This window comes from Shewanella sp. MBTL60-112-B2 (assembly GCF_019655055.1).
GTDB lineage: Bacteria > Pseudomonadota > Gammaproteobacteria > Enterobacterales > Shewanellaceae > Shewanella.
In genome coordinates, this window is record NZ_BPFA01000028.1 from 1 (window position 1) to 57671 (window position 57671).

At 43.0% G+C, this 57671-nt stretch carries 50 protein-coding genes (1 of these 50 running past the window's edge); 28 read left to right on the forward strand and 22 right to left on the reverse strand.

All coding sequences use genetic code 11. The features are described 5' to 3' along the window. Positions 1 to 276: 276 nt before the first annotated feature. Positions 277 to 3480: a ribonuclease E gene (gene rne, locus K5Q73_RS16120; RefSeq protein ID WP_220761458.1), complete on the forward strand. Its 3204-nt coding sequence runs from the start codon at positions 277 to 279 to the stop codon at positions 3478 to 3480. Between the two features lie 130 nt (positions 3481 to 3610). After that, positions 3611 to 5170, forward strand: a complete 1560-nt coding sequence (locus K5Q73_RS16125) for a SulP family inorganic anion transporter (RefSeq protein ID WP_220761461.1) — start codon at positions 3611 to 3613, stop codon at positions 5168 to 5170. Positions 5171 to 5277: 107 nt separating this feature from the next. Here K5Q73_RS16125 and K5Q73_RS16130 read toward each other — a convergent pair whose 3' ends face one another. Then, positions 5278 to 6180, reverse strand: a complete 903-nt coding sequence (locus K5Q73_RS16130; protein ID WP_220761463.1) for a bifunctional methionine sulfoxide reductase B/A protein — start codon at positions 6178 to 6180, stop codon at positions 5278 to 5280. A 492-nt stretch (positions 6181 to 6672) separates the two neighbouring features. Here K5Q73_RS16130 and K5Q73_RS16135 point away from each other — a divergent pair, with 492 nt between their 5' ends. Beyond that, positions 6673 to 7512, forward strand: a complete 840-nt coding sequence (locus tag K5Q73_RS16135) for an isopenicillin N synthase family oxygenase (protein ID WP_220761465.1) — start codon at positions 6673 to 6675, stop codon at positions 7510 to 7512. A 117-nt stretch (positions 7513 to 7629) separates the two neighbouring features. Continuing rightward, positions 7630 to 8568: a ribosome biogenesis GTPase YlqF gene (gene ylqF, locus K5Q73_RS16140; protein WP_220761467.1), complete on the forward strand. Its 939-nt coding sequence runs from the start codon at positions 7630 to 7632 to the stop codon at positions 8566 to 8568. 157 nt (positions 8569 to 8725) lie between these two features. Here the strand turns inward: ylqF and K5Q73_RS16145 are convergent, their stop codons facing one another. After that, on the reverse strand, positions 8726 to 9214 hold the full coding sequence (locus K5Q73_RS16145) for a low molecular weight protein-tyrosine-phosphatase (RefSeq protein ID WP_220761469.1): 489 nt from the start codon (positions 9212 to 9214) through the stop codon (positions 8726 to 8728). 249 nt (positions 9215 to 9463) lie between these two features. Between K5Q73_RS16145 and K5Q73_RS16150 the strand changes: the two genes are divergently transcribed. After that, positions 9464 to 10120, forward strand: a complete 657-nt coding sequence (locus tag K5Q73_RS16150; protein ID WP_220761471.1) for a nitroreductase family protein — start codon at positions 9464 to 9466, stop codon at positions 10118 to 10120. An 86-nt stretch (positions 10121 to 10206) separates the two neighbouring features. On the opposite strand, the gene K5Q73_RS16155 is transcribed toward K5Q73_RS16150, so the two are convergent. Beyond that, positions 10207 to 11106, reverse strand: a complete 900-nt coding sequence (locus K5Q73_RS16155) for a DNA ligase (protein WP_220761473.1) — start codon at positions 11104 to 11106, stop codon at positions 10207 to 10209. Between the two features lie 260 nt (positions 11107 to 11366). On the opposite strand from K5Q73_RS16155, the gene K5Q73_RS16160 reads away from it, so the two are divergent. The 3 genes from K5Q73_RS16160 to K5Q73_RS16170 all read left to right on the forward strand — a co-directional run bounded on the left by K5Q73_RS16160 (position 11367) and on the right by K5Q73_RS16170 (position 14430). Beyond that, entirely contained in the window at positions 11367 to 11738 is a 372-nt protein-coding gene (locus tag K5Q73_RS16160) for a diacylglycerol kinase (protein ID WP_220761475.1), read from the forward strand. A 366-nt stretch (positions 11739 to 12104) separates the two neighbouring features. After that, positions 12105 to 12977, forward strand: a complete 873-nt coding sequence (locus tag K5Q73_RS16165) for a hypothetical protein (protein WP_220761476.1) — start codon at positions 12105 to 12107, stop codon at positions 12975 to 12977. 427 nt (positions 12978 to 13404) lie between these two features. Then, positions 13405 to 14430, forward strand: a complete 1026-nt coding sequence (locus K5Q73_RS16170) for a diguanylate cyclase domain-containing protein (protein WP_220761478.1) — start codon at positions 13405 to 13407, stop codon at positions 14428 to 14430. Between the two features lie 168 nt (positions 14431 to 14598). Here the strand turns inward: K5Q73_RS16170 and K5Q73_RS16175 are convergent, their stop codons facing one another. The 3 genes from K5Q73_RS16175 to pdsO all read right to left on the reverse strand — a co-directional run bounded on the left by K5Q73_RS16175 (position 14599) and on the right by pdsO (position 18504). Further along, positions 14599 to 15297, reverse strand: coding sequence for a class GN sortase (locus K5Q73_RS16175; protein ID WP_220761480.1), 699 nt, complete (start codon positions 15295 to 15297; stop codon positions 14599 to 14601). Then, positions 15297 to 17630: a marine proteobacterial sortase target protein gene (locus K5Q73_RS16180; RefSeq protein WP_374706868.1), complete on the reverse strand. Its 2334-nt coding sequence runs from the start codon at positions 17628 to 17630 to the stop codon at positions 15297 to 15299. Before K5Q73_RS16180 ends, K5Q73_RS16175 begins: the two co-directional genes overlap by 1 nt. Positions 17631 to 17754: 124 nt before the next feature. Continuing rightward, positions 17755 to 18504, reverse strand: a complete 750-nt coding sequence (gene pdsO, locus K5Q73_RS16185) for a sortase-associated OmpA-like protein PdsO (protein ID WP_220761484.1) — start codon at positions 18502 to 18504, stop codon at positions 17755 to 17757. Between the two features lie 244 nt (positions 18505 to 18748). Here pdsO and pdsR point away from each other — a divergent pair, with 244 nt between their 5' ends. The 4 genes from pdsR to K5Q73_RS16205 all read left to right on the forward strand — a co-directional run bounded on the left by pdsR (position 18749) and on the right by K5Q73_RS16205 (position 23868). Then, a complete protein-coding gene (pdsR, locus tag K5Q73_RS16190; protein WP_220761487.1) occupies positions 18749 to 19441 on the forward strand; it encodes a proteobacterial dedicated sortase system response regulator in 693 nt (230 codons plus the stop codon). A gap of 85 nt (positions 19442 to 19526) precedes the next feature. After that, positions 19527 to 21713 carry a proteobacterial dedicated sortase system histidine kinase gene (gene pdsS, locus K5Q73_RS16195; protein WP_220761489.1) on the forward strand — a complete coding sequence of 729 codons (2187 nt, stop codon included), beginning with the start codon at positions 19527 to 19529 and terminating at the stop codon, positions 21711 to 21713. Positions 21714 to 21940: 227 nt separating this feature from the next. Further along, positions 21941 to 23119: a cystathionine beta-lyase gene (locus tag K5Q73_RS16200; protein ID WP_220761491.1), complete on the forward strand. Its 1179-nt coding sequence runs from the start codon at positions 21941 to 21943 to the stop codon at positions 23117 to 23119. A 176-nt stretch (positions 23120 to 23295) separates the two neighbouring features. Next, positions 23296 to 23868, forward strand: a complete 573-nt coding sequence (locus tag K5Q73_RS16205) for a type II secretion system protein (RefSeq protein WP_259650754.1) — start codon at positions 23296 to 23298, stop codon at positions 23866 to 23868. Positions 23869 to 23964: 96 nt separating this feature from the next. Here the strand turns inward: K5Q73_RS16205 and K5Q73_RS16210 are convergent, their stop codons facing one another. The 3 genes from K5Q73_RS16210 to K5Q73_RS16220 all read right to left on the reverse strand — a co-directional run bounded on the left by K5Q73_RS16210 (position 23965) and on the right by K5Q73_RS16220 (position 27059). Further along, on the reverse strand, positions 23965 to 24459 hold the full coding sequence (locus K5Q73_RS16210; RefSeq protein WP_259650755.1) for a CreA family protein: 495 nt from the start codon (positions 24457 to 24459) through the stop codon (positions 23965 to 23967). Between the two features lie 89 nt (positions 24460 to 24548). Further along, the gene (gene yegD / locus K5Q73_RS16215) at positions 24549 to 25916 is read right to left on the reverse strand and encodes a molecular chaperone (RefSeq protein WP_220761495.1); all 1368 of its coding nucleotides are present in this window, start codon (positions 25914 to 25916) and stop codon (positions 24549 to 24551) included. Between the two features lie 159 nt (positions 25917 to 26075). Then, positions 26076 to 27059 carry a rhodanese-related sulfurtransferase gene (locus tag K5Q73_RS16220; protein ID WP_220761497.1) on the reverse strand — a complete coding sequence of 328 codons (984 nt, stop codon included), beginning with the start codon at positions 27057 to 27059 and terminating at the stop codon, positions 26076 to 26078. A 267-nt stretch (positions 27060 to 27326) separates the two neighbouring features. Between K5Q73_RS16220 and K5Q73_RS16225 the strand changes: the two genes are divergently transcribed. Next, positions 27327 to 27989, forward strand: coding sequence for a glutathione S-transferase (locus tag K5Q73_RS16225; RefSeq protein WP_220761499.1), 663 nt, complete (start codon positions 27327 to 27329; stop codon positions 27987 to 27989). A 96-nt stretch (positions 27990 to 28085) separates the two neighbouring features. On the opposite strand, the gene K5Q73_RS16230 is transcribed toward K5Q73_RS16225, so the two are convergent. Beyond that, positions 28086 to 28562, reverse strand: a complete 477-nt coding sequence (locus K5Q73_RS16230) for a glycine zipper 2TM domain-containing protein (protein WP_220761501.1) — start codon at positions 28560 to 28562, stop codon at positions 28086 to 28088. A gap of 54 nt (positions 28563 to 28616) precedes the next feature. On the opposite strand from K5Q73_RS16230, the gene aat reads away from it, so the two are divergent. From aat to infA, 3 genes are all read left to right on the forward strand, one after another. Then, positions 28617 to 29327: a leucyl/phenylalanyl-tRNA--protein transferase gene (gene aat / locus K5Q73_RS16235; protein WP_220761503.1), complete on the forward strand. Its 711-nt coding sequence runs from the start codon at positions 28617 to 28619 to the stop codon at positions 29325 to 29327. After that, on the forward strand, positions 29317 to 30042 hold the full coding sequence (locus tag K5Q73_RS16240; RefSeq protein ID WP_220761505.1) for an arginyltransferase: 726 nt from the start codon (positions 29317 to 29319) through the stop codon (positions 30040 to 30042). The genes aat and K5Q73_RS16240 overlap by 11 nt, the downstream gene beginning before the upstream one ends. Before the next feature lie 111 nt (positions 30043 to 30153). Further along, the gene (gene infA / locus K5Q73_RS16245) at positions 30154 to 30372 is read left to right on the forward strand and encodes a translation initiation factor IF-1 (RefSeq protein WP_005500725.1); all 219 of its coding nucleotides are present in this window, start codon (positions 30154 to 30156) and stop codon (positions 30370 to 30372) included. 171 nt (positions 30373 to 30543) lie between these two features. Here infA and clpA read toward each other — a convergent pair whose 3' ends face one another. Both clpA and clpS read right to left on the reverse strand, forming a co-directional pair. Beyond that, on the reverse strand, positions 30544 to 32802 hold the full coding sequence (gene clpA / locus K5Q73_RS16250) for an ATP-dependent Clp protease ATP-binding subunit ClpA (protein ID WP_220761507.1): 2259 nt from the start codon (positions 32800 to 32802) through the stop codon (positions 30544 to 30546). 38 nt (positions 32803 to 32840) lie between these two features. Continuing rightward, on the reverse strand, positions 32841 to 33149 hold the full coding sequence (gene clpS / locus K5Q73_RS16255) for an ATP-dependent Clp protease adapter ClpS (protein WP_012155760.1): 309 nt from the start codon (positions 33147 to 33149) through the stop codon (positions 32841 to 32843). A 239-nt stretch (positions 33150 to 33388) separates the two neighbouring features. On the opposite strand from clpS, the gene cspD reads away from it, so the two are divergent. Continuing rightward, complete coding sequence (cspD, locus tag K5Q73_RS16260) at positions 33389 to 33595, forward strand: cold shock domain-containing protein CspD (RefSeq protein WP_012155761.1); 207 nt, start codon at positions 33389 to 33391, stop codon at positions 33593 to 33595. Positions 33596 to 34097: 502 nt separating this feature from the next. Here cspD and K5Q73_RS16265 read toward each other — a convergent pair. Then, positions 34098 to 36320: an NADP-dependent isocitrate dehydrogenase gene (locus K5Q73_RS16265; RefSeq protein WP_220761509.1), complete on the reverse strand. Its 2223-nt coding sequence runs from the start codon at positions 36318 to 36320 to the stop codon at positions 34098 to 34100. A gap of 303 nt (positions 36321 to 36623) precedes the next feature. On the opposite strand from K5Q73_RS16265, the gene K5Q73_RS16270 reads away from it, so the two are divergent. The 6 genes from K5Q73_RS16270 to K5Q73_RS16295 all read left to right on the forward strand — a co-directional run bounded on the left by K5Q73_RS16270 (position 36624) and on the right by K5Q73_RS16295 (position 42505). Continuing rightward, positions 36624 to 37361 carry an rRNA large subunit pseudouridine synthase E gene (locus K5Q73_RS16270; RefSeq protein ID WP_220761511.1) on the forward strand — a complete coding sequence of 246 codons (738 nt, stop codon included), beginning with the start codon at positions 36624 to 36626 and terminating at the stop codon, positions 37359 to 37361. 10 nt (positions 37362 to 37371) lie between these two features. Then, entirely contained in the window at positions 37372 to 37824 is a 453-nt protein-coding gene (locus tag K5Q73_RS16275; protein ID WP_220761520.1) for an NUDIX hydrolase, read from the forward strand. Positions 37825 to 38091: 267 nt separating this feature from the next. Beyond that, positions 38092 to 39207, forward strand: coding sequence for a tRNA 2-thiouridine(34) synthase MnmA (gene mnmA / locus K5Q73_RS16280; RefSeq protein WP_220761522.1), 1116 nt, complete (start codon positions 38092 to 38094; stop codon positions 39205 to 39207). Between the two features lie 3 nt (positions 39208 to 39210). After that, complete coding sequence (gene hflD, locus K5Q73_RS16285) at positions 39211 to 39828, forward strand: high frequency lysogenization protein HflD (RefSeq protein WP_220761524.1); 618 nt, start codon at positions 39211 to 39213, stop codon at positions 39826 to 39828. Positions 39829 to 39859: 31 nt separating this feature from the next. After that, positions 39860 to 41230: an adenylosuccinate lyase gene (gene purB / locus K5Q73_RS16290; RefSeq protein ID WP_220761531.1), complete on the forward strand. Its 1371-nt coding sequence runs from the start codon at positions 39860 to 39862 to the stop codon at positions 41228 to 41230. Between the two features lie 144 nt (positions 41231 to 41374). Next, positions 41375 to 42505, forward strand: a complete 1131-nt coding sequence (locus K5Q73_RS16295) for a cupin domain-containing protein (protein ID WP_220761534.1) — start codon at positions 41375 to 41377, stop codon at positions 42503 to 42505. Between the two features lie 78 nt (positions 42506 to 42583). Here the strand turns inward: K5Q73_RS16295 and K5Q73_RS16300 are convergent, their stop codons facing one another. Next, positions 42584 to 43009 carry a DUF4826 family protein gene (locus tag K5Q73_RS16300; protein WP_220761536.1) on the reverse strand — a complete coding sequence of 142 codons (426 nt, stop codon included), beginning with the start codon at positions 43007 to 43009 and terminating at the stop codon, positions 42584 to 42586. 260 nt (positions 43010 to 43269) lie between these two features. Between K5Q73_RS16300 and K5Q73_RS16305 the strand changes: the two genes are divergently transcribed. Together K5Q73_RS16305 and K5Q73_RS16310 are read left to right on the forward strand one after the other, a co-directional pair. Further along, positions 43270 to 44304: a Glu/Leu/Phe/Val dehydrogenase dimerization domain-containing protein gene (locus tag K5Q73_RS16305; protein WP_220761538.1), complete on the forward strand. Its 1035-nt coding sequence runs from the start codon at positions 43270 to 43272 to the stop codon at positions 44302 to 44304. A gap of 174 nt (positions 44305 to 44478) precedes the next feature. Continuing rightward, positions 44479 to 44823, forward strand: a complete 345-nt coding sequence (locus K5Q73_RS16310) for a hypothetical protein (protein ID WP_220761592.1) — start codon at positions 44479 to 44481, stop codon at positions 44821 to 44823. 338 nt (positions 44824 to 45161) lie between these two features. On the opposite strand, the gene K5Q73_RS16315 is transcribed toward K5Q73_RS16310, so the two are convergent. The 8 genes from K5Q73_RS16315 to ppsA form a co-directional block, all read right to left on the reverse strand. Further along, positions 45162 to 46106, reverse strand: a complete 945-nt coding sequence (locus K5Q73_RS16315) for a hypothetical protein (protein WP_220761540.1) — start codon at positions 46104 to 46106, stop codon at positions 45162 to 45164. Next, a complete protein-coding gene (locus K5Q73_RS16320) occupies positions 46103 to 46471 on the reverse strand; it encodes a hypothetical protein (RefSeq protein ID WP_220761541.1) in 369 nt (122 codons plus the stop codon). Before K5Q73_RS16320 ends, K5Q73_RS16315 begins: the two co-directional genes overlap by 4 nt. Positions 46472 to 46913: 442 nt before the next feature. Continuing rightward, positions 46914 to 47894 carry a transposase gene (locus K5Q73_RS16325; RefSeq protein ID WP_220761543.1) on the reverse strand — a complete coding sequence of 327 codons (981 nt, stop codon included), beginning with the start codon at positions 47892 to 47894 and terminating at the stop codon, positions 46914 to 46916. A 408-nt stretch (positions 47895 to 48302) separates the two neighbouring features. Then, positions 48303 to 48719 (reverse strand): PliI family lysozyme inhibitor of I-type lysozyme, encoded by a 417-nt coding sequence (locus K5Q73_RS16330; protein WP_220766156.1) that lies wholly within the window; start codon positions 48717 to 48719, stop codon positions 48303 to 48305. A 95-nt stretch (positions 48720 to 48814) separates the two neighbouring features. Beyond that, on the reverse strand, positions 48815 to 49228 hold the full coding sequence (locus tag K5Q73_RS16335) for a MarR family winged helix-turn-helix transcriptional regulator (protein ID WP_220761547.1): 414 nt from the start codon (positions 49226 to 49228) through the stop codon (positions 48815 to 48817). 150 nt (positions 49229 to 49378) lie between these two features. Beyond that, positions 49379 to 49588: a hypothetical protein gene (locus K5Q73_RS16340; protein ID WP_220761549.1), complete on the reverse strand. Its 210-nt coding sequence runs from the start codon at positions 49586 to 49588 to the stop codon at positions 49379 to 49381. Between the two features lie 117 nt (positions 49589 to 49705). Next, a complete protein-coding gene (locus tag K5Q73_RS16345; RefSeq protein WP_220761594.1) occupies positions 49706 to 52741 on the reverse strand; it encodes an FAD-binding and (Fe-S)-binding domain-containing protein in 3036 nt (1011 codons plus the stop codon). A gap of 143 nt (positions 52742 to 52884) precedes the next feature. Continuing rightward, positions 52885 to 55254: a phosphoenolpyruvate synthase gene (ppsA, locus tag K5Q73_RS16350; RefSeq protein ID WP_220761550.1), complete on the reverse strand. Its 2370-nt coding sequence runs from the start codon at positions 55252 to 55254 to the stop codon at positions 52885 to 52887. A 126-nt stretch (positions 55255 to 55380) separates the two neighbouring features. Here ppsA and K5Q73_RS16355 point away from each other — a divergent pair, with 126 nt between their 5' ends. The 3 genes from K5Q73_RS16355 to K5Q73_RS16365 form a co-directional block, all read left to right on the forward strand. Further along, on the forward strand, positions 55381 to 56193 hold the full coding sequence (locus tag K5Q73_RS16355; protein ID WP_220761553.1) for a pyruvate, water dikinase regulatory protein: 813 nt from the start codon (positions 55381 to 55383) through the stop codon (positions 56191 to 56193). A 192-nt stretch (positions 56194 to 56385) separates the two neighbouring features. Further along, complete coding sequence (locus K5Q73_RS16360; protein WP_220761555.1) at positions 56386 to 57453, forward strand: 3-deoxy-7-phosphoheptulonate synthase; 1068 nt, start codon at positions 56386 to 56388, stop codon at positions 57451 to 57453. Between the two features lie 193 nt (positions 57454 to 57646). Next, positions 57647 to 57671, forward strand: the 5' end (the start) of a protein-coding gene (locus K5Q73_RS16365; RefSeq protein ID WP_220761557.1) for an acyl-CoA thioesterase. Its footprint extends 404 nt past the window's final position; 25 of the gene's 429 nt are visible here — the first part of the coding sequence; its start codon is at positions 57647 to 57649; the stop codon falls past the right edge of the window.

Here is a 57671-nt window from a genome sequence, read left to right on the forward strand (position 1 = left end):
ACTCGTCGTCAGACGCTACCATTTCGAATTGGCATTACTGGAAAGTACTTAAAGAATTTATGGGGTTGGTTGACATTTAACGACGAATTCCTTGTTTTTTGTAAACATAAAAAAATAAGCCATAAATAGGATGCGACACGCAGCGAATGCGTCTAACAGTTAATGCGCACCTTGCCTAGAGACTGACCGTGAGGTTTTGTTTTTTAATCCTAGGCCCGTAATGCAGTGAAATAAGTATCGTTTGATGACCTTCATATAAAGAAGAATTAAGTCATCATGAAACGGATGTTAATCAATGCAACTCAATCTGAAGAGTTGCGTGTTGCCCTTGTTGATGGGCAACAACTGTATGATTTGGATATTGAAAGCCCAGGTCATGAACAAAAGAAAGCCAATATTTATAAAGGCACAATCACACGAGTAGAACCGTCTCTTGAAGCGGCTTTCGTTGATTATGGTGCTGAGCGTCACGGCTTCCTTCCTCTTAAAGAAATTGCACGCGAATACTTTCCTAAAGGTTACTCATTCCAAGGCCGTCCTAACATTAAGGAAGTGGTTAAAGAAGGCCAAGAAGTAATTATTCAAATTGATAAAGAAGAGCGCGGCAATAAAGGCGCAGCCCTTACTACCTTTATCAGTCTTGCAGGTTCTTACCTTGTTTTGATGCCAAACAACCCTCGTGCAGGCGGTATTTCACGTCGTATCGAAGGTGATGAGCGTACAGAACTTAAAGCAGCCCTAGCAGAGCTTGAAGTGCCACAAGGTATGGGACTTATCGTTCGTACCGCTGGTGTAGGTAAAGATCCTGCAGAGCTAAAGTGGGATCTTAAAGTTCTACAACATCACTGGGCAGCGATTAAAGAAGCTGCTGAAAGTGCACCAGCGCCATTCTTAATCCATCAAGAAAGTAACGTGATTGTTCGTGCAATCCGTGACTATTTACGTCGCGATGTTGGCGAGATCTTGATTGACCACCCACGCATTTATGAGCAAGCAAAAGAACACGTTTCTCTTGTTCGCCCTGATTTTGTGGAGCGTATTAAGCGTTACGATGCTGAAGTGCCACTATTCACGCATTACCAAATTGAAACTCAAATTGAGTCTGCTTTCCAACGTGAAGTGCGCTTACCTTCTGGCGGTTCAATCGTTATTGACCCAACAGAAGCATTAACCTCTATCGATATTAACTCTGCTCGCGCAACAAAAGGCGGCGATATTGAAGAGACTGCACTAAACACTAACCTAGAAGCTGCCGATGAGATTGCGCGTCAATTACGTCTTCGTGATCTAGGTGGTTTGGTTGTTATCGACTTTATCGATATGACGCCAGTACGTCACCAGCGTGAAGTTGAAAAACGTATGCAAGACGCCGTTCATCATGACCGTGCTCGCGTACAGTTAGGTCGTATTTCACGCTTTGGTTTAATGGAAATGTCACGCCAACGCCTACGACCTTCGCTAGAAGAGTCTGCGGCTCACCTTTGCCCTCGCTGTCACGGCCAAGGCACTATTCGTGGTACCGAGTCGCTAGCACTATCTATTCTTCGTCTAATGGAAGAAGAAGCAATTAAAGAAAACACATCGCAAATTGAAGCGGTTGTTCCTGTTGACGTTGCAGCTTTCCTATTAAACGAAAAACGTAAAGCGATTCGTATCACTGAAAAACGCCATAACGTTGAAGTGTATGTCATTCCAGATCCAAACATGACAACACCGGATTACCGCGTTGTACGCCATCGTAAAGATGACGAAATCAGCGAATCAAGCTACAAGCTGCTTGAAAAAGAAGAAGCTAAGCTATATGAGCCACGTAAGCTTGAACGCGCAGCAGCACCACAGCCAGCACTAAAAGGTTTCTCTACACCAAAGAAGACACCAGTAGAAGAAACTAAGCCTGCTGCAGCTCCTAAGAAAGAAGAACCTGGTTTCTTCGCTAAAATCGCTGCTGCAATTAGTTCTCTATTTGGCACTAAAGAAGAGCCAAAAGCTGAACCTAAAAAGCAAGAAAAAGACAGCCGTAATCAAGGGCGAAACAACAATCGCCGTAACAGTAATCGCCGTAATGATCCTCGTCGCAACCGCAACGACAATCGCAGCGAAAACCGTAATGATTCGCGCAATGATGCTGATCAGTCTAAAGAAAAGAGAACGAAAAACAGTCGTAATGAAAATAACGATTCTCGTTCAACATCTGAAGAGACTAATAAGCGTCAACCACGTAACGATAAACCACGTAAAGAGACAAAGTCTGACGCGCCAACTAACGAGCAGCCTAAGCAAGAAGCTGCACGTGAACGCCGTCAGCGTCGTAACATGCGTCGTAAAGTACGTGTAAACAACGAACAGCAAGAAGAGCTAAAGGCTGAGGTTGCTGCGACTGAAGCACCTGTACAAGCTAAGCCATCGACTGATGACAAGCCTGCTAAGCCAAAGCGTCAACCACGCAAGCCAAAGGCAAAAGTGGAAAATGTTGAAGCTGAAACGGTAGAGCAAATTGATGCGGTAAGTACTGAAAGTACAACTACTGCTCCAGTTGAAGCGCCAAAGGTTGCTGTTGAAACTAAAGTTGAAGCCAACGTTGACACTAAAGTTGATACAAACCACAACGCAGTTGAAAGCACTGAAGATTCGGTAGCAACTGAAGACAATGCACGTGAGCCTCGTGAAGGTCAACGCAGAAGTCGTCGTAGCCCTCGCCACTTGAGAGCGGCTGGCCAGCGTCGTCGTCGTGATGAAGATTCGCAAAATGGCGAAGATGGCTCAAGTGCACCAGCTTTTGTTCCTAACGAAGTTGAGAACTCAGCTGAAAGTGCTGCACCAGCTCAAGCACCGGTAGTAGTTGTTGCTGAAACAGCTGTTGAACCGATTGAAGTTGCACCAGTGCAAATGCCAAAAGCCGATGCACCTGTTGAAGTAAAAGCTGAACCTGTTGTTGAAGCTAAAGTTGCAGCACCTGTTGAAGCGAAAGCCGAACCTGCTGTTGAAGCTAAAGTTGCAGCACCTATTGAAGTGAAAGCCGAACCAGTTGTTGAAACTAAAGTTGAAGTGCCTGTAGAAGTGAAAGCTGAACCTGTTGTTGAAGCTAAAGTTGAAGCTAAAGTTGCAGCGCCTGCTGAAGTGAAAGCTGAGCCAGTTGTTGAAACTAAAGTTGCAGCGCCTACTGAAGTGAAAACTGAAGCTCCAGTTGCTAAATCTGCATCTGCGCCAATGGCAAAACCTGCAGCGATTCAACCTACTCCAGCAGCCGTAGCAGTAGAAGCTACGCCAGTAGCAGCACCTGAAGCCGTTGTAGAGGCTAAGCCTGCCGCTAAACCAGCTAGCCGTTTTGGTTCAATGGTCATGTCTGAAACGACTAAGCCTACTGTTGAAAGCAGAGAAAATATTGCCACGCCAACTGGTCGTCAATATGAAGCTTCAACCGCTGAAGCAGCAAAGCCTAGAACGGCCAATTCTGCAAACTCTGAAACAGTTCGTACTTAATTTAAGTTAACTGTTACAGCTAAAAGCCATGCCTCTGGGCATGGCTTTTTTATGTTCAAACTGCCGTAATTTTGTTAGTATTCGCGGCAAATTATTATTACTACTAAAACATATATTTAACAGAGGCTAAATGTTCGATCTTATTCGTCACAAAACAGCCAGCCACAGAGCTGACTTACTTTCCGGTCTTACCGTAGCCCTAGCATTGGTTCCTGAAGCAGTTGCTTTTGCATTTGTTGCTGGCGTAGAGCCAATGGTTGGCTTATACGCTGCATTTATTATGGGTCTTATCACCGCATTAATTGGTGGACGCCCAGGCATGATCTCTGGTGCTACAGGTGCAATGGCCGTTGTTATGGTAGCCCTTGTTGCTGAACATGGTGTGCAATACTTATTTGCCGCTGTGGTACTTGCAGGTTTAATTCAGGTCTCTGCCGGTATCTTTAAACTTGGAAAATTTATTCGAATCGTTCCCTACCCTGTAATGATAGGATTTGTGAACGGTTTAGCTATTGTCATTTTCCTTGCTCAGCTAGGACAATTTCAAACACCAGACGCTAATGGGGTGATGACTTGGTTACCTCAAAACCAACTCATTCTCATGTTAGGGCTTGTTGCCTTAACAATGGCTATTATTCAGTTTTTGCCAAAATTGACGACTGCAATTCCATCTTCATTGGCCGCCATTTTGACGGTTACACTACTGGTGACTTTCTTTAATCTAGATACTCGTACCGTACTCGATTTTCTAAAGTCTATGAGTGGTAATGACAATGCAACGATTGCAGGTAGCCTACCAACTTTCTCTATTCCTGCAGTTGAGTTCAGTTTAGAGACCCTTTACATCATTCTTCCTTACTCGCTAATCCTAGCCGCTGTAGGCCTTATTGAATCGTTACTAACATTAACGGTTATCGATGAAATGACCGGTACTCGTGGTCGTGGTAACAAAGAATGTATCGGTCAAGGCGTGGGTAACATTACCAGCGGTTTCTTTGGCGCTATGGGTGGTTGTGCCATGATTGGTCAGTCTATGATCAACATCAATTCGGGTGGCCGTGGTCGTTTATCTGGCATTACAGCTGCACTTGCTCTACTGGCTTTCATCTTGTTCGGTTCAGCATTTATCGAAATGATCCCATTAGCAGCTCTTGTTGGTGTGATGTTTATGGTCGTACTGGGTACATTCGAGTGGGCCAGCTTTAAAGTGATGCGCAAAGTACCTAAGCACGATGCATTCGTTATCGTGCTAGTGACGATTGTGACCGTATTTACCGATCTTGCATTTGCAGTATTTGTGGGTGTTATCGTTTCTGCTTTGGTTTTCGCTTGGGAACATGCAAAACACATCAACGTAGAAGTCAGTGAAGATCAGAATGGCTGGAAAGTATATAAACTAAACGGTCCGCTATTCTTTGGTTCTGTGGCTGAATTTTTAGAGTTATTTGATGCTAAGGGTGATCCTCAAGATGTGATTGTCGATTTCCAAAACTCGCGAGTGTGTGATCACTCCGCTCTTGATGCTATCGACACCCTAGCTGAACGTTATGTAGGAAGCGGTAAGCGCCTGCATTTACGTCACCTTAGTAATGACTGTAAAGAGCTACTGGCTAAAGCAGGTGACTTAGTCGAGGTTAACTTGATTGAAGATCCGCACTATAAAGTTGCTGACGATAAACTAGACTCGTAAATCGGTTCAGGCTACCGCCATCGCAACAAACACAAGCAAAAAAGACGGGCATGCCCGTCTTTTTTATTGCTTTGACTATAGATAAATGGGTATTAAAGTGAAATCAGTTACTTCAATTTATCCGCAAACAAGGCTTTTACCTTATCGACCTTAGGTTTCACCACCATCTGACAATAAGGTTGCTCTCCGTTTAACTCAAAGTAATCATTGTGATAATTCTCGGCCGCAAAGAAGCCATCATAAGCAACCACTTGGGTCACTATTGGATCAGGCCAAGCTGCGACTCTTGTTAAGTCATCAATCATCATATTAGCTGTTAAGGCTTGTTGCTCGTTATGAATAAAAATCACCGAGCGATACTGAGGGCCCCTATCATTGCCCTGTCGATTAAGTGTTGTTGGATCATGACTAACCCAAAAGATCTCTAATAAACTCTCAAAACTGACTTGCTCAGGATCGTACTCAATTTGCACCACTTCAGCATGGTTAGTATTACCACTGCATACAGCTTTATAATTAGCGTCTTGAGGATCTCCGCCGGCATAGCCAGAAGTTACCTTATTGACACCTTTAATTGCCGAGAAAACCGCTTCAATGCACCAGAAACAGCCACCACCAAAGGTTGCCAACTCAAGTTTAGTCTCAATTGACTCTTGCTTTATAGGCTTGAAGGTCATTGAAACTGAATTGACACAGTGCCTAATGTTTTTGGGTGTTAACAGCTCACCTTCAAACACATGGCCTAGATGGCCTTCACATTGACTACAAACAATTTCGACTCGTCTACCATCTGCATCTATATTGCGTTTAATTGCGCCTTCAATCTCATCATCAAATGCAGGCCAACCGCAATGAGCATTAAACTTACTCTCCGAGCGATATAAAGGGGCATCACACTTCTTGCAGCAATATAGGCCTTGAGCATCGTGTTGATTATATTCGCCACTAAAAGGCCTCTCAGTGCCTTTATCTTCAATCACATGCTTTTCAAATTCACTTAGTTCTCGCATATCTCCCTCTCTACGCTGGCTACAACTAAATTTTTAATATCAATCAATGCTTAGCAAACCGTTAACTGCTAATACGACTTAGTAGACCCGATACGTTCACAAAAGCTTTCTAGATTAAGTTAATTCTATCCCTTATCGATGTCATTGACCTGTTTAAGTCCTGTCTATTTCAAAGCAAAACGTCATAGCTTAAACGTAAAGGTAATATACCCCCTATTGCACTAGCCCTTTTTCAATAAGCCTATTTCTAAAAGCTTGTTTCAAAAAGCCAGTGTTACTAAGAAGAGTCACTAAGTGAGCTTAAAAATTTTATTGATTTTTTCTTTACGAATGTTGCCAATTAACCAGCTAATTACTAGCCAGTTATTCCCTTTTAAAATCGGACTATTCATTTGCAGAAACAATCAGAAGCGTGATCTAGCTCACTCACGTTTGATTCACCTGTTACTGATCGTTAAACTTGCCGTGGGTTTAATAATAAGAAGAATTAACATGACATTAGAAACAATCGATTATCGAGCCACCGATGCTGCTGAAAAATTTGTGTCTTCACTACGTGAAACAGGCTTTGGAGTACTAACTAACCACCCTATCGACCAAGAGCTAGTTGAAACCATCTATCATGAGTGGCACGCATTCTTTAATACTGAAGAAAAGCGAGCGTTCCTGTTTAACCCTGAAACACAAGACGGCTTCTTCCCTGCAGAGATCTCAGAAACAGCAAAAGGCCATAGCGTAAAAGACATCAAAGAATACTTCCATGTTTACCCTTGGGGGCGTATTCCTGAATCGTTAAAAGCCAATATTTTAAAGTATTATGATAATGCAAATTCATTAGCTTCTGAGTTACTACAATGGGTTGAAACTTATTCGCCAATTGATGTAAAGCAGAAATTTTCAATCGCACTACCCAAAATGATTGAAGATAGTCAGCGAACTCTCCTTCGTGTACTGCATTACCCCCCAATGTCAGGTGACGAAGATTTCGGTGCAATTCGGGCCGCGGCTCATGAAGATATCAACCTTTTGACTGTACTACCCGCCGCAAATGAGCCCGGATTACAGGTACAATTAAAAGATGGCAGCTGGATAGATGTCCCTAGTGATTTTGGCAATCTGATCATCAACATCGGCGATATGTTGCAAGAAGCTTCTGGCGGTTACTTCCCATCGACGAGTCACCGCGTCATTAACCCTGAAGGTATGGATAAGACAAAGTCACGCTTATCGCTACCGCTTTTCTTACACCCAAACCCTGAGGTCAAATTGTCAGATAAATACACTGCCGACAGCTACCTGATGGAACGTTTAAGAGAATTAGGGGTAATTTAGCCTCATTAGCACTCAATAAGAGTGCAATAAGCGCCTTAGGGCGCTTTTTGTTTGTTAAACTTAAGCAGAACAAGGTAAAATCCCCTTAATTTAGTAATTTGATAGTAGAGCGCACACATGGCAATTCAGTGGTATCCAGGACACATGCACAAAGCACGAAAAGAGATCGAAGAGGTAATGCCTCAAGTCGATTTAGTGATCGAAGTGCTTGATGCAAGGATCCCTTATAGTAGTGAAAACCCTATGGTGCAAACACTACGTGGTGATAAGCCATGTATTAAACTACTCAACAAGTCCGACTTAGCCGATCCCGAAACTACCCAAAGATGGATTGAATATCTTGAGCGAGAGCAAGGCGTAAAGGCGATGGCAATTACCACCTTGCAGGCTTCTCAGGTTAAAAAGATCCCTGACTTATGTCGTAAGTTTGTACCAAGCCGCGACAAAATCGAAAAAGATATCCGCACTATGATTATGGGGATCCCAAACGTGGGTAAATCTACCATTATCAATACACTCGCGGGTCGAATGATTGCTAAAACGGGTAACGAGCCTGCGGTAACCAAAACTCAGCAGCGCATCAATTTACGCAACGGTATCGTACTTTCTGACACTCCTGGTATTTTATGGCCTAAAGTTGATAATGAAAAAAGTAGTTACCGTCTAGCAGTAACTGGCGCGATTAAAGATACTGCTATGGAGTATGAAGATGTTGCCATGTTTGCAGCAGAGTACTTCCTTACTGCTTACCCAGAAGCGATTGCCGAGCGTTACAAAATCAAGCAGATGCCAGATACAGACATTGAGCTACTAGAAGCGATTGGCCGTAACCGCGGCGCACTTCGCCCTGGTGGAAGAATTGATCTACATAAAGCATCAGAAGTATTACTACATGACTTCCGAGCAGGCCGAATTGGCCAATTGTCGCTTGAGACGCCGGAAATGGCTGAAATTGAGAAAGAAGAAGTGGCTAAATTACTAGCCGAGAAACAAGCAAAAGAAGACGCCCGTAAAGAACAAGAACGCTTAAAGCGTTCTGGTAAGCGTTTAAGCTAAGACTTGGCTCACTAGTTTTTCGAACAAAAAAGCGCTAATTAGCGCTTTTTTGTTTTAACGCGACAGGACTAATTCAAGCTAACTAACAATTATCCAAGAAAATGCTTATTACCAGTACCGGTAATGACTATTTGATGACTCCACCAGCATTAGTAAACTAAATACTACCTCTTTGGATCTGCCGCACTAATTGACTGCAACTATTCTCAAGCAAATCTAACACCAGCTCAAAACCATCGCCTGCACCATAATATGGATCTGGCACTTCTGTGTACACTGCCTGATCACTTTCAAATTTACAAAAGTCCAAAATTAGCGCAAGTTTTGATTGATACTGCGCAGAACAAATTCGCTTTAAATCCTGCAGATTCTGCTTATCCGCAGCCAGAATTAAATCAAAGTCACTAAAATCACTCGATAAGACTTGCCTAGCTCGCATGCCATCAAAGCTTAAGCCTCGCTTAACTCCTGCAGTTATCGAACGCTTATCTGGTGAATGCCCTTGGTGATAAGCAATCGTCCCTGCCGAGTCTATGTTAATTTCTAACTTGGCTTCTCGCGCTTTTAATCTAAACATCGCCTCAGCAGAAGGCGAACGACAAATGTTGCCCATACATACAAATAGAACAGAGGAAACTTGTTTCATATTAAAACCTTAATAATGTCTAAATATCAGCAGATAAAAGTTCAATCCGCGTAAACCTGTCAAAATGATAAAATGCCCCCGCTTGGCACTTGAGGATTAATCAAAGCTATCCATAGCTACAGGGGGTAATTTGATTATCAATAAAAACTTGATAATCATTCAACTAAAACACTGTATTTCAATAGTCCAGTTAGATGTAGGATAGCCGCAACTTAATTTTGCTTCACTTTCTTGCACTAGGATACATATATGACTCACCCTATTATTGCTGATCTTCAAAGCCGTTATACAACAAAGCGCTATGATGCGTCTAAGCGTATTCCTCAAGCAGATCTTGATGTTATTTATCAAGCAATGAACCTTTCGGCTTCTTCTATCAATTCACAACCATGGAAGTTCATTGTAATTGAAAGCGACGAAGCAAAGCAGCGTATGCATGATACGTTTGCTAACAAGTTTCAATTTAATCAGCCTCATATTAAGGCTGCATCGCATATCGTACTCTTCGCCCACAATCCTCAATATACTCGTGAAGATTACGCAAAAGTTATTGATAAAGGCATTGCCGATGGCCGTATGGGAATAGAAGATAGAGAGCAAGCATTTGGCGCTTTTGCTTTTGTCGAGCTAAATACTGATGAAACAGGTAATAATGCGGCTTGGACCAAGTCTCAGGCCTATTTAGCCCTAGGTAATACACTACATACATTGGCTCGCTTAGGTATCGACTCCACCACAATGGAAGGTGTTGATAATGAGTTAATTGGTGAGATCTTTAAAGAAGAGCTTGGTGGTTACCAATGTGATGTCGCTTTAGCCATGGGTTACCATGATTCTGAACAAGATTATAATGCGCCACTCCCTAAGTCGCGTCTAGCAATGAAAGATATTGTTCAAGTCCTTTAAGCCTGTTAACGAATATAGTTAATAGCTAAATAAATTAAAGGTTTGAGGTCTTATTCCTCGAACCTTTTCTTAGACCTCAATCCCAGCTACTTAGCATGTCTCACCCTTAAAAAACTCGCGAATCTTGGCGTACCTTTTTGCGTTAGCCCGTAGTACTTATAAGTCACTAAGCTACCAATCTGTGGCGGACTCTGCCTTTGCTCTTTGGTAAACCCAGTGCCTAAGTTAAAGGTGATCCCTTGTTGATTTTTAACCACCAAGGCTCCCATCATTCCACTAAAACGCCCCTTACCTGGTGAATAACCAATCACTTTCGCTTCAGCATCATAGAAAGGTTTTAGCTTGACTATATCTTTACTGCGTCCGGATTTATAAAAAGCATTTTTTTTATGAAGCATGAGTCCTTCGCCATTTTTTGCAATGACCTCCTGTAACTCTGTTTCTAACGCCTGAAAACTAGCTAGATAATTCTGTTCAATCACCTTTAAATATGGGCTAATGTTAGCTAATTCTTTTACAGCCTTTTGGTAACGCAATTCAAAACCACTCGACTCAGTAGGTAAATCAAAAACCATAAACTTCACTCTTGCCCACTCTTTATCACTTACCTTGCTCTTTCTAACAATTGACGATACTTGCTCAAATGCCCCTCGTTTAATCCATAACTCACCATCTAATGGATAATCAGGAAAATCCTCAATAAACCAATCGGGTAATAAAATTTTACGGCCTGAACGGCTGTACATCTCTTTGCCATCCCAATAGCCCCTAACACCATCGAGCTTTTCGCTTACTAAGTATTGCGTTATATCCGCTACAGACTTGTCGAATGCTGTTGCAAGTTGAATATCAGGTTTATTTACAGTTTTAATGTCTGGTTTAGTTGAAGTGGGTAGTTCGATGTCGTTGGCATAGCTATAGCCGCCGATGCAAAGGCAGGCTAAAAGCAACCAAAGAAAAGAAGTGGTAAATCGAATTACTAACATTATGCTGCTCCTTGCGTTTGTCTGCACATCCTGTGCGGCACATCTTATTGCTTACATTTCTTGCTAAGATTAAGACTAGACTGATTTATCCTATCTAGCCAAATCCTATAGCTATCTAACTTTGTTCGGTTTAACACCGACCCTTATAAACTGGCTTTTTCAATTAACTCAAAAATGGAACATGTTATACTGCGTTAAAATTTTTACTCTTCAGCCACAAGGACAATTGTTCAAGAGGCTTTCGCACACGACGGAACACTATGAAACCTGCTAACAACCATGGCATCAAACGCGTGATCAGAGCAACCGGCTTTTCAATGCAAGGGCTTAAATTGGCGTGGCAACACGAGGCAGCCTTTAGGCAGGAGTTGATATTAGCGGCAATCATGCTCCCTATTGCGCTATTACTAGACGTCACTACTGTTGAGCGAGTTTTACTTATCTTAGGGCTATTTGTAGTGTTGATTGTTGAGCTGCTTAATTCAGCGATTGAAGCCGTTGTCGATAGAATTAGCGATGAGTACCACCCTCTCAGTGGTCAAGCTAAAGATATTGCTTCTGCTGCCGTTTTCATGGGCCTTGCTTTTTGCGGCTTAACTTGGGCTGTCATTCTTCTGCCTAAGCTGTTTTAACACTCTCCATTCCCCATAAACCATTAGCGCTAATCTATTTTAGCGCTTTGTCGTTCATCTCTTTCTAATCACTTTATTAGAGCTAATGGCTATTTTCTCTAATCCCTTTTAACATTCTCTATCTACATCACTTGTTTTAGCAGCAATTGCACTCTCGTTTCCCTCTTAAGTTTTCTCATCATTTACGAGTATCAAGTTAATCCACTCAGCGTTAACTACATTTCAATTGCACTAGATCAAATAATTCATACATTTTTTGAAACAATTTATTCACATCTATAAGGATCCTGCTATGCTAGAAGCCAAATAATAAAAGCACTATCTTATTTAGTGCTAATAAAAATAAGATACACGGAGTCACTTTTAATGCTTAAAAGTTTCATCATTCGTAGCGCCGCAACGATGGCTTTAGTCGCAAGTCCGGTAACTTTCGCGGATAACAGCACTGTTATCCGTATCGGTGGTTTTTATGCCAACACGGACTCCACCATAGATGTAAATGATCCCATTTTAGGCAATGACTTCACTCTCGATTTCGAGACAGATCTTAAGTTAGAAGAATCTCAATTTTTACCATTTTTCGAATTTTCCCATCACTTTAACGACCGTCACACTCTCTATGTTGATTGGAAACAACTCCATCGCAATGCCCAAGTGCAGTCGGTTGAAAAACCGTTTCAATTTACTTGGGATAACACCACATACGATATTAAGTCAGGCATCGCCTTAGATAGCACTCTCAATATCGATATCATGCGCATTGGCTATGGCTACGATATATGGCAAGGCCATAACTATGATGTAGGCCTATCCGTTGGCCTACATGCCATGTTTATTAAAACAGCATTTAAGGGAAACATAGGGATCTGTGAAATAGAAACCGAAACTCGCTGCCCTGACACCATTGAAATTCCAAAAGTTGTTGACGAAAAGCTCACCGCTCCACTGCCTGATATTGGTGTGTACGGTTCCTATGAGTTCTACCCAGGCTTCAAATTTAATGCTCATGCGCAATATTTCTATATAAAACTAGACGATCTAAAAGGTGGTTTAGTCGATGTGAGGATGGGCGTTGAAGCGGCAATTAGCGAAAACTGGCATATGACCGCGGCCTTTAACTACTATGAAGTTGATGTTGAATATGAATCGACCATTACTGCTGCGGACATTAAGATTGCCGATTACAACATCTACTATAGCTTTATAGGTCCGATGCTTTCGGTAAGCTATCAGTTTTAAGCTGCTGATTTACAAGCCTTGACTCTAATTAAGCGTATTTAAGAGTTCAACGAAGTTAAATTCGTATAAAGAACCTGTGATAAAAACAGTAACAGCCTAAATATAAAAAGACTCTTTTTGTGTTAGACCGTCAAACTTCTCAAGACTTATCTTTATATTGCAAACTTGCTCTATAAACCATTAACAACATCAGATATCGTTGTTGAGGTTCAAGGACTGAACCCTACCTACAAACTGCCACTTAGCATAGCAGCGAGCTCATAGAGCATAGTTCTCATTATGATAAGCTATTTTATTGTAATATATTAAATATCCGAGTTTTGTAGCGAGCAAAAACGTATTAGAATGCAATAAATGCACAATGGTGTCTCAACTCATTGTTCGCAGATAAAAATATTAAAAAACTCTTAGGCAATAAGGCACCATCATGGTTAATCCACTGCTAAGGGAGTCGGCTACAAAGTTAAAAAAAGCCATTCCTTTGATGCTAAAACACCAGATCCCGACAACACCAACCAACTATGCCCTTTGGTATGCTTATGTCGGTGAGAAAAGTCCAAAGCTTAACCAACACTTAGACGAGATAGTCAGCCAATATAGCACTTGCCCACCGAGTCAAAGTGAACGACTATATCAAGAGTATTTATCCGATCCTGCCGCGCTTAATGTCGTCGATATGCGCCTTAATCTCGATGCTATGGTGACAGAGCTTTCACAATCATTGAAAGACACCAACCTTGATGCCAGCCAGTTTCATAACAAGATAAGTAACAACTACAACAAGCTTAATAAGATTGAAAATGATGGCTTTACCATCGAAGAAGTTTTAACCGTCGTCAAGACTCTAGTTCAGGACTCCAATGACATTCGGCTTAGCGCACAACATTTCTCTGCTCAATTGGCTAAAGCGCAATCTGAAATTGATGCTCTAAAGCAGCAACTGAAGCAATCTGAACATGAGATACATTATGATGCTTTGACCGGCTCACTCAATCGCCGTGCATTTGATCATGATCTAAAAGGCATTTTAGAGCAGCATCCACAAGGCCTCTGCCTGATAATCGCCGATATCGACCATTTTAAAGTCTTTAACGACACCTATGGCCATCAGCTTGGCGATCAAGTACTTAAAGCCGTAACCAAGCGCCTTTCTGAAGCCTGTAAAGACGGTACTAAGTTATATCGGTTTGGCGGTGAAGAATTTGCTCTTATAGTGCCAAAAAGTCAGTTACGCCGTGCTCGCCAACTGGCTGAGTCCATGCGCCGTAGCTTGGAAAAACTCACCTTAAAAGACAAGCGTAAAGGCGAGACGATTAACAACATCAGCGCTTCGTTTGGGGTCGCCGAATTTCAAATAGATGACACCCATGGTGCGTTAATAGATCGGGCCGATACTCAGCTGTACCAAGCCAAAAACCTTGGCCGCAATCGAGTTATGCCGATAATACGTTAGCCTTAAATGTATAAGGCTTTAACCAAGGCTGAAACCTAGATTTAGATACTGTCATCGTCACTGTTGTTACCATGTTCAATTTTAGATAGTGGCACTATTAGCAAACAATCACTCTCCTAATAGCCTCACAAAAGTATCGAGCCATTTTATATAAAACGGCTCGATAGCCTAAATTGCCTCAGCTTTAACAACAAAACGTAGCGGCCCACCAGCAAAGCTCGCGCCAAACGGATAACAAGTAACCAAGGTTAGCTGCTTACTGCTACTATCTTGAGCCACACTCATATCAGACTCATGAGTAACTTGGGTTGCGAACACTCTATACAGACGACGTTTACCAGAGACGCTTTGAACTTTTATCAACTGACCCACTTTAATGCCATTAAGCCTAGCAAAGTGCGTATCTCTATGACCTGCTATAACCGTATTACCTTGATCATCAAATTCTGAGCTCGACAACATCAATGCCGGACCAAAAGCCAAGTTACGGCCTGAGGCCCCTGATAACACATAAAGGCTATCGCCTCGCTCACTATCTTGTGCATCCAGCGCCTCTTGGCTGGATAAATGACTACCAGAACCATCTTGAGTCGCTGCGTGAGGCAAAAAATCCAATTTAGCGACTGGATGAGTATCAGCCCATGACCAAGGTTTATGGGGCTGGCTATCTTCGAGAGTTTTTTGCCAAGCTTGCTGAATTAGAAACTGGGCAAAGTGTGCTTTTGCTTGCATATAACCGCCTTGAATGATTAACACTATACCCATCGCGCATAATAGCCACGGGAAGTACCGATTAAAGCCTTTGCAGAGTTTTTTAAAGCTCAGCGCATCATCTAAATTAACGACTTGATCAAGGATATTTGCCATTACTCTAGCTCCTTGAAAGCGCCTCGACTAAATGCCGCTCTACAAAAAGACAGCCGATAAAGAACCGCGAGAAGTAATAACACTGAACCAAAAACAATGAATACATAACTGTTCGTCCCGGTTTGCGGCAAAATGTACGATTTCGATGATGACAGAGCTTGCCAACCGCTTGGCAGGTGTTGAAACACCTTTGCAGGTTTTGCCTCGATACTTTCAGGCTTTGATGGGGTTAAATCCACCGCGACTAAACTGGTATAGGCACTCATGATATGAAAGTTCAACGCTATTGCTGTGATCTGCTTTTCAACTCGCTCCCGATTAGCAGCCTGCTTACTTAACTCTAAAGCTGCTATCTGCTTACGTGCCCACACGAGATCTAAACCTTTGGCTTGCTCTGTTGCTCTTATCGATAAACCACGCTGCCAAAACTGCCCCTCTAATCGCCCCTGGATTAATAGATCATGACTAACATAGCTCGGCAGTTTTACCGCAATCAGTATCGGCTCATGAGCGTAAAGGTCCGGAATACGCACTGGCCAATAATCAGGCACACTGCCATCGCTAAAACGAAGATCCACATCTGTTACTTGAGGCTTTTCTATCTTCTCGAGTAATTTCACCACTTTCTGTTTTACTTCATCGAGCTTGCCGATAAAAGTATAAGTTCCTCGCCCAAGCTGGGCAGTCCTCTGCATAAAGTGAGCATTGGGCGCCGAACCTATCCCTATCGTAAACAAACGACTGTCACCTAATTGCGCTTCCACCTGCTCAAACAACATAGACTCATTGGAGACGGCCCCATCGGTGATAAACAGCACCTGACGTAATAAATTAGTATCTTGCTGTTTATTTTGAATTTCATATTCGGCCACGGTCTGAGCCTCAGCATCACTTACCGCCTCAATAGCTGTCTCAATAGCCGTTTCAATATTTAAGGCCGCATCTAGCGCTATCGACATCTCGGTGCCACCATTGGCCTCAAGGCGATTGATATAGTTTTGCGCCTGACCAAGATTAACCGCCGTTGCAGGCATCGCGGTTTCAGACCATTTTTCGACAGTTGAGTTAAACTGCAAAATGTTGAACTTATCCGTTGGTCTAAGCCCTGCCAATGCATATTTAAGTGCAGTTTTAGCCTGAACTATAGCGTCGCCCGACATCGAACCTGAGGTGTCTATGACTAAGATAAGCTCTCGGTTAATAGGCGAAGCTTGTTCACTCGCACCTTGCGGGGGCATTAGCATGACCAAGGCATATTTATCTCTAGCAATTAGCGACTCAGCTAATGCTTCAGTTCCTCTTGCCTGTAAGTCGTGGGTTTTACCTATTTGCGAAAAGACCGCTGCCGTCGGCTCATTGCCTTGAATCGGTTTCCAGCTCAATACAAAGTCTTTATTGGCGATGGCATTACCATTCAAGCTGACATAAGCGCTACCATTCTCGGCCACATCCACACTGATCTGATGATAAGGACTACGAATGTGTTCAATTGGCATTGCTTCATCAAAACTCACCTTCAATGCCACTTGATTGATAAAAGCAGCTTCAGCAATCAAGACCCCATTAGTTATTGGCTGTAAAGCTGAGATCTGCTGATGAAGTTCGAATGCATAATCGCTTTTTTGAACGCGATACTTGGCATATTCTGCAGGCTTAACACTGCTATCAATTTCATCACTTAGGGCTTTTGGATTGCCTTTTAAGTAAGTGGCTTCTTTTTGCTGAACGCTGCTTTTGTACTTAGCAGGGTCTGTCTCCTTAGGCGCATATCTTGGTGCAACAACCATAGGGAATCGCAAGCTAAACTCACCATCTCGGTAATCTAAGATTTCTTGATAGGTAAGCTCCACCACTAGTAACTCGTTCGGAGCAAGGTTAGCGACCTTCGCACTAAAAATGTTAGGCCTTTTCTGCTCAAGTATGCTGGCTTTCCTCCCCTGAGATTTAGCCTGCTCAAATATTGCCTTTGCCTTGGCATTGGGCTGAATTTGCCCCTCAATAACCCTGTCACCGATATGAAGCCTGAGCTGATCAACAGCCGCCTCGTTAGGTAATGGAAATAGATACTGACCATTAACCCAATCTGTACTGGTATTTTTAAACTCATGGCGAACCGTAACTCGGTTAATCCAACCAGATACCTGCATACTGACATCTGTTTTCATCGGTAGTGACACAGCAATTTCGCCTTGGGGATTTTCAAATACTAGGCTGCCTTGCTTAACAGCATCAATGCTAGAGGCTTGAGTCGATGGCATTGCTATCGCGCTCATTGGCAATAGCCAACAAAACATCGACACCATTGCCAGTTTCAAATTGGTTTTAGCTGCCATTAAAGCCCCCAAGCGGGGGCCTCCTTGGCGATGACTTGGCTTTAATATAGACGTAGTCATCTGTTACTCCTCTTTTGTTATTACGCTTAACTAACCACGGCTCAATTTGATTTATTGGTTTGCATTACTGATTAGTCGCGTTAGCAGCCAGTGAACTGTTTTGGTTTTGTAGCTTTAATGTCACTCGACGATCGAAGAAGTCGTTTTCGAAGTTTTGCTCAGCCATCAATGGCGAAGAGTCGCCAAAGGCTTGGTTACGTAATCGCTCTTCTGCAACGCCCTGCTCTGTTAAATAGTTTTTAACTTCTGCAACGCGCTGCTCTGACAAGGCTTGGTTGTAATCACCATCACCTCTGCGGTCAGCGTAACCTGTGAGATCTAGCGTTAACTCAGGCGATAACGACATGGCGTAGGCAATATCATTAAGCTGTTGTTGAAAGTGCGGTTCAATTATTGATGAGCCTGTTTTAAATTGAACATTAAGGCCTAGTGCCAATTCGGTTAGTTTCTGTTCCTGCGCCATCTTTAGCGTGGTCAGTTGCTGCTGCGCCTGCTCATATTGATCAGAGAGTTCAACCAACGAGGTATTTTCTTGGTTTAACGTAACAAGTTGCTGCTCTTGCTCTATTAACATCGCTTGCTGCGATTGTAAGGCGTCATCGTCACCCACTGACTTGCCCAGTAAGGTTCCGGTAAAGGCACCGATAATCGCTCCAACAGGTCCACCAACTACCGCGCCTATAACTATGCCTGAGCTCAAACCGATTAACTCTTCGTTATGACTACGCTCAGTCTCGACCACTTGCTCAGCAGAGGCTGGAGTAGAAAGCATTAAGGCGCCGATAACTAGAGTTGAGATAAGTTGCTTTTTCATAAGTCGTTCCCTTTTATGTCGCTATTCAATTGGCGTAATTAATCGCCATAATTTGGTTTAATAATTTGTATCTATTCGATGAGGCTATTAAACCCGAGTGAAATGGCTTTTAAGGGGAGCAAAAGTGGCAAATTGAATATCAATTGTGGCAACAAAATGGCAATCGCTGCCCGCATCTTTAAACGCACTTAAATTGCTGTATAGTCACAATCAATTAGACAGTTAAAACCAAATACAAGAAGTCATGAAACGAATTGCCATAGTAGAAGATGAAGCTGCGATTAGAGAGAACTACAAAGAGGTTTTGCAGCAACAAGGTTATTGTGTACAGGCCTACGCCAATCGCCCTGAAGCTATGTTGGCGTTTAATACTCGTCTGCCGGATCTAGCGATTATTGATATCGGTCTTGAAAATGAAATCGATGGCGGTTTTACCTTGTGCCAATCCCTAAGAGCCATGTCGAGTACTTTGCCGATTATTTTCTTAACCGCTCGCGATAGCGACTTCGACACCGTTTGTGGCCTTAGACTGGGTGCCGATGATTATTTGAGTAAAGATGTTAGCTTTCCTCATCTTATCGCTCGACTTGCCGCACTATTTAGGCGCTCCGATCTTAAAAATGCAGACAGCGATGACAATCAGATTATTGAGCATGGACTTCTCACCATAGATGTTAATCGTATGCGGGTGTGTTGGAATGCGGTACAAATTGAGCTAACTGTTACCGAGTTTTGGATGGTACACGCACTGGCTAAACGCCCAGGCCATGTACGCCAGCGTCAGGAGCTGATGCAGGAAGCGAAAATCTTTGTCGATGATTCGACCATTACTTCCCATGTAAAACGAATTCGAAAGAAGTTTATCGCACAAGATGCGAACTTTAACTGTATCGATACCGTCTATGGCATGGGCTATCGCTGGGATTCACACAGTTAGCTCTCTGCTATGCAACAGAGAGCCCATTTGATTCACACAAATTTAGTCACATCAATTAAGCATAAGTTAGGTAAAACATTTATCCATGTTCAATTTGCCCATAGGTCTTCGCGCTAAAGTCGCGGTTTTATCCCTGTTTCTACTCTGCCTTCCTTGGCTGGGGTATCAATACGTATGGGAGATGGAAAAGTACCTACGTCACGGCCAAGAAAAAACTTTAGAGGGCACTACACAAGCATTAGCAACTGCGCTGCACGAGAGACCCAAACTATTCGACAGCCAAGCCAGCTTTCTAACTCAGGTCGAAAAAGGCCGCGATCTTTATGCCTACCCGCTTTCAGGCCCTATTCAGCTCGATGGCAAACTGGCAGACTGGAACAGTTATCGCCATCGCGTACTTAACTACGCTGATGACTATCAGATCTATAAACGCGATGAAAGCCAGCCACTCGCTCTAAGTTTTAACCATATGGTGGGCAAATACGCGGGATATCTCTATGGTTTTTTCGAAGTCAATGATCCGCAAGTGATCTACCGCGGTAAAAATAGCCTTAGAATAGATAAAAACGATCATATCGCCATCGCAACTCTCGCCCCCGATGGTATGTTCCGCCGTTATATTATCGCCACAACCCAAGATGGTTGGATCAGTGCCTTCGAACTTCCTGAAGATCCGAGCCTAACCAAACCTGTAACCCCTGAAGTCAAAATTCAAGGTAAATGGACCAAGAGTAAACGAGGTTATAATGTCGAGCTGCGTATGCCACTCGATATGGTAGGCAGTAAGCTTGGTTTTGCGGTTTATGACGTCAACGACAACAAAACACGTACACTCGATGCCATTGTTGGCACCTCGGCTATCGATGATGTCAGCAAGCTGGGGACCGTACTGGTGCCCTCACCTGAAATTGAAAGCATCATTAAAGGCATGAGTCATAATAGCTCTCGTATTTGGGTGGTGGATAAACATGGTAGAGTACTGGCAAAGTCTGGTGATATTCGTTCAGACAACAGTGTTTGGTCACGCTCAACCATAGAAAAACACAATAACTCCACTTGGGAGAAATTTAAGCAAGAGTACCTTCATCCGCTTTATTACAAAATCCTCACCACTCCGGCCAAAGATTTTATCGACTCTTTGCAAGATTCAACCGTACTGCAAGGCAGCCATATATCTAAAGCACTCAATGGCGAGCAAGGGTCAACCTGGCGATTAACTCCAGACAACAAAGCCGTAGTGCTTGCAGCTGCAAGCCCTATTTGGATTGATGACAAGGTGATGGGCGTAGTCATTGCTGAAGAAACCACTCACGGCATTAGAACCCTAAGAAACAAAGCCTTAGAAAAGCTGTTCAATGTGATTTTAACCATCATGAGTATGGGCACCTTGGCGCTATTCTTCTTTGCTTCCAACATCTCTAGCCGTATTCGAAAACTGCGCGATGAAGCCGAACAAGCAATCGACAGTCAGGGGCGGATTAAGAATGAAATTCAGGGTTCCAAGGTGCGTGATGAAATTGGCGATCTGTCACGAAGTTTCGCCAGCATTGTTAGCCGCTTGAGCCAATATACTCATTATTTAGAGAATATGTCATCGCGCTTGTCTCACGAGCTGCGTACCCCCGTTGCCGTAGTACGCTCATCGCTAGAACACCTTGGACTACAAGAGCTTAATCCTGATACGCGAAAATATGTTGACCGGGCACAAGAAGGGGTTAACCGTCTCAATATGATCTTAAATAATATGAGCGAAGCAACTCGCTTAGAAGAGAGTCTTTCTCATGCGGAAAGAAGCGTTTTTCCTTTAGAGAAAGTGGTCAGTGGCTGCATGCAAGGCTATCAGATGACCTATCCGCAACAAAGCTTCAGTTTAGATATTATCAACGAAGAAACTCCCATTCTTGGGGTTCCAGAATATATCGCCCAACTCATGGATAAACTGGTTGCTAACGCATTAGAGTTTAGCCATCAGCACACACCAATTAATGTGTCACTCAAGGTAAAGAGTAAATTTGCCGAGCTTAGGATCAGTAATCAAGGTCCTGCCCTACCTGAAAATATGGCTGAACAAATTTTCGAGTCTATGGTTTCGGTGCGCCCGCAAAAGATACAAGACAAGCCTCATTTGGGACTAGGCCTGTATATTGCTAGGCTGATTAGCCAGTTCCATCAAGGCCAGATCACTGCTCGTAACTTGCAAGATAAGTCAGGTGAGATCAGCGGTGTAGAAATTAAAATTAGACTGCCTTTAAGTAAAGAGAGCCTGTCATGACTTTAAGGTAATATCTTTAATACTCCAGAAAATGCACCTTATTAAATGAGCCTAAAAATCACGATTACAATCAATTGAAACACTAATTAAAACAACAATCAAAACAACCAATTGAGACTGTCATCGAAATTGATCTTGAAAAGATAAACACTTGTTATGATAGACACTTCATTTTAGCCATTTAGATGTTAAGATGGCTAAAAATTAAAACTGATGGAATTCGCCCTATGAAAAAAGAAACCCAAATAATCAGTCTTGGCCGTGATAAAAAATGGACTCAAGGGGTAATTAACCCACCGGTTTACCGCGCTTCAACCATGGTATTCGATACCATTGAAGATATGCGCTTTGCCGCAAAGAACAAGGCAAATGGCGAGATGTTCTATGGCCGCCGCGGCGGACCGACCCACTTTGCCTTTCAAGCTGCCATCGCCGAGCTAGAAGGCGGTGTAGGTACGGCCTTATATCCATCGGGTAGTGCTGCTATCAGCAACAGCCTGCTGTCTTTCTTAAAATCAGGCGATCACCTACTAATGGTTGATAGTGCCTACGAACCAACCCGTGACCTGTGTGATAAGTTACTGGCAGGCTACGGTATCGAAACCACTTATTACGACCCTATGATAGGTGATGGTATCGAGGCATTAATCCAGCCCAACACTAAAGTGTTATTTTTAGAGTCTCCAGGTTCTATTACCATGGAAGTGCAAGACGTGCCTACCCTGAGTCGTATCGCCCACCAGCATGATATCATGGTCATGCTCGATAATACCTGGGCGTCACCTATTAACTCTCGTCCATTTGAAATGGGCGTCGATATCTCCATCCAAGCCGCGACAAAGTACATTGTTGGCCATTCTGATGTGATGATGGGGACGGCAACAGCCAATGAGAAACACTGGGAGCAACTTAGAGAAAACAGCTACCTACTTGGACAGTGCACCTCTCCCGATGATGTTTACCTTGCAAGTCGCGGCCTGAGAACCTTAGGTATTCGTTTAGCTCAGCATGAGCAAAATGCGCTTAAAGTTGCTAATTGGCTAAATAGCCGAGCAGAGGTGGACCATTTGCGTCACCCGGCTTTTGAGTCTTGCCCGGGTCATGAATTCTTTAACCGCGACTTTAGTGCCTCAAATGGTTTGTTCTCATTTGTATTAAAGCAAGGCGATGTCAGATCCGTTACCGCATTTGTTGAAAATATGCAGCACTTTAAAATGGGCTTCTCTTGGGGTGGCTATGAAAGCCTGATCTTAGGAGTATTCGGTATCGACAAGCTGCGCACTGCAACCCAGTGGGACAGCAGCAAGCCACTCATCCGATTGCACATTGGTCTTGAGAATGTGGATGACTTAATAGCCGATCTCGATGCTGCTTTTGAGCGTTACAATCAGGTCTTGAATCGTTAACCTTCGAAATTTTAAAGGGTAAGCCATTGTAAAAAAGGTTTTATCCAGAAGAAGCTAAACAGGCCGACATATTTGTCGGCCTGTTTTTTTATACTGGTAATGATCTTTTAGTTTAGCTGTTAGTATAAATACTCTATCATTAAAAACGTTCCTTCATACTCTAGAGAATGTTTTCAATGCAGCGCGTCACATCCTCCAAAGGCTTCACCTTAATCGAACTCGTTATCGTGATCATTGTACTTGGTATATTAGCTGTCATTGCTGCCGCTAAATATGTCGATTTAAAGCGTGACGCCGAAATTTCACGGGTGAAAGCAATTGCGGCGGCATTTGAACAGTCTTTGATTTTTTCCCATACAAAATGGCAGCTTGTTACTGGCAACGGTGCCTTTAACGATCTTCCTGATTTTGCCGGCGGAAAACTGGACATGAATAGCTATGGCTACCCATTGGGCATAGATAAAAATAATCCAATGGGTCAACCTAAGAATATTGGGAAAGGTGAGCAAGGCTGCGTTGATCTTTGGAATACACTGCAACAGGAACCTGCCTCTGTGGCACTGTCGAATGAAAATTCTATTAGCGATTTTCAAGCCTATCGTCATCAGGCCGACGTTAATCCTGATGGTCAGACTCAATGTACCTATGTTCTGCGTACGCTCGGTGATACTAAAGGCCGCCAGCAAGCCGATATCAAAATTGTTTACGACTCCGTTGCAGGCACTGCTACAGCGCTTATTCGTGAATAATTATAAGCAGTAAATCAGATAGCAAAAAGGGCGAATATGATCCGCCCTTTCTATATTCTGACCTGATTTAGTCTACAAGATTTGAATTAATAAGCTTTAGTGATTATTAACTGCCCCACCCGCTACCCAAGCCTGTGTACCATAGAGTGGCACTGTCGAGAGTGCATGTTTATGGCTACCATTGGTCTCTTTAGTCGAATAAGACAGATATAGTAATGTTTGGTTTTTAGCATCGTAAATTCGGCGCACCTTAAGTGATTTAAACAAAATACTTAAAGACTCCTTAAATACCACCTCACCATTTTTACTCTTATCAATATTAGCGATTTCAGCCGCTGTTATTGGCCCTGTTTGGCGACAAGAGATACTCATATCCGATGGGTCTGCAAGACTTAAATCCGCTTCAATACGGCTGATATGACAAGTTACGCCAGGGATCTTAGGATCGTGCCTAGCATCAATAATCACATCCTTGGTGGTAAATAAGCCTAAACTCACCTTGCCCACATCATCGCCGCAACCACTAAGACCGAGTGCCAGCAGTAGAGATAAACCAATACCTGCAACGCACTTTTTAGTTAACCTAGTCATATTCATTTCCTTAAGGTATTGAGCCAATAGTAAGATTAAAATGTGTCAATCAAAATTATTTAAATCACCAATATTTAAATAATAAAGGGTTAAGCAAACACTCTTTGCGCCCAACGGGTTAAACCCGCTGTCACACTACCGAAGTGATCGCCGACAACAATTGGGATTTCTGGGAACAAGCCTGAAATACGTTTATATATAGCCGGACTTCTCGCCGTACCACCAGTTACATAGATCCGATCAGGCATCACACCAGCTTGCTCAAGGGCTTCTCGCATCAAAGCTTCAACTTTTGATAGCGGTATAGTTATAGCGTTTTCAAAATCTTCTTCGCTCACCCTAGCATGCAACCCACCATGGATATATTCCAGTGACGTATCCACATTAGCGTCACTAGACAGTGCAATCTTACTCTGTTCTGCGCTGCGCACCAATTTATAGCCTAACTGCTCTTTTTGAACTTTAAGCAAACGCTGAATAAGCTCAGGCTTTTGGGCATCTTTGATTAGGTCTTCGATCAACTTCTTCGACGCCAAGGCGCTAAAGTCTCGCTGTGCACTAATGTCGTTGACTGCAACCGCGTTCCAAAAGGGTTTGCTTGGCACTGGCAATTGGTTAACCATAAGGCTACCTAGGCCAAGATGCGGCATAAATGAAGCCATAGATAATGCGATATCTAAGTCATTACCACCAATGCGTTGACCACTATGGCCTAGAAAGTCAGCACTGCGGTCACGGTTATCTATATGGTTTGGCCCCATTTTTACCATAGAGCAGTCAGTAGTACCACCACCAACATCCACCACCAGCACGGTAACGTTTTCATCTAATGAAGCTTCATAATCCATACCAGCAGCTAGAGGCTCAAATAAGAAATCGACTTCGGTAAAGCCCGCACGACTAGCAGCAAGAGACAAAATGGCCTCAGCCTGCTGATTGCTCTGCTCACCACCTATGCCTTGGAAGTTAACCGGACGGCCAATAACCGCATGGGTGATCTTCTGCGCGGCTGAAAAGTTGCTTTCAGCCTGTTTCTTAATATGCATCATCATTAAAGTGACGATATCTTCAAATAGCGCTATTTGACTCTCTCTTAGCCCGGTTGCGCCAAGGAAAGATTTCGGAGAGCGTACATAAAACCCTTCGTCAGGCATATCTAAATAGGCTTCGATAGCCTGCTCGCCCACAAATACTGCCTGCTCATTAGGCAGTAAATCCAGATCACGACGTGCAGCTTGCGCTCGACTTAACTGAGCGGCGCGCGCTCGGGCGTACTCCACTTTTTGCTCTTGCGGTAACTGATTTAATACCGCCTCGGCAATTAGCTCTCTATCCATCGCATACAGCGTTGAACTTAAATACTTAGAATCACCAGATAAGGGTACCAAGCGCACATCACTGCCTTCCACCACACCAATAGCGCAGTTTGCACTACCGTAGTCAAAACCTACAAACATTCCCTTATCCTTTAAAGCGTAAAAAAGCCGTGCAAAATAACACAGTCAGACCCGAGTAAAAAGTGCCTTTTAGAAATAAAAAAAAGCAGCCATAGGCTGCCTTTAATGATGTGTATCCTAACGGGTTAAGCCATCATCTAAATTGGTTAATTTGAAAGCTTATCCGCGCTTGTCATTCTGCGCTTTTTTAAGCTGCTCTTTCTTGGCTCTGCGGGTCTCTATTACTTGACTCACATCGCTACCAATATGCGCTTCACCACGTTGCTTAGATAACTGAACTTGACGCTCACGTTCAATAAAGCGTTGACGCTGTTTTTCACTGATATTATCAATGCAGTGGGGACAACTGACCCCTTGAACAAAGGCCTGTGACGCCATTTCATCGGCGGTGATCGGCATACGGCAAGCATTACATTGAGCGTACTGGCCTTTTTCTAAGTTATGGTCAACGGCGACGCGGTTATCAAATACAAAACACTCGCCCTGCCACAGACTCTCTTCCTGCTTGACCTCTTCTAGATACTTTAAGATCCCGCCTTCAAGATGGTAAACATCATCAAATCCCTGTTCTTTCAAATAAGCCGTTGATTTTTCACAGCGGATACCACCTGTGCAAAACATAGCCACTTTCTTATGCTTGGCAGGATCCAGGTTTTGCTTCACGTAGTCAGGAAACTCCCGAAATGTCTTTGTTTTTGGGTCTAGTGCATCTTTAAAGGTACCAATTTGTACTTCATAATCGTTACGAGTATCAACAAGCAGTACTTCAGGATCGGAAATCAGTTTATTCCAGTCTTTTGGCTTAACATAGGTACCGACCACCTTTTTAGGATCTATGCCTTCGACTCCCATGGTGACAATTTCTTTCTTCAGTTTTACCTTAGTGCGGTAAAACGGCATTTCATCATCAAACGACAGCTTATAGACAATGTTATCGAGTCCTGGCTGGGCCGCTAACCAAGCTAATAATTCATCGATGGCGGATTGTGTGCCTGCGACGGTACCGTTAATGCCTTCTTGCGCTATAAGTAATGAGCCTTTTACCCCTGATGCTTCCATTACTTTTAGTAACGGAGCCTGTAACTTTTCAAATTCTGCCAAAGTGACAAACTTATACATGGCGCACACAACAACTTTTGACATATCTTTCCCTTTTACGGCTAGCTGAAGCTTAACCTTCAGTGCAATTATCGCTGGTAGACAAAAGCTGCTCCAGCATACAAAATTCAGCGCAAAGTCTACATGGATCACACAAACACAAACAGGGACAAAAAGTAGGGTTACTCAGCAATGGGCAATTAAAACAACTCAAAAGCCACAAATTCACGCCATAGAATTAATATTAATGATTGTTATTTAACAATTAAGCGTTGAAAATAGTGACATAATACAGCTAGAAAAGATCACAATATGTCTCTGCCTACACTCTATTCATTCAGACGTTGCCCCTATGCAATGCGTGCAAGACTCGGAATTTTATTATCAGGCCAAAGCGTTAGCCTTAGAGAGATAGTGCTTAAACATAAGCCAGATGCCATGCTCAAAGCCTCACCAAAAGGCACTGTGCCTGTGCTTATTTTGCAAGATGGGAGTGTGATTGAAGAGAGTATAGAGATCATGTGCTGGGCATTACTTAATAATGATCCTCAAAACTTATTACTTAATGGTAGTCCTGAAAAACAAGAGATAGCCCAAGCCCTGATTAATACCAATGATCACAGCTTTAAACCTTGGTTAGATAAATATAAATATGCCGACAGACACCCAGAGCACAGCGAGCAATATTACCGTCAGCAAGGCGAACAATTTATCGCGCAGCTTGAAAGCCTATTATCAAAACAAGTACAGTTGATGGGAAGTCAGCCCTCTATCGCTGACTATGCCATCTTTCCGTTTGTCCGTCAGTTCGCCTCTGTAGATAAGCTCTGGTTCGACAATAGTGCCTACCTTAACGTTCAGCGCTGGCTAAAACAGCATATCGAAAGTGATTATTTCAAAGCCATCATGCAAAAGTATCCTACCTGGCTTGAAAGTGCAGAGAGCTTTGAGTTTGGTGGGAGCATCGCGGTTTAAAGTACATAGAGCTAGAGGATCCACCAACTGAAGTAGGTGGTTTAGGGCTGAGAAAAAAAGCCGCGTTATGCGGCTATTTCAATTGTTTGCTACTCATTACATCTGTCTATCGACTCTTACAAAACCTTGTAAATAGACCACTCTAACATCATCATTAACATTAAACACCATGCCGGGGTCTAAATCTTGGATCACCATCACTTGCTCGCCTGTGTCTAAAGTGATCATCATTTCTACTAAGCGTAACTCTTGATAATAAGAGCTGTCGCCATAAGTATTTCCGACTCTGGCCCCCAATAAAGCCCCTAAAACTGTTGCAACATCTTGACCTGAGCCGCCACCAAATTGATGACCAATAACTCCGCCAATGAGTGCACCACCAAAGGTTTTCCAACCGGTATTACGATCTTCAACCAGTTGCTTTTGAGTAATATTACGTACAGAGACGACTTGACCGAACTCCACCTTCTCAACAGGAACAGCCTGATTACGATCATAGGGTGCAGCAAACGCGCTCTGCATACCAAAAAATAAACAGATAACCATGAAAACAATAAGATGATGTTTCAACATAAGACTTTTTCCGCTAACTTTAAGGATAAGTATATTAATTAATCTTACTCAATTGTGAACTCACTGTCCTATTTAAATCACGCACAGCAAGCTTTCCCACCGCCAGAACAAGCCTTAACTGAACCAAATGGCTTGTTGGCCGTTGGCGGAGACCTTCATCCAGAGCGCCTATTAAACGCCTATTACAACGGTATTTTCCCTTGGTTTAATCTCGATGATCCTATCCTGTGGTGGTCTCCTGATCCCCGTGCAGTGTTTGTGCCCGGCAATATGAAAATAAGCCGCAGTTTAGTGAAATACCTAAAAAAACAGAGTTGGACTTATACGATTAATCATAATTTTGAAGCCGTCACTGCAGGCTGCGCCGAGCCAAGAGCTGGTCAAGATGGCACTTGGATCTCAAATGAAATCCAGCAAGCTTATCTAGCTCTGCATCACCAAGGCCACGCCCACTCTCTTGAAGTTTGGCAAGATAATGAGTTAATCGGCGGTCTGTACGGTTTAGCTATTGGGCAAGTTTTTTGTGGCGAATCCATGTTTCATCGCGCTACGAACGCCTCTAAAGCTGCTATGATCGTATTACAGCAACATTTACAGCGCTGTGGCTTTAAGCTGATAGACGCCCAAGTGGTCAATCCACACTTGGACAGTCTTGGTGCTAAATCCATTAAGCGTGATGATTTTCTCAAGCTATTGGCCCATCTCAGGGATGGAACAGTGAATCCTGATAGCTGGCGCAAATCCGAGGTAATCCTTGAACTCTAAATCTAGACCCGTCACCGTCGGCAGAACCAAGACCTTCCCTTGTAGTTATTTAGAAGAGCAACAAGAACAGCTGATGGTTTTACAAGAAGACGTTATCGATATCGGCTTATTCGAGCAGCTACTTGCTCTTGGGTTTCGTCGCAGCGGCAGTATGATCTACAAGCCACAATGCCCTCAGTGTAGTGCATGCCTCCCCATCAGGCTGGATATGGACGAATTTAAACTCTCCAAAAGGCAGAAAAGAACATTAAAGAAGAATCAAGATCTGAGCTGGAAAATTGTTGACCATAAAACACCGCAGCAATATGAGCTTTATGAACGTTACGTCAACACCCGGCATGCTGACGGTCCTATGTACCCTGCAACTCCTGAGCAATACGATAGTTTTGCAACAGCAAGCTGGTTGCAACCTCTGTTTATTGAGTTAAGACAAGGGGAGGAGCTGGTGGGCGTTGCCGTGACCGATGTGCTCCCTCACAGCCTATCGGCAATCTATAGTTATTTTGCGCCGGAATTAGAAAAACGCTCATTAGGCAGCTTACTTATTTTACTGCAAACTCAGATAACTAAAATGATGCAGAAACGTTTTTTATACCTCGGCTATCAAATTGATGAGTCGAGAAAAATGAACTACAAACGTGACTATCGTCCCCACCAAATTTTGACACAATCGGGTTGGGTTTCTCAGATTGCGATTAAAAACATAGCAGATTGAGTCACAACGGCTCTGTATAGGTTGATATGGATAACTTTGCTTTACAGTAGCGTGATTTTGCGGCATGATGTGCCCGTTTTATTATTTGAAGGCTAACAGGATAACTGATTAATGGCGAAAGAAGACAACATTGAAATGCAAGGCACAATCCTTGAAACCTTGCCAAATACAATGTTTCGTGTAGAACTTGAAAATGGGCACGTTGTAACTGCACACATTTCAGGAAAAATGCGTAAAAACTACATCCGTATTTTAACGGGTGACAAGGTAACGGTTCAGCTGACACCTTACGATTTGAGCAAAGGACGCATCGTCTTCCGTTCACGCTAAGTTATTAGCCAATATAACGTATAGAAAAAAGCCGGCAATGCCGGCTTTTTGTTGTCTGTTATTTGCAAGCTAACTCTTTATCCTTAAAAGGACAGTGATTGAGTTTGCAGGGTTGGAGCCAATAAGTAACAGCGAGACTATCACTTATCGACTCAGTAACCTCTCTTAAGCTTAGTGCGCCACTTTCTCTAAAGACTCAGTGGTGATCACAATCTCATCACCCTTGGCGTCGACTCGGGCAGTACCGCCCTTCTCTAGCTCGCCGAATAAAATCTCATCAGCCAATGGTCGCTTGATAAGCTCAGTAACTACGCGCGCCATCGGACGTGCGCCCATCGATTTATCGTAGCCTTTCTCTGCGAGTAGCGTTCTAGCTTCATCGCTAACATCAAGCGTCACAGACTTATCATCAAGTTGCGCTTGTAGCTCAACTAAGAACTTATCGACTACTTTCGCTATGACAGTCATATCGAGATGGTTGAACCAGATAATCGAGTCGAGTCGGTTACGGAACTCAGGTGAAAACACCTTATTGATTTCCGACAAAGCGTCTTGAGTATGATCTTGCTGCTTAAAGCCAATCGACTTACGAATGGTCTCCTGTACACCGGCGTTAGTTGTCATCACTAAGGTGACATGTCTAAAGTCAGCTTTACGGCCGTTATTATCGGTCAGGGTACCGTGATCCATTACCTGCAGTAGCAAGTTATACACATCAGGATGCGCTTTTTCTATCTCATCGAGCAGCACCACACAATGTGGATTCTTAATCACAGCGTCAGTTAATAGGCCACCTTGGTCATAGCCAACATAACCTGGAGGCGCACCGATCAAACGTGAGACCGTATGGCTTTCCATGTATTCCGACATATCGAACCGCACGAGGTTCAAGCTTAAACACTTAGCCAGCTGACTGGTCACCTCTGTTTTACCCACACCGGTTGGACCGGCAAACAAGAAGCTACCTACAGGCTTATGCTCACCACCTAGACCGCTTCGAGACAAGCGAATAGCCGAACTAAGCCCCTCAATCGCCTGGTCTTGGCCAAACACCACCATTTTAAGGTTACGCTCAAGGTTTTTAAGCATATCCTTGTCAGAGCTCGATACGGACTTCTCAGGTATACGAGCCATCTTAGCGATAATCGACTCGATTTCCGCTTGGCCAATTGTCTTCTTACGCTTGCTCGCTGGCTGCATAGCCATTCGCGCGCCTGCTTCGTCTATCACATCAATAGCTTTGTCAGGCAAGTGTCTATCGTTGATATGCTTATCAGATAACCTTGCCGCTACGCTTAATGCCGCCATGGTATAACGCACATTATGGTGCTCTTCATACTTTGACTTAAGACCTTGTAAAATCTTAGTGGTCTCAGCAACTGACGGCTCGTTAATATCCACCTTCTGAAAACGGCGTGCTAGCGCTCGATCCTTCTCAAAAATACTTTGGTACTCTTGGAACGTAGTCGAGCCCATGCAGCGAAGCTTACCACCTGACAACAATGGTTTAAGCAAATTAGAGGCGTCCATGACACCACCTGAAGCTGAACCAGCACCGATAATGGTATGGATTTCATCGATAAATAAAATCGCATGCTCGTCATTTGCTAATTCTTTGAGTAAGCCTTTAAAGCGCTTCTCAAAATCACCGCGGTACTTGGTACCAGCAAGCAGAGCACCTAAGTCGAGCGAATAAACTGTCGCTTCACTCATCACTTCCGGCACTTCTTGTTTAACGATGCGATAAGCTAAGCCTTCAGCAATGGCAGTTTTTCCCACCCCAGCCTCACCCACAAGCAGCGGGTTATTCTTACGGCGTCGACAAAGAATTTGAATCGAGCGTTCAATCTCTTCACTACGGCCAATAAGCGGGTCAATACTGCCGTTTTTAGCTAGCTCATTTAAATTAGCGGTAAACTGAGACAAGATACTGCGCTCTTCTTCGCTCTCAGTTTGATCTTCGATACGGCTTTGCTCTGGATCGTTATCGATGTCGTTTTTCGAAAAACCATGGGAAATAAAGTTGACCACATCTAAACGGGTTACATCGCCGGTTCGAAGAAGGTAAACCGCTTGCGACTCTTGCTCACTGAAAATGGCGACTAAGACATTGGCACCGGTAACCTCATTGCGGCCTGATGACTGCACATGAAATACCGCCCTTTGCAGAACGCGTTGAAAACCGAGTGTCGGCTGCGTCTCTTTCTCGTCTTCTGGATCGGAAATAATTGGCGTGGTTTGTTGAATGAAGCTAGAGACTTCATTTCTTAATTTCTCTAAATTTGCTCCGCAAGCAACTAACGCCTCTTGTGCGGCTGGGTTATCGATTAATGCCAACAATAGATGCTCAACCGTCATGTACTCATGACGTGCATCTCTGGCTTGCTGAAAAGCCAGATTTAAGGTGACTTCAAGATCTTTATTTAACATAAGCACCCCCTAAAAAAATACTACAGAATCAGCCAGATTTAGGCTTCCTCTAATGAACACAGTAACGGATGTTGGTTTTGTCTTGCAAATTGATTTACTTGGGCAACCTTAGTTTCTGCAATTCCAAAAGGGTAAATACCGCAAATTCCTTTGCCTTTGTGGTGAATTGCCAACATGATTTCCGTTGCTTGTTGTTCGTCTTTCTTAAAAAATAGCTGTAAAATCTCAATGACAAAATCCATCGGTGTATAATCATCATTGTTTAAAATCACTTTATACATAGAAGGCTGTTTAAGTTCAGATTCAACGCTTTCTTCTACGTGTTCGATATTTTCTGTTCTACTCATATCCCAATATTAGCCTCTAGTTTTGGCTTGTACCAATTGATTATGTAACTCAGTCTGTTTGTTGAACAAATCCTACCAAATTTTCATCAGGTACGACTTGTTAAAAAATGTTGCTTTTTTGTTAACTTTATCTTGACAACCACTTATTCAGCTTTCATTCTGTTCATTAAGCGAGGAGTTTCCCCGCTGATAAGTTTTACTATCTTACTGGGAAGTGGACAACAGAAGGAAGTGGAAGTATGGCAAGCGGAACTGTTAAATGGTTCAACAACGCCAAAGGATTCGGGTTTATATGCCCTGATGCTGGCGGTGAAGATGTTTTTGCACACTATTCTACCATTGAAATGGAAGGCTATCGAACGCTAAAAGCAGGCCAACCAGTCAGTTTTGAGGTAGAAGCAGGTCCAAAAGGTATGCACGCGTCAGCAATATCGCCAACGAACTAAAATAAAATTAGATAAACCCAGCTACATAAGTAAAAGTTTAAATACTTATTTAGATTGGTTTATGTTGCGATAAAGACACAAAAGCAGAGTAGCAAAAGCTACTCTGCTTTTTTTTGTTTATACCAATTGCATTATAAGTCTGTTCATTCAGTGGAATTCAAAGCGCTGAAGGCAAGCTGGGAACTTGCAGCGAATAGTTGTTCTCAGCTCTAGTTTCAGGGTTCTGGGTTCGCCCTACTTCCTAACTCCTTTTAGCCGTATATCGAAAATTTCAGGCGCAGCATGCAGTGCTTTACCACTTGCTTTAAACAGCTTCTTTAAACATCAGCCACCCAGGGTGAAGCTCTCAAGCATTGCACTTCAGCTTTGCATTGACTCACTTCAAAAAACAAAAAGGCCTGCATTTAGCAGGCCTTTAAATAACGCAATCAAATTGCTATCGGTAACTTAAGCTTGCGATATCAAACTACCAAGGCTTAAACAAATATGATTAATAATTGGTTTAACCAACTATTGCATTTAACGTAGCACTTGGACGCATTGCAACTGACGCTTTAGCTGCATCTAAACGAAAATAACCGCCCAAATCAACAGCTGGGCCTTGTACACCATTTAGCTCGCCAATAATCTTAGCTTCATTGCTAGTTAACGACTCTGCAAGTTGAGCAAACTCAGCTTGAAGAGCAGCGTCGTTAGTTTGAGCCACTAAAGCTTGTGCCCAGTACATCGCAAGATAGAAATGACTGCCACGGTTATCTAGTTCACCCACACGGCGTGAAGGCGACTTGTTGCTATCTAGGAATTGACCAATAGCCAAATCTAGCGTATCAGCAAGAACCTGCGCTTTAGCATTGTTAGTCGTTTGGCTTAAGTGCTCTAAAGAAGCGCCTAGTGCTAAGAACTCACCCAGAGAGTCCCAACGCAGGTGACCTTCTTTTTCTACCTGTTGCACGTGCTTAGGTGCACTACCACCAGCACCAGTTTCAAATAATCCACCACCATTCATTAGCGGCACAATAGATAGCATTTTAGCACTAGTACCAAGCTCTAAAATTGGGAATAGATCCGTTAGGTAGTCACGTAAAACGTTACCCGTTACCGAAATGGTATCTTTACCCGCTTTCACGCGATCCAGAGTGAAACGTGTGGCATCAACTGGCGACATGATGTGCAGCTCAAGGCCGCTTGTATCGTGATCTTTAAGGTAAAGCTCTACTTTATTAATGATTTCAGCGTCATGTGCACGAGACGCATCTAACCAAAATACCGCAGGCGTATTTGATAGGCGCGAACGGTTAACCGCAAGCTTTACCCAGTCACGGATAGGCGCATCTTTAACCTGACACATTCTGAAAATATCGCCAACTTCTACATTGTGCGACATAAGAACATTGCCATTTTGGTCAACTACATTAACCGTGCCAGCTGCAGCAATTTCAAATGTCTTATCGTGGCTACCGTATTCTTCGGCTTTTTGCGCCATGAGGCCTACGTTTGGTACGCTGCCCATGGTGCTCGGATCGAACGCGCCATTATTGATACAAAAATCGATAGTTTCCTGATAAACACCTGCATAACAACGATCTGGGATCATCGCTTTCATGTCTTTTAACTGGCCATCAGGGCCCCACATCTGACCTGAAGTACGAATAGCAGCAGGCATTGATGCATCGATGATCACATCACTTGGTACGTGTAAGTTAGTAATGCCACGATCTGAATCAACCATCGCCAATTCTGCTTGAGTGCTATATACAGCCGCTAAGTCAGCCTCGATGGCCGCTTTTTGATCCGCCGGTAATGTGGCAATTTTAGCGTAGACATCACCCAGACCGTTGTTTACATCAACACCTAGCTGTTCAAACAGCTCGCCATGCTTAGCAAAAACATCTTTGTAGTAAACTTTAACTGCGTGACCAAAAAGGATTGGATCTGACACTTTCATCATGGTCGCTTTTAAGTGCAAGGACAATAAAACATCCTGCTCTTTAGCCAGCTTAGTTTCACGCTCATAAAACTCAATCAACGCCTTTTTGCTCATCACAGCTGAGTCAATCACCTCACCTGCTTGCAATGCAATTGCACCGCGCAATACTTGCTCTGAACCATCGGCTTTATTCAGTACTATTGATACGCTGCCAGCATCGGCAACAGTAACGGATTTTTCGCTACCGTAAAAATCACCTTCGCTCATATGTGCAACGTGTGACTTAGAGTCAGACAACCACTTACCCATTGAATGCGGGTTCTTTTGTGCAAACTTCTTTACTGAGCCTGGCGCACGTCGATCTGAGTTACCTTCTCGTAGCACAGGGTTAACCGCACTACCTTTAATCTTGTCGTAACGCGCTTGGATCTCTTTTTCAGCTTCGTTTGCAGGCTCATCAGGATAGTTAGGAATGTCGTACCCTTTATTCTGCAGCTCTAAAATACAGGCTTTAAGCTGTGGGATTGACGCACTGATGTTAGGCAGCTTGATAATGTTAGCTTCAGGCTTCTTAGCTAGCTCACCCAGTTCTGCAAGTGCATCGTTAATGCGTTGCTCGTCAGTTAGCTTCTCAGGAAAGTTAGCAATCACACGACCAGAAAGTGAGATATCGCGGGTTTCTACATCGACGCCTGCGGTCTGAGTGAACTTTTGAATAATAGGCAACAAAGAAAGTGTCGCTAATGCTGGTGCTTCATCCGTTTCGGTATAGATGATCGTTGATGTCTTATCGTTCATTTTGTGTCCTACTTTGATTTAAATTTAAGATTTTTATAATAATTATTTTCTAGTTTCACGATTAAAAAACTGTAACGGTGTTGAGTTATCACTTTGAATTGCTAATGATAATTTATGCGATCTTGTGGGTAATAAGCCAGCGGCATTATTCGCGCACATCACGCAAATTGAAATAACCAACCACAGATCACACTTTTAAATTTGCCGACATCATAAAACATTCCGCGCAAGATTCAAATTCCACTAATAGCCAATGCACAGTACAATAGATATAAATCACTCAAAGATTAAAAGTATTCCAGCGTGACACAGCCATTTTCAAAAACAAGAAACAGTAATAAATCAACCAGCAAAAGCAATAAGTCGACCGGCTTCGGCAACGCTGCCGGCAACAAGCTGGCTGGAAGCGCAAAAGCTCAGGCAAGAAGCAGCAAGCCTCATAATCGAGTTGATAACAAGACTAGGGCAAAACCCAAAACGGTTGCCAACCCAGTCATAGTGCTATTTAACAAGCCTTTTGATGTGCTTTGCCAGTTCACCGATGAACAAGGCCGTAAAACTCTCAAAGACTTTATCCCAATTCCTGGGGTTTACGCTGCAGGCCGTTTAGATAGAGACAGTGAAGGATTATTGTTACTGACTAATGACGGCAAGTTGCAGTCACAAATAACCGAACCCAAGAAGAAAACCTATAAAACTTATTGGGCACAAGTTGAAGGTAAGCCGACTGAAGCAGATCTTGAAAAACTACGTCAAGGTGTTGAGCTAAAAGACGGCATGACGCTACCAGCCCAAATAAACATTATGCACAAGCCCGAGATCTGGGACAGAACGCCTCCTATTCGTGAGCGCGCTAATATCCCAACTACTTGGTTAGAAATACAGATCTGTGAAGGTAGAAATCGTCAAGTAAGACGTATGACCGCCCATATCGGCTTCCCTACATTAAGATTAATCCGCTATAAAATAGGTCAATGGAGTCTAGATGACCTACAAAATGGTGACTATCGTCAACTTGATATGAAAAACAAACCTGTGTGAGTAACAAGCCATGACAGAGCGCTATAAACCCAACACCACTGTTGCCTGCGTGATTGAAGCCCAAGGAAGGTTTCTATTAGTCGAAGAGGTTATTGAAGGTGAAACCCAATACAATCAACCTGCCGGCCATATTGAAGCCAATGAATCGATTATCAATGCCTGTATTCGTGAAGTAAAAGAGGAAACAGGACTGAGTATCGAGCCACAAGGTGTGGTGGGGATATATCAGTTTAGTGCCAGTGAAACACTTGCTTTTGTTCGTTACACTTTCTATCTCAAACTAGACAAGCAATTAGCGTCTCAACCTGAAGACCCGGTGATACAAGCTCTGAAGTGGCTTACATTAGCTGAAATTGTCGCCGTATCACCTCAATTGAGGAGTCCATTAGTGCTCAAATCCATTACCGATTATTTAGCTGGAAACCATTACCCATTGAGCATTCTAAATGATGAGTATTTGTAAATTTATACTGACTTAACATCTTAACGCGCAACATAAATCCCCCCCACTGATTTGACTGCATGGATGAATATTCAACTCTAGTCATCATCCCTATGCGAATAAAGCCAAAAGATAAATACTCGCTAGATAGCCCAGCCTCATAATGCATGATAGAATATGCACCCGCAGAAAGCCGCGGCTTGAACTATGTATCTCGATTGTAAATCCCATTCGTTGAGATACCGATTCGCAGCAATATTCAGTAAACACAAGGTTTTTTTAGGATTTATGACGTCAATCGAACCCACTCATCTTGGTAAAAAAGTCATCGTCGGCATGTCCGGTGGTGTTGATTCATCAGTTTCAGCCTACCTGTTAATGAAACAGGGTTACCAGGTTGAAGGCCTGTTCATGAAGAACTGGGAAGAAGATGACACGGATGAATATTGCGCGGCAGCTGACGATCTTAAAGATGCACAAGCTGTATGCGACAAACTAGGCATTAAGCTGCACACAGTTAACTTCGCTTCAGAATATTGGGACAACGTGTTCGAATACTTCTTGGCTGAGTACAAAGCTGGCCGCACACCAAACCCAGATATCATGTGTAACAAAGAGATTAAGTTTAAAGCTTTCCTTGAGTTTGCAGATGAGATCTTAGACGCAGATTTCATTGCAATGGGCCACTATGTGCGCCGCCGCGACATAGACGGTACCAGCCAAATGCTGCGTGGCGTTGATGGTAACAAAGACCAAAGCTACTTCTTATATACTTTAGGCTACGAGCAGGTTGCTCGCTCATTGTTCCCAGTTGGTGAACTCGATAAGAGCGAAGTTCGCGAAATTGCTAAAGAGATGGGCCTAATCACCCACGATAAGAAAGACAGTACCGGTATTTGCTTTATCGGTGAGCGTAAGTTTACTGATTTCTTGCAAACCTTTTTACCGGCACAGCCTGGTAATATCGAAACCAGCGAAGGCGAAGTCATTGGTACACACCAGGGCTTGATGTACCACACTCTTGGCCAACGCAAGGGTCTTGGTATTGGCGGTCTTAAAAACAGCAATGAAGACCCTTGGTACGTGGTTGAAAAAGACCTAGTACGTAACGTATTGATTGTTGGCCAAGGTGGCAACCACCCTCGCCTAATGTCAAATGGCTTAGTGGCTAATCAGCTACATTGGGTTGACCGCAAAGGCCCAGCAGACGGTTCAAACATCACTGTTAAGACTCGTTATCGCCAGCAAGATGTACCGTGTCGTGTCACCTACGACAACGATGATGTACTGCGCGTTATTTTTGACGAGCCTGTAGCTGCTGTAACACCTGGTCAATCGGCTGTTTTTTATGATGGTGAAATCTGCCTAGGTGGCGGCATTATTGACGCACTAATAAGAGATTAATTAATGAGTGATCAGCTGTTTGAACGCACTATGGCCTTTGCTGGTATTTTACAAGCAGTGGCCCAAGTTCAGTATATTGCAAGACACGGTGACTCAGACAAAGAAGCCTTAGCTGCAAGCCTGCAATCTGTTTTAGTCACTAACCCTGAGTCGACAAGTGATGTCTATGCTGACAAATTTGCACTTAGAAAAGGTTATGAGCTAATTGTTAGCCAGCTTGGTGACGCCAAGCAAAAAGATGTTGAGGTCACTCGCTATTTAGTGGGTATTTTAGCATTAGAGCGCAAATTGACTCGCTCATCGAACGCAATGGGCATGCTGAGCGAACGCATCAACCAAATTCATCGTCAACTGAATCACTTTGAGATCACCGATGAGCAAGTGATTGCCAACTTTGCTGGTATTTATAGCGACATAATCAGTGAACTTGGCCCCAAACTGCAGATTTCAGGTAATCCAGAGTTTCTTAAGCGTACCCAAACACAACAAAAAATTCGCGCTCTTTTACTGTCTGCCATGCGCAGCGCAGTGCTATGGCGTCAATTAGGAGGCAAGCGTAGGCACCTTGTCTTTGCAAGAAAAACAATAGTAGACACAGCTATGAAAAGCCTCACCCTATAATATTTAAGTCAAGTTCATCAAGGAGCTTCTAATGGAACTTTCCGCACTAACTGCTATCTCTCCGGTAGACGGTCGTTATGGTAGTAAAACCGCCTCATTAAGAGGGATTTTCAGCGAGTACGGCCTGACCAAATACCGTGTTCAAGTCGAAATTAACTGGCTAAAGCTACTTTCTAGCAGCCCAGAAATTGAAGAAGTTCCACCTTTTAGCGAAGCTGCATTAGCTTTGCTTGACCAAATTAAAGATAACTTTAGCGAAGCCGATGCGCTACGCGTTAAAGAAATTGAAGCAACAACTAACCATGACGTTAAAGCGGTTGAATACTTCATTAAAGAACGTATCGCCGATAACGCTGAGCTAGTGGCTATTGACGAATTCGTGCACTTTGCATGTACTTCTGAAGATATCAACAACCTGTCTCACGCATTAATGCTAACTGAAGCGCGTGACCAAGTGGTTTTGCCATATTGCCAAAAAGTCGTTGATGCGATTAAAGCATTAGCACACGAGCATAAATCAGTACCCTTGATGTCTCGTACACATGGTCAACCAGCTTCACCTTCTACATTAGGTAAAGAGATGGCAAACGTGGCTGTGCGTTTAGAACGTCAGCTATCTCAAGTATCTAAAGTTGAAATCATGGGTAAGATCAATGGCGCTGTTGGTAACTACAACGCTCACATCTCTGCTTATCCAGAAGTTGACTGGCATGCCCTGTCACAGCGTTTCGTGACAAGCCTTGGCATTAACTGGAACCCATACACGACTCAAATTGAGCCGCACGATTACATCGCAGAATTGTTTGATGCCCTAGCGCGTTTCAACACAATCTTGATCGATTTCGACCGTGATATTTGGGGTTACATCGCACTGGGTCACTTTAAACAAAAGACCATTGCTGGTGAAATTGGTTCTTCAACCATGCCACATAAAGTAAACCCAATCGATTTCGAAAACTCGGAAGGTAACTTAGGTATTGCTAACGCGTTAATGCAGCACCTTGCAGCTAAGCTTCCAGTTTCTCGCTGGCAGCGTGACCTTACTGACTCAACTGTGCTACGTAACTTAGGTGTGGGCATGGCTCACTCTCTAATCGCTTACCAAGCAACATTGAAAGGGATCAGCAAGCTAGAAGTTAACGAAGAGCAACTTCGTAAAGAACTTGATGGCAACTGGGAAGTACTTGCTGAGCCAGTACAAACTGTTATGCGTCGTTATGGCATTGAAAAGCCATATGAGAAGCTTAAAGAGCTAACTCGTGGTAAGCGTATCGACGGTGCTCAACTTGCTGTATTCATCGATGGTTTAGAACTACCAGAAGATGTAAAAGTTGAACTTAAAAAGATGACACCTGCTAACTACATCGGCCGCGCAGAAGCGTTTGTTGACGAGTTAAACTAATTACCTTTTTAGCAACTTGCTATTAAAGGATTGATAAAGGCGTTAAGCTTAGGTTTAGCGCCTTTATTTTATCTAAGATTTAGTCACTGCTTGCAGCAAAATTTCATTTCACCTCAGCCAATAGACAAGAGTAGCCTCCTCATTATGTTTAGCCTCAACTTTGATACCAGCGAATTTTTAACACGATACTGGCAACAACAGCCTATCTTAATTAAGAATGCATTCCCAAATTTTGAAGATCTCCTTAGCGCAGATGAACTAGCCGGCCTTGCCTGTGAAGAGTCTGTCGCATCAAGGGTGGTTGTGACTAAGCCTGACGATTGGCAAATTATCGAAGGTCCCTTTGAAGGTTATGATCAGTTTGGTAATGAGAACTGGCAATTACTGGTTCAAGCACTAAACCATTGGCACCCAGACTCAAGCGAGTTTATCAATGCTTTTCGCTTTATTCCCGACTGGCGCTTCGATGATTTAATGGTCTCTTTTGCAACCCCTGGTGGTGGCGTAGGCGCACATATTGATAACTATGATGTGTTTATTATTCAAGGTGAAGGTCAGCGTCACTGGACGGTGGGTGATAAAGGCCAATATGCGCCAAAAAATAATGACCCAACCACACCGTTAATTGAAGGTTTTGAGCCAATCATCGATGTGGTGCTTGAAAAAGGTGACTTACTCTATATTCCTCCAGGCTTCCCGCATCAAGGCCAAACCTTAACATTAGCAATGAGCTACTCCATTGGCTTTCGCGCGCCAAGCCAGCAAGAGCTATTTAGTGAAATGGCCGATGCCTTAATTGACGCCAATAGCGGATTAAAACGCTTCACCTCAAGTGATGAGCCAAAGCTTGCTAGCCAAATAAGTACTTCACACCAGCAAGATATGATGGCGTTAATTACCGAGCTAGCAAACGATCCAACTTCATATCAAGTTATGCTGGGAAAAATGCTAAGTCAGAACCGTTTTGAGCTGGATATTTGCGAACCTGAAGAAGCCTACACTACTGATGATATGAGTGATTATATTGCCCAAGGAGCGCAGTTATACCGTATCGGTGGCTTAAAATTACTAAAACTTGAAGACGATAGTATTTCACGCATCTTTGTTAATGGTGAAGCCATCAAATACCCAGCAGCGATTGAAACTGAGGTGCAGCAATTATGTGAGCGCTTCACGTTTGATAATGAGCAAACTGCCATGCTAATCCAAACACCAGCAACTCAGGCTTTAATATTAGACTTACTAAACCGCGGCTATTTCTATTTCGGTGAGTAAACTGACTAATAATCGCGATCAAAAAAGGCATCTAGTGATGCCTTTTTAGTACAACAAATACTTGCCGATGAAATGAACTTAAGCGCTAGGGCCCCAGATAGAATCATCCGCTTGCATCTTATAAAGGCTCTCGGCACGAGATATCAACAGCTGTGCAAATTTTGCTTGAGCCGGATCTTTAGTTAATCCAGAACGTTGAATGTTTTCAGCCTTCATTTGCCACATCATCGAAAAATGACGTACTGCATCACGCGCAGTTGTGGCGACACTGATATCAACATAATCAGATGGTAAATCACCAGACATCACCCAATAAGTCTTTTTCGTTGGCTTTTTAGAATCAATTTTCCAAATAGCCACAAACGGTGCTAAATAACGACTTTCTTCCGGATGAACTTTGTCAGGCATAACCCCTTTTTCAGCCAAAAACTTATTCGCCTTTTGGAACTGAGCTCTAATCCATTCTTGCCTAAGTTGTTCTTGGTCTACTGCTTGTTCAGCCATTTAACATTCCTTTCTTATTGTTATGTTTGCCTCTGCCTCGCTGCCAACAAAGAATTCACAGCTAATCAGCTTAAATCGAACCAATACTTTACGTTAACGTAAAGTGGAAAGCAAAATTGCCAGACAGATCACAAATAATCCACATGTTTGCTTTGTTGAGAGTATCCCTAAATGCTATCGTTCTGCAATAAATATAACAAGCAGATCGCTCTGTATTCGTACAGTTGCGGTAATTCGATGCTCAAAGCGGAGATCAACAAGTGGCAGTTTTTAATCACATCTCTTTCGACGACCATGAACAGGTCGTTTTTTGTCATGATAAAGAAAGCGGCTTAAAAGCCATTATCGCCATCCACAATACTAATTTAGGCCCTGCCGTTGGCGGCTGCAGAATGTGGAACTATGAGTCTGATGATGAGGCCATTACCGATGTACTACGCCTATCTCGTGGCATGACCTATAAAAATGCGCTCGCTGGTTTAGCTATGGGTGGTGGTAAGTCAGTCATTATCGCCGATCCAAAAGTACAAGATAGAGAAGCACTCTTTAGAGCATTCGGCCGTTGCATCCACACCTTGGGCGGCAAGTATTACTCAGCAGAAGATGTTGGAGTCTCGACTTCCGACATCATGATTGCCCATCAAGAAACTCCTTATATGGCAGGTTTAGAGGGTAAGAGCGGCGATCCATCGCCATTTACAGCACTAGGCACTTATCTAGGTATTAAAGCTGCGGTAAAGCATCAACGCGGCCTAGATAGCTTAAAAGGTCTTAAGATTTCAGTTCAAGGCGTTGGCCACGTAGGTTATTACCTATGTCGTCATCTACACGCCGAAGGGGCTGAACTGATTGTCACCGATATCCATCAAGAGTCACTAGATAGAGTCGCAACAGAATTTGGCGCAACTGTTGTTGCTCCACAAGACATCTATCATCAAGATGTAGACGTGTACGCTCCTTGTGCACTAGGTGCAACGATTAATGACATCACTATCCCGCTGCTAAAAGCGACAATCGTAGCAGGCTGTGCAAATAATCAACTTGGCGAAGTTCGCCATGGTGAGATGCTAAAAGACTTAGGTATTTTATACGCACCAGATTATGTGATTAATGCCGGCGGGATCATCAACGTATCTTTTGAAAAAGATTATGACTCGTCTGCTGCAACTGCAAAAGTTGAAGAGATCTACAACACATTACTAACGATTTTTGCCCAGTCTGACGAGCAAAACCGTACTACTGGTGATGTTGCCGATGAAATGGCACGCGCGATTATCAACGCTGCCAATCAATAGAAATACAAGAAATTAACAATGCCCAGCTTTTAAGCTGGGCATTTTTTTGCCTACAATCACTAAACGCAACAAATAGATAAGAGACTTATCGTAAATTGCTTGGTAAACCACACTAGCGAAGATGACTTTCCTCTGCTTGAATTAAGGGCTCAATTATTAGAAATAGGCCTCGCGATGGTGACATTCAAGTATGATCTCAACCAAGATAACATTGAATTACAAGCCAGTAATTGGTCTGGTTTAGAGCAGATGTACATCAATGGAAAGCGAGTCTCTAGTAAACTCAATTTCGGCCAACACAGTGAACATAACCTTGTGCTAAATGATGGCAAACGCGCACAACTTCGTTTGTTGCTTGACCCTGCTACCGAGCAGCTTATTTGCCGCATATACAAACAAAACCACTTAGTCACCAGTCTTAAACAAGGTAAAAAGGAGTTGTACCGCAGCCGTCAATTAACCCAACAAGGGATTCTGGCATTGGGTCTATTGATTGTGCTACTGCTGACTCTGAGCTAAATAAAACAATGAAGACTCAATACCAAGCGGCTTAGGCAAACATTAGTCCAGCACATAAAAAAGCCTTTCGAACACAGCGAGAGATGCAATGATAAAACGGCGTATCCTCTAAGCTCACTAATGCCTTTCTTGGGGTAGGCATAACAAACTCCTCTATTCAGCCTTAACTAAAGCCTAGTAGAGGAGATGTTCAAGTACAATTCTGGGTGTCTCAATTATTTTTCGTTCAAAGTAGAAGCGCACCATTTATTGTGGGTGGCCTGAATTATTGATTCAACAATTAACTATGCCTGCCCACAATTGTTGGTTATTACTTAATGTATTTTGCTTTTATTCGTCTAAACCAACTTGCCACGTCTTTTTTTCTTAGTTGCACTACGTTTCTCAAGTAGCTTTTGCTTTAAGCTTTTCTCGATAACAGGTTCAGGCTCAGGAATAGGTGAGAAGAATGGGTCTGCAGTCAAAAGCAAATCTTCTAATGATGCAGCCTTTTGTGCCAGCAACCACCAATGGTTAATAAATCCAGGTAATTCCTCATTGTTCAATACATCTATAAGCTCGCAAACAAATGCCTCTCTAACATCATTAGTACCAGATATAGTGAAATTTACAGTGCTGTAAAACAACTTTAGAAGATGATATTTCTTGGAAGGTAGGCCACCTGAACCAAAGGATTTTTCATCAGCCCAAGAAAGCGACTTAATCCAGTACTTTATACAGTGTTGGCTCAACTTATTCTTATTAATTACTTTATCAGTACATAGCCAACCATGCATTCCACCGAACTCACGTGGCAGGCCAAGAAGAACATACTTATCAACCTCTATCTTCGGAGCTCGAAAATAACGCTCATCCCCTAAATACTCAAAATAGAAATCGACAATACTCTTCTCCATCCCCAGAAAGAAGCCATTACTAATATTATAATCTTCGTTATATAGGTTTGAATTAGCCTCTTGGAATAAATACTCGATATATTTGATCTCATACTCCAAATCCTGCATATCCTCTTTACCATCAAAAATTACATCCCTAATGCTAAGCCAATTATCTAAAGAGGAATCCGGGGCTAACCATAACCGAACAATTAATGGAACCGGATTAACATTATCATCTCTATTCCATTTCGGTGCTCTTCCAGTTATGTAATAACGTTTAAAATCAGCTAACTGTTTTTTAGTAAACCGCTCAATAAAAATAGATACGAGGCGTGGCAAAATATCATTTTCCCATTGAGCTTCACGTTGGTTAGTCCACTCAATATTTATCTTATTTTTTGTCATAACAGTAACTCGTCATCGATTAAGTCTTTTATATCATCTAACAGACCATTTGAAATCATCTGCTTTAAAACAGTCTTATTATTCATAATTCTAATTAAATCATACTGTTTAACCTTACAGACAAGAGAAAACTCTTCCTTACTAACTCCAATGGTATCCTCAAGAACAGTGCTGTTATCAACTGTTTTTTGTGATGTTTTAGGTAACAGACATAATTTTTTACGTAACCCAAAACTATTAATGTTTTTTTCTGTTGGTCCTTTACTGGAATCTTTGGCTTTAAATGATTGAAAAAGCCACGACACAGCGTCAGGCACTGTAACACCTTCATTAGATTTAACAAATGTAGAATTTAATATTGCCACCCACAATAAATCAATAACATAGCGCTACCTTGATAAGCTTTCAACATAGACAGCCAGTGAAGTGGTCAACTCGGAGATACTAGTGTCACTTAATCTGCTTACGACCAGTTAATTTGGCTATTTCCAGGGAAAAAGACAGATTTCAGGCAAGGCTGGTGAACTCAAGCTATTAAAGAGGATTGGGCTGTGTGACACTAATTAATCAAGACATCCACAATTAATCAAGACATCCACAATTATTTTCTTCAACGTGCGGTTGAGCTAAGCATCAAAATTGGAACTTTCCACCTCATCGAAACAGCCCATGACTGTAGATATATCCACGCTAGCATGAGCCGAACATGCTTGACGAGGAAACTATCGGCAACTAAAGGGAATTTCATACAGCAGAAATGCCAAACATCAGTTTGGTAATGGAAGAGTGAGGGAGATTGTAAGTAGGTTAGCTACAATCTAGCCAGCGGTGACAATTGGCAGCACCTTGTCGTCGTTTACGTTCAAGATGTTTACAATAAGCTGTTAACTCTTGTGTGTTACCCACAGGGCCTGTGAAGATTGTTGTGAATTCTGCAGCCATTTTTAGCCAGTTTTCTGTAGGAATATTCAAACGATGCAGCAATTGTTCTGAGGAGAGACTGATAGCCCCTCTTTTATCATGCCGTTGAATACGGCCTGTATCATCTATCAGTTGAAGGTAATCTTTCGCATTAAACATCAACCCTTTGGGCATATTTTGCTGTTCATTTCCCACAAAAGGCAATAACGAGTCCGGTTGCTTCCCCTTCATTGCTGCTTTGATACGTAATTGAATACTCGTAAAATCTGAGGTTTCTGGTGAGTCCGCCATCTTTGCTCGAATAGGGTTCAAATCAACATAGGCCATACAGGCCATAACTGCAGCCTCATCAAGCAATGCTTGAGACTTAAACCTGCCCTCCCAAAAACGACCTTTACACTTATCCTCCGCATTAGCCTTTCGGGCTATAGGTTCGTTCAACGCTCGCATGAACCAGGAGATGTCCATCAACCTTATACGATAATCTTTTACCCTTTTATTGATGATAGCTTGCTGATAGGATTCAAGTGGCTGACCTTTAACAAAACTATTATTCAAGTTGTCGCCTTTAAACAACTTTTGCCATTGGGCAACAACCTCTATATCTGACCAAGACTTCGCTAATTCTGCATCTATCCGCAACACAAGATGCAAATGATTGCTCATTACCGCAAACGCACAGATATCAATGGCGAATACCTTTGCAAGCTGCAACAATCGCTGTTCAACCCAGTCACGCCGATGCTCATAGGATTGACCAGTGTGCTTATCAACTCCACATAAAAAAGCCTTTCGAACACAGCGTGAAACGCAATGATAAAACGGCGTATCCTCTAAGCTCACTAATGCCTTTCTTGGAGTTGGCATAACACACTCCTCTATTTAGCCTTAACTAAAGCCTAGTAGAGGAGATGTTCAAGTACAATTCTGGGTGTCTCAATTATTTTGTTTTCGCTGTTTCATCCACGCTTTATCTTCACACTTCCAATCACTCATTAAAACTCTCCACTTGCAGTGATTAACTCATTAATCAAGACATCCACAATTATTTTCTTCAACGCGCGGCTAAGCTAAGCATCGAACTTGGAACTTTCCACCTCATCGAAACAGCCCATAACTGTAGATATATGCACGCTAGCATGAGCTGAACATGCTTGACGAGGAAACTATCGGTAACTAAAGGGAATTTCATACAGCAGAAAAGCCAAACATCTGTTTGGTTATAAAAGTGAGTGAGAGTGTAAGTGGGCTAGCTACAATCTAGCCTATTGGCGACTAACAAAGGGTAATACTGTCACCTTTAATGCAAATCAGCTGACTCGCCTGATAATTGCCACTACCCGCTGTTACTGTGGTTATCGACAATTTTTGTTTATCACTGCCATTTTCAATCAAAACAGCTTTTAAGATGGTGCCATCACGAGTAAAACTTACCCCGCCGGCAAAATCACCCACATTTAAATCTCGATATAGTTTAACCGTTACACTGCCGATAGAGCGCGGCTCTAAGCGGCCTTCTTCGACAACGACTGTTGCACCACTTGCAAGGTTAATTGACTTTAAAAAGCTGCCACTGGTCTGTTGCTGCCCAGAAGATGTAGATTGCTGGGGCTGAGGTTTGGACTTATTAATATTGACAGAACAAGCGGTAAGTGTAGAAGCAATACACAAAGCAACTAATAGCCTTTTCATAGCGGCACCATTAAATTATTGAGATAACAAAAGCCTAACGGATTGAGCTATAGATGCCAAGCGCATTAGTGAATGACCAAGCGAGTGAGAAGATATTAATAACGATTAATTTTATTCAACAAATTGAGGAAGGTTTGACGCTCTTCAATCGCTAAGTTATCTAAAAAGGCTTCATTGACCCGTTCTGCTTCACGCACAAGATCTTGTTCTAATGCTTTACCACTATCGGTGAGGTAGATCTGGAAGGCGCGGCGATTCTCCGCATCCTGATGACGTGTAATTAAACCCTGTTGCTGTAACTGATCGAGTAGCCGAGTCATGGTGTAATTGGCGACATCACAACGCTTAGAGAGCGTGGTTTGGGTTACACCCTCCTCTTGCCAGAGTGAAAACAACACTGGCCATAACTTAATATCTAGTTGGTATCGCTTAAGACGTTGATCTAGCGCATTTTGTAGATCTACATTTAAATGAGACACCAAGTAGCCAAGACTCTCAAATCGGTTCAATTAACACCTCCAAGGCTCTTTCAGGCTTGAGTTAATCTTATCACTTACACCGAAAGAAACTAGCACTAGAGAGCGTTTATTGCTCAGATTCAACCAAACAGGTTATAAATCATAACCTTGAAACTAAACTATTTGGCTAGTTGGATCAGGCTAACTTGAAGTAATAAACTCATCGATAAATCGATAAAAACACGCTCGGTTTAATCTCGCCTCTACGTTTCTTGCTAGCATCAAGGTGACGCCATCCTCACTGAGAACAAACCGCTCAAACGATGAGATTGAATGCTCAGTATCAATGCTCGATTTGAGAGTGAAGCTAGCATCCGCGGCTTGCGTTATTTGCTCTTTTTTCGATGTCATGACACCTCTACTATTTAATCGTTGAGACTAAGTATTTCAATAATGGTACTTGAGTAATGGTATTGAGGCATTAAAAAGTAAAAAACTAGCCTGATGCTAGTTTTTTACACGTTAGGCTTAAAGTAAATCCATTAAAGCTTCTAAGGGATGTTTAGGCTTAAATCCACTAAATCGTTTAACCTGACTGCGGCATGAGTAACCGGAGATCAATACTTGTGCCTTGGGTAACTTAGAAAGCGTTTGCTCCCATGACATTGTATATAGCGCTTTAGAACGTTCAAGGTTTTCAGCCTCATGGCCATAGGTACCCGCCATTCCGCAGCAACCAAGGTTTACCGTATTAAGCTTGGCACCGAAGTGATCAAAAATAGCTTGCCACTCATTCGCGGTGTTCGGCTTAGCCGTTGACTCGGTGCAGTGACTAAACCAGGTAAATTCAAACTCACCAGCTTCACGCTTTGGTTGATTTTTAACTACTTCTAACAACCACTCATTTGCTAGCTGCACATGGAAGTTACCACGAGCACCACCAAGCACCTCTGCATATTCGTCTCGATAACAAAGCACTAATGCCGGATCGATTCCGACCATCGGCATGTTAAGTTTGGCCACCTGATTAAGAAAATCTGCCGTCGATTTAGCGGTGCGGGCAAACTTATCTAAAAAGCCTTTAATATGAATAGGCTTACCATTGGGTTTAAAGGGCAATAAAATGGGTTTTAGCCCAAGCTTTTCAATAAGCTGTACAAAGTGATAAACCGTTCCGGCCTCATAAAAGCTGTTGAATGGATCTTGCACAACCAGCACGTATTGGCTGCGTTCATTTTCAGGAATTTGTTGTAAAGCTGCTAAATCATAACCGCGGCTACTATGTCCTTCTAAGCGCTGTTTTAAGGTAGGAACAGACAAGGCTGGCGAATCAACATAGCCTAGAGATTTTTTAATGACCCACTTACTTAAGCTGTTTTGAGACACCGCATTCACCAATCTTGGCGCTGCAGCCATTAGCGGCAGTGAATCTTCAATCCCTGCGACTAGATAATCTTTTGCCGGACGTAAATAGCGTTGGTAATAAATATCAAAAAACTGTGCTCTAAACTTTGGTACATCGACTTTTACAGGGCATTGACTAGAACACGCCTTACAAGCTAAACAACCTTTTAAAGACTCCATCACTTCATGGGAGTAATCGTATTCTTTGTCCATTTTCAAGGTGTTCTGCGCGCGCTGCAGCCAACCTAATGGCTTAGCTCGGGCTAGCTCATTAACATCCACCCCTTCAGCTTCTAATAAGCGTAACCATTCACGCATTAAGCCTGCACGGCCTTTAGGTGAATGAATGCGGTCACCTGTTACCTTAAACGACGGACACATTGGCGAATAGACGCTGTAATTAAAGCACAAGCCGTTGCCATTGCAGTTCATCACATCGGGGAAGGCTTCACGGGTTTTCAGCGGAATTTGTCTATCAAATGCGCCTCGTTTTGCGCTATCAACGTTATATAGCATTGGGCCGCTGTTTTTAGGCGCCACCAGCTTACCTGGATTGAGTTTGTTTTTAGGGTCAAATAGCCCCTTAACCTCTTCTAGCAAACCGTATAAATGCTCACCGAATACTGCAGGGCCATATTCACCGCGTACGCCTTTACCGTGCTCGCCCCACATCAAGCCGCCATATTTGAGGGTTAAATCGGCCACTTGATCAGAAATAGTTTTAAGTAAACGTTCATCTTGCTCATCACACATATCCAATGCAGGACGCACATGCAAGACTCCAGCATCGACATGACCGAACATGCCATATTGCAACTGATGGCTATCAAGTAATGCTCGAAACTCTAAAATAAAATCAGCAAGTTTCTCTGGTGGCACTGCAGTATCTTCAGCAAAAGCGATGGGTTTACGAGTGCCTTTTGCCGCGCCTAATAAGCCCACCGCCTTTTTACGCATAGCATAAATAGTGTTAATACTGGCTTTATCGGATGTGACTTGGTAACCCAGTAGACCTGCTTCGCTTTGACTGATTTGCGCAGTTAACATGGCTTCAAGGTTAGCCACTCTCGCTTTTACATCAGCGAGTTCTCCGGCAAACTCAACCATATTAAGGCCGTCTATCTCTTTACCTGGCACATCTTTAATCAGCGATGACACTGAATGCCAAATAATGTCTTGTTTAGCAAGGTTAAGGACTTTTGAGTCAACTGTTTCAACCACTGTCGCATTAGCTTTGACCAAATCGGGTGCGTGGCGCAGCGCTGATTCAAACGAGTCATACTTGATATTAACCATCATGCGACAAGTCGGCAGTGGCGTAATATTAAGCTTTGCCTCAGTAATGACCGCAAGCGTACCTTCAGAGCCCGTGATAATGCGTGATAAGTCGAAATGTTCTAGCTTATCGTCCCAGACATTTTTCAAGTCGTAGCCGGTTAAAAAACGATTTAGCTTAGGAAAGCGTTGCTCGATTCGCTCTCGATTGCCTTTGCACATATCAGCAATACTTGAGATAAGCTGTTGGCCCAATACATTATCTGTAACCGACTCAATATCTGCTAACTGTTCATTGCTAACTGGATGAGAGATTAATTCACTGCCATCAAATAAAATGCTGGATAGGCCAAGCACATGATCGGAAGTTTTACCGTAAACTAAGGAGCCCGCTCCAGAAGCATCGGTATTAATCATGCCGCCTAATGTGGCGCGGTTAGACGTGGATAAGTCAGGGCTGAAGAAAAAGCCATGGGGGCGAAGCGCATCATTGAGGGCGTCTTTAACCACACCGGCCTGCACCTTAACCCAGCCTTCAGTCGCATTGACTTCAAGCACTTGGTTCATATAACGCGACATATCAATGATAATGCCATGGGTTAACGATTGGCCATTGGTGCCAGTACCACCGCCTCTTGCGCTAAAGACCACCTGGGCAAACTCATCTTGGCTCGCTAACTTTAGCGCTATTTGAACATCATCAGCCGACTTAGGATAGATAACGGCCTGAGGCAAAAACTGGTAAACAGAGTTATCCGTTGCTTGTGCTAGACGAGCGCTATAGCGAGTATCTATATCCCCGGAAAAAGCCCCCTCCTCTAGCGTCGACAAAAAAGAAAGATAAGTGGGTTCAAGCGTTTGTTGATGCGATAACTTGGGTAACATGATTGCTTCTGTCATTATTATTCTTAGGTTTATTCAGCATTATAAACAAAAAAAAGCCGCTAAATAGCGGCTTTTTTAATGTTTTTAACAAAATGTTAAATCACGCAGAATTAACACTTCATTTAGACGGTTAACGATGACCGTTATCCGTGAGCTTCTGCTAGGTACAACCAAGTGTCGATAACAGTATCTGGGTTTAGCGATACAGTATCGATACCTTGCTCTACTAACCAAGCAGCAAAGTCTGGGTGATCCGATGGACCTTGACCACAAATACCCACGTAGGCACCTTTAGCTTTAGCCGCTTTAATGGCAAGAGACAGTAGCGCTTTAACTGCTTCATTACGCTCATCAAACAGATGGCTTATGATGCCAGAATCTCGGTCAAGACCTAGAGTCAACTGAGTTAAATCGTTTGAACCGATAGAGAAACCATCGAAATACTCTAGGAACTGCTCAGCAAGTAATGCGTTTGAAGGTAGCTCACACATCATGATAACGCGTAGGCCATCTTTACCGCGCTCTAAACCTTGCTCTTTAAGTAGCTCAATCACTTGCGCCGCTTCATCAAGGGTTCGTACGAATGGGATCATGATTTCAACGTTTTTCAGACCCATGTCGTTACGCACACGCTTAATCGCTTCACACTCTAATGCGAAACAATCGCGGAATGATTCAGAGATATAGCGGCTAGCACCACGGAAACCAAGCATTGGGTTTTCTTCTTCTGGCTCGTAACGCTCGCCACCAACCAAGTTAGCGTATTCGTTTGACTTAAAGTCAGACATACGAACAATCACTTTCTTTGGATGGAAAGCAGAACCAATAGTCGCGATACCTTCAACAAGACGTGCCACGTAGTATTCTACTGGTGACTCGTAACCCGCGATCATCTCGTGGATCTCTTGTTGTAGCTCAGCAGTTTGGTCGTTGAACTCAAGCAATGCTTTAGGGTGAATACCAATCATACGGTTAATGATGAACTCAAGACGCGCAAGACCGACACCTTCGTTAGGTAGACGGGCGAAGTCAAATGCACGGTCAGGGTTACCCACGTTCATCGTGATCTTCATTGGCAGTTCAGGCATTGCATCAACACGTGATGAAATCACTTCAAAGTCTTGAAGACCGCTGTAGATAAAGCCGGTATCACCTTCAGCGCAAGAAACGGTAATTTCTTGACCACTTTGAATACGCTCAGTAACGTCACCACAACCAACAACCGCTGGCACGCCAAGTTCACGAGCGATAATCGCAGCGTGACAAGTACGGCCACCACGGTTAGTTACGATAGCGCTTGCACGCTTCATGATTGGCTCCCAATCTGGGTCAGTCATGTCTGTAACTAATACGTCACCAGGTTGGATTTGATCCATATCTTCGATTGACTTAAGTACCTTAGCGACACCTTTACCAATCTTGTGACCAATTGCGCGACCTTCACAAACAACGTCACCTTGAGTCTTAAGGTGGTAACGCTCAATAAGCTGCACATCTTCACGAGAACGAACAGTTTCAGGACGAGCCTGTACGATATACAACTTACCGTCGTTACCGTCTTTAGCCCATTCGATGTCCATTGGACGACCGTAATGCTTCTCAATTGTCATGGCTTGCTTAGCAAGTTCTTGTACTTCAGCATCGTTGATTGAGAACTCGCGACGCTTATCTGCTGCGATATCTTCAATCTTAACTTGCTTACCGTGTGATTCATCATCTGAATACACCATTTGGATAAGCTTGCTACCGATGTTACGGCGTACAACCGCTTTATGGCCAGCCACTAGGCTTGGCTTATGAACATAAAACTCGTCAGGGTTAACCGCGCCTTGAACAACCATTTCACCTAGGCCGAATGAAGAAGTAATAAATACTACGTCATTGTTGCCAGACTCAGTGTCCATGGTGAACATAACACCAGAAGCCGCTTTGTCTGAACGCACCATGCGCTGAATACCAGCAGACAGTGCAACGCCTTTATGGTCATAACCTTGGTGAACACGGTATGAGATTGCACGATCATTAAACAAAGAAGCAAATACATGCTTAGTTGCTTCTAAAACGGCAGCATAACCCTTAACGTTAAGGAAAGTTTCTTGTTGGCCAGCAAATGATGCGTCAGGCATATCTTCTGCTGTCGCTGAAGAGCGAACCGCGAAAGATGCATCAGTTGTTTCAGAGCTAAGCTTGTCGTAGGCTTCACGAACCGCTTGCTCAAATTCTGGGTGGAATGGGGTATCGATAACCCACTGTCTAATCTGTGCACCGGCTGTAGCGAGTGCGTTCACGTCATCTACATCTAGGGTTTCTAGAATTTCGTATATCTTCTGGTTAAGTCCACTTTGTTCAAGAAATTCATTGAACGCAAAAGATGTTGTCGCAAATCCACCAGGCACTTGAACGCCTGCGTTTGATAGGTTGCTAATCATCTCACCAAGAGAAGCGTTTTTGCCGCCTACCTTGTTAACATCGCCCATGCCTAATTCTTGATACCAGAGTACGTATTGCTGCACAGTTTTTATCTCCGCAAGTATATTTTAGTGTGGCTCTTCACACGAGAGCAGAGGCATCTTACACTCCATGACAACAAGCGTAAATGTATAATTTTATTTGTAATTTTATTACTACAAGAGGTCAAAATGTTACGTAAAGTATTCTATATCTCAGATGGGACCGCGATCACAGCTGAGGTATTCGGCCATGCAGTGCTTTCTCAATTTCCTTTGGAATTTGATGCACTTACGATTCCATTTGTAGAGACGGAAGCTAAAGCTGAGGCTGTTAAGGCACAAATTAATGATTGTTTTATTACAACAGGTGAAAGGCCTCTGGTTTTCCACTCCATCGTAAAACCTGAGATAAGAGACGTCATCTATAGCAGTGAAGGCTTAGATTATGACTTTTTGAACACTTTTGTCGCGCCATTAGAGAAACAACTAGGTGTTGCTGCTGCACCAGCACTACATCGTACTCACGGAAAAACTAATGAAAGCTATGAAGCGCGTATTGATGCTATCAACTATGCGATGGAAAATGATGACGGCCAAACCATGAAACATATGGATAAAGCTGATCTTATTTTATTAGGTGTATCCCGCTGTGGTAAAACGCCGTCGAGTCTCTACCTTTCGATGCAGTTTGGTATAAAGGCTGCGAACTATCCTTTTACTGAAGATGATATGGATAACCTTAAGTTGCCTGAAGCGCTTAAGCGTAATAAACATAAGCTATTTGGTTTAACTATTGATCCTGAGAGATTGCATGAAATTCGCCACAGTCGAATGTCTAACAGTCGTTACTCTTCGCTGCGTCAATGCAGAGTTGAAGTGAAAGAAGTCGAAATGATGTACAAACGTGAACGTATTCCTTTTGTTAATACCACCAATCACTCAGTAGAAGAGATCGCCACAAAAATCCTAGAAGAAACGGGATTGAAGCGCCATATGTTCTAAATCTCGATACCTATTTTATCGAAACTAAATTAAAGGCTTTTTTCAATAAAGCCTTTAATTTATACCAAGTAAATTTCAAGATAATGAAAATTAGCCTCACTTTTAAGGCAATTGCCACTGTGCACAGCCAAACTATTAGTTATAATCCGAGGTAATCAGGCGATAGCCCATACGAAACGCTCGGTATTTTGAATGACCATTAAAACAGACGAACTTCGCACTTCCCTTTTATGTAAGGTAATTTCACCTGCACAACTCGCTTCTGAATATCCTTTAACGCAAGATGCCGCTGATTATCTAGTTCAGCAACGCCATGAGGTTGAAGCCATTATTAATGGTGATGACCAACGCTTACTTGTAATTATTGGTCCTTGCTCAATCCATGACACTGAAGCAGCACTAGACTATGCCCAGCGCTTAGCTGAACTACACCAGCAATATAAAGATGATTTATGCATCTTAATGCGTGTCTATTTTGAAAAGCCTCGTACTACGGTTGGCTGGAAAGGACTGATTTCAGATCCTGATTTAGACGGTAGCTTTAGCCCTAATAAAGGCCTACGTAAAGCACGTCATTTACTACAACAGATCACTGAACTAAAGCTACCTATCGCAACAGAGTTTCTCGATATGGTCAATGGCCAGTATATCGCCGATCTGATCACTTGGGGCGCAATTGGTGCCCGCACCACTGAAAGCCAAATTCACCGTGAGATGGCATCAGCACTTTCATGCCCAGTGGGCTTTAAAAATGGCACCAATGGCAGTATTGATATTGCAGTTGATGCCGTGCGCGCAGCGCAAGCACCGCACATCTTCTACTCGCCAGATAAAGATGGTGCCATGGCTGTATACCGTACCCACGGTAACCCATTCGGTCACATTATTTTACGTGGTGGTAAAGAGCCAAACTACCATGCTGAAGATATTGCAGCAGCAGCAGCACAACTTGACAGTGTTGGCGTGACTCAACGTATGGTTGTTGATTTTAGCCATGGTAATAGCCGTAAGATGCATAAAGAGCAGCTAAATGTTGCAGACTCAATCATGCAGCAAATGGCAAATGGCGAAACTGCCATCGCAGGCATTATGGCCGAGAGCTTTATCGAAGAAGGCAATCAAAAGGTTATTGCTGGTGAAGAGCTCACTTACGGTAAGAGTATTACCGATGCTTGTATTGACTGGGAAGACTCAAAAGTCTTACTCAGTGATCTTGCTAAGGCTTCACGCGCAAGAATGGATTTACTTAAGCAAAAGTAAAACTCGCTTGAGTAAGAAGCTCTATAAGATAAACGCACCTGCTCAATGAGTTGGTGCGTTTTTTAATGCCCAATTCTAGCTTTTTGTTTAGACACTTGATTACTTCCTATACGGTCTGGTTCTGCAACCTGTTATAAAATTACAAAAACGGCTATAATCTCGCCTTCAAAAATGCATAACCATAGGTTGCCGTATGCCTTTAACTCAAACTCCCGCGC

Excerpts from the sequence above, each read along its gene's own strand:
- K5Q73_RS16310 (WP_220761592.1), top strand. The coding sequence starts at position 44,479 with ATGGTGACATTCAAGTATGATCTCAACCAAGATAACATTGAATTACAA.
- K5Q73_RS16205 (WP_259650754.1), top strand. The coding sequence starts at position 23,296 with ATGCAGCGCGTCACATCCTCCAAAGGCTTCACCTTAATCGAACTCGTT.
- K5Q73_RS16145 (WP_220761469.1), bottom strand. The coding sequence starts at position 9,214 with ATGAAACAAGTTTCCTCTGTTCTATTTGTATGTATGGGCAACATTTGT.
- K5Q73_RS16230 (WP_220761501.1), bottom strand. The coding sequence starts at position 28,562 with ATGTTGAAACATCATCTTATTGTTTTCATGGTTATCTGTTTATTTTTT.
- K5Q73_RS16330 (WP_220766156.1), bottom strand. The coding sequence starts at position 48,719 with ATGAAAAGGCTATTAGTTGCTTTGTGTATTGCTTCTACACTTACCGCT.
- K5Q73_RS16165 (WP_220761476.1), top strand. The coding sequence starts at position 12,105 with ATGCTTAAAAGTTTCATCATTCGTAGCGCCGCAACGATGGCTTTAGTC.
- K5Q73_RS16220 (WP_220761497.1), bottom strand. The coding sequence starts at position 27,059 with ATGTCAAAAGTTGTTGTGTGCGCCATGTATAAGTTTGTCACTTTGGCA.
- K5Q73_RS16210 (WP_259650755.1), bottom strand. The coding sequence starts at position 24,459 with ATGACTAGGTTAACTAAAAAGTGCGTTGCAGGTATTGGTTTATCTCTA.
- K5Q73_RS16180 (WP_374706868.1), bottom strand. The coding sequence starts at position 17,630 with ATGGCAGCTAAAACCAATTTGAAACTGGCAATGGTGTCGATGTTTTGT.
- K5Q73_RS16360 (WP_220761555.1), top strand. The coding sequence starts at position 56,386 with ATGACCATTAAAACAGACGAACTTCGCACTTCCCTTTTATGTAAGGTA.
- hflD (WP_220761524.1), top strand. The coding sequence starts at position 39,211 with ATGAGTGATCAGCTGTTTGAACGCACTATGGCCTTTGCTGGTATTTTA.
- K5Q73_RS16130 (WP_220761463.1), bottom strand. The coding sequence starts at position 6,180 with ATGCGAGAACTAAGTGAATTTGAAAAGCATGTGATTGAAGATAAAGGC.
- pdsS (WP_220761489.1), top strand. The coding sequence starts at position 19,527 with ATGTTCAATTTGCCCATAGGTCTTCGCGCTAAAGTCGCGGTTTTATCC.
- infA (WP_005500725.1), top strand. The coding sequence starts at position 30,154 with ATGGCGAAAGAAGACAACATTGAAATGCAAGGCACAATCCTTGAAACC.
- K5Q73_RS16340 (WP_220761549.1), bottom strand. The coding sequence starts at position 49,588 with ATGACATCGAAAAAAGAGCAAATAACGCAAGCCGCGGATGCTAGCTTC.
- K5Q73_RS16175 (WP_220761480.1), bottom strand. The coding sequence starts at position 15,297 with ATGGCAAATATCCTTGATCAAGTCGTTAATTTAGATGATGCGCTGAGC.
- cspD (WP_012155761.1), top strand. The coding sequence starts at position 33,389 with ATGGCAAGCGGAACTGTTAAATGGTTCAACAACGCCAAAGGATTCGGG.
- K5Q73_RS16345 (WP_220761594.1), bottom strand. The coding sequence starts at position 52,741 with ATGTTACCCAAGTTATCGCATCAACAAACGCTTGAACCCACTTATCTT.
- K5Q73_RS16170 (WP_220761478.1), top strand. The coding sequence starts at position 13,405 with ATGGTTAATCCACTGCTAAGGGAGTCGGCTACAAAGTTAAAAAAAGCC.
- K5Q73_RS16315 (WP_220761540.1), bottom strand. The coding sequence starts at position 46,106 with ATGACAAAAAATAAGATAAATATTGAGTGGACTAACCAACGTGAAGCT.
- K5Q73_RS16275 (WP_220761520.1), top strand. The coding sequence starts at position 37,372 with ATGACAGAGCGCTATAAACCCAACACCACTGTTGCCTGCGTGATTGAA.
- rne (WP_220761458.1), top strand. The coding sequence starts at position 277 with ATGAAACGGATGTTAATCAATGCAACTCAATCTGAAGAGTTGCGTGTT.
- pdsO (WP_220761484.1), bottom strand. The coding sequence starts at position 18,504 with ATGAAAAAGCAACTTATCTCAACTCTAGTTATCGGCGCCTTAATGCTT.
- K5Q73_RS16135 (WP_220761465.1), top strand. The coding sequence starts at position 6,673 with ATGACATTAGAAACAATCGATTATCGAGCCACCGATGCTGCTGAAAAA.
- pdsR (WP_220761487.1), top strand. The coding sequence starts at position 18,749 with ATGAAACGAATTGCCATAGTAGAAGATGAAGCTGCGATTAGAGAGAAC.
- K5Q73_RS16125 (WP_220761461.1), top strand. The coding sequence starts at position 3,611 with ATGTTCGATCTTATTCGTCACAAAACAGCCAGCCACAGAGCTGACTTA.
- ylqF (WP_220761467.1), top strand. The coding sequence starts at position 7,630 with ATGGCAATTCAGTGGTATCCAGGACACATGCACAAAGCACGAAAAGAG.
- K5Q73_RS16300 (WP_220761536.1), bottom strand. The coding sequence starts at position 43,009 with ATGGCTGAACAAGCAGTAGACCAAGAACAACTTAGGCAAGAATGGATT.
- purB (WP_220761531.1), top strand. The coding sequence starts at position 39,860 with ATGGAACTTTCCGCACTAACTGCTATCTCTCCGGTAGACGGTCGTTAT.
- K5Q73_RS16355 (WP_220761553.1), top strand. The coding sequence starts at position 55,381 with ATGTTACGTAAAGTATTCTATATCTCAGATGGGACCGCGATCACAGCT.
- K5Q73_RS16265 (WP_220761509.1), bottom strand. The coding sequence starts at position 36,320 with ATGAACGATAAGACATCAACGATCATCTATACCGAAACGGATGAAGCA.
- K5Q73_RS16160 (WP_220761475.1), top strand. The coding sequence starts at position 11,367 with ATGAAACCTGCTAACAACCATGGCATCAAACGCGTGATCAGAGCAACC.
- K5Q73_RS16325 (WP_220761543.1), bottom strand. The coding sequence starts at position 47,894 with ATGCCAACTCCAAGAAAGGCATTAGTGAGCTTAGAGGATACGCCGTTT.
- K5Q73_RS16295 (WP_220761534.1), top strand. The coding sequence starts at position 41,375 with ATGTTTAGCCTCAACTTTGATACCAGCGAATTTTTAACACGATACTGG.
- K5Q73_RS16150 (WP_220761471.1), top strand. The coding sequence starts at position 9,464 with ATGACTCACCCTATTATTGCTGATCTTCAAAGCCGTTATACAACAAAG.
- mnmA (WP_220761522.1), top strand. The coding sequence starts at position 38,092 with ATGACGTCAATCGAACCCACTCATCTTGGTAAAAAAGTCATCGTCGGC.
- K5Q73_RS16225 (WP_220761499.1), top strand. The coding sequence starts at position 27,327 with ATGTCTCTGCCTACACTCTATTCATTCAGACGTTGCCCCTATGCAATG.
- K5Q73_RS16155 (WP_220761473.1), bottom strand. The coding sequence starts at position 11,106 with ATGTTAGTAATTCGATTTACCACTTCTTTTCTTTGGTTGCTTTTAGCC.
- K5Q73_RS16200 (WP_220761491.1), top strand. The coding sequence starts at position 21,941 with ATGAAAAAAGAAACCCAAATAATCAGTCTTGGCCGTGATAAAAAATGG.
- clpA (WP_220761507.1), bottom strand. The coding sequence starts at position 32,802 with ATGTTAAATAAAGATCTTGAAGTCACCTTAAATCTGGCTTTTCAGCAA.
- clpS (WP_012155760.1), bottom strand. The coding sequence starts at position 33,149 with ATGAGTAGAACAGAAAATATCGAACACGTAGAAGAAAGCGTTGAATCT.
- yegD (WP_220761495.1), bottom strand. The coding sequence starts at position 25,916 with ATGTTTGTAGGTTTTGACTACGGTAGTGCAAACTGCGCTATTGGTGTG.